The sequence below is a fragment of the Lutimonas sp. genome, assembly GCF_051011215.1.
Classification (GTDB): domain Bacteria; phylum Bacteroidota; class Bacteroidia; order Flavobacteriales; family Flavobacteriaceae; genus Lutimonas.
Window position 1 is genome coordinate 1 of the sequence record NZ_JBPCUJ010000101.1, and the last position, 45,639, is coordinate 45,639.

Consider the following 45,639-nt stretch of genomic DNA (forward strand, 5'->3'; position numbering starts at 1 on the left):
GTTTCTCATCGTATTCCTGAAATTACAGACGAATTATACAAAATTGACGATGCCATGAAGGCCGGGTTCGGCTGGGAACATGGACCTTTTCAGATTTGGGATGCTATTGGGGTTGCCAAAGGAATTGAAATGATGAAGAAAGAAGGTTACGCTCCAAACAGTTGGGTAACCGATATGCTGACAAATGGAAATGATTCTTTTTATAGTATCAACAATGGATCTAAATTTTATTATGATGTTGACACAAAAGAATCAACCAAAATTCCCGGACAAGATGCCTTTATCATTTTAGACAATATTAGAGAGTCAAAGACAATTTGGTCTAATAAGGAAGCTTCGATTCAACATTTAGGTGATGGGGTCTTAAACGTTGAATTTCAGTCTAAAATGAATACAATAGGTAGTGGAGTTCTTCAGGCGATCAATAAAGGAATTGATTTGGCGGAACAGGAATATGAAGCTGTTATTCTAGGGAATCAGGCGGCTAATTTTTCGGTGGGTGCCAATTTAGCAATGGCCTTTATGCTGGCCGTGGAGCAAGAATATGACGAATTATCGATGGCAACAAGAATGTTCCAAAATACGGTGATGAGATTAAAGTACAGCGCTGTCCCTACCCTGATAACACCAAGAGGAATGACCTTTGGAGGTGCATGTGAAATGGGCTTGCATGCTGATAAAGTGATTGCAGCCGCAGAAACATATACCGGATTGGTTGAATTTGGTGTTGGTATCATTCCTGCAGGTGCAGGAACCAAAGAGGTAACGAAAAGAGTCTCTGAACTTTGGGTAAAAGATGATGTAAAGTTAAACAGACTTAGAGATGCCTTTATAAATATTGCCATGGCCAAGGTGGCAACTTCTGCTGAAGAAGCCTTTGATTTGGGCTATTTTATGAAAGGAAAAGATATTGTAGTGGTCAATGCCGACAGACAAATTGCAACGGCAAAACGACACGCCTTGCAAATGTTGGAAGACGGATATACCAAACCTGTCAAAAAAGATATAAAAGTTTTAGGTCAACAGGCTTTAGGAATGTTTTTAGTGGGTACAGATAGTTTGGAAAAAGGACGTTACGCATCTGAACATGACAAAAAAATAGCTAATAAATTAGGCTATGTGATGGCCGGAGGTGATCTGTCAGAACCAACGATGGTATCAGAACAATACCTATTAGACCTTGAAAGGGAAGCCATTCTTTCTTTATTAACAGAACGTAAAACTTTAGAACGCATTGAGCACACCTTGAAAACAGGAAAACCATTAAGAAATTAGAATATGAAAACAGCATATATCATACAAGGATACAGAACAGCCGTCGGTAAAGCTCCCAGAGGTACTTTCCGTTTTAAAAGGCCGGACGAACTTGCCTCTGAAACCATAGAACATTTATTAAAACAAGTTCCTGAATTAGATGTCAAGAGAATTGACGATGTGATTGTAGGGAACGCGATGCCGGAAGCCGAACAAGGTTTAAACATGGGAAGATTGATTTCTTTAATGGGAACTAAATCAAATGATGTTGCCGGTGTTACCGTGAATCGCTATTGTGCTTCAGGCCTAGAAACCATTAGTATGGCAACTGCAAAGATTCAGGCCGGCATGGCGGATTGTATCGTCGCTGGAGGTGTTGAAAGCATGAGCTATATCCCAATGGGTGGTTACAGACCAGTTCCTAATTATAAATCGGCCAAGGAAGGGCACGAAGATTATTATTGGGGCATGGGTTTAACTGCAGAAGCTGTGGCGGAACAATATAAAATCAGTAGAGAGGATCAGGATCTTTTCTCGTATAACTCTCATATGAAGGCCCTGAATGCGCTGGATAATAACATTTTTGATGAGGATATAGCGCCTATCAACGTGGAGCAGATCTTTCTGGACAAAAATGGCAAAAGATCCGTAAGAAATTATGTGGCGAAAACAGATGAAGGTCCAAGAAGAGGCACTTCTGTTGAGGCATTGGCAAAATTAAGACCGGTTTTTGCGAACAAGGGAAGCGTAACCGCAGGAAATTCATCTCAAATGAGTGATGGAGCTGCTTTTGTGCTCGTAATGAGTGAAGACATGGTGAAGGAACTTAATTTGGAGCCCATTGCCCGAATGGTAAGTTTTGCTGCTGTAGGAGTTGAGCCAAGAATTATGGGTATCGGGCCAGTGGCTGCCGTTCCCAAGGCACTTCAACAAGCAAACTTAACATTAAATGATATCGATTTGTTCGAATTAAATGAAGCGTTTGCATCACAATCTTTAGCGGTCATAAAGGAACTCGGATTAAATCCAGACATCGTGAATGTAAATGGAGGCGCCATTTCTTTAGGGCATCCTTTAGGTTGTACCGGAGCAAAATTATCGGTGCAACTCTTTAATGAAATGAGAAGAAGAAAACAAAAATATGGAGTTGTTACCATGTGTGTAGGAACCGGTCAAGGTGCGGCTGGAGTGTATGAATTATTGAAATAAAATATGAACCCAATCAGTTATTAAAGTGAAAAAAATTATGGAAGCTATAAAAGGAGGAGAATTTCTCGTAAGAGAAGTCGCAAAAGAAGATGTCTTTATTACCGAACAATTCAGTGAAGAGCAAAATATGATGAAGGATGCTGTTATTGAATTCATAGACCGTGAAGTTTGGCCTATTAAAGAGCGTTTTGAAGAAAAGGATTATGCCTTAACGGAAGAATTAATGAGAAAGGCTGGTGAAATGGGCTTTCTTGGAGTTTCAATTCCTGAAGTCTATGGAGGAATCGGAATGGGATTTGTGTCTACCATGTTAGTAACGGATTATATATCAGCAGCTTCCGGATCTTTAGGAACAGCTTATGGGGCTCATACAGGAATTGGTACGATGCCCATATTCTTATATGGTACTGAAGAACAAAAACAAAAATACCTTCCATCTCTTACAGCAGGTGAAAAATTTGGAGCGTACTGTTTAACTGAGCCAGGCGCTGGTAGTGATGCCAATTCAGGTAAAACAACAGCTACTTTGACAGACGATGGAAAGCATTACCTGATCAATGGACAGAAAATGTGGATTTCAAATGCGGGATTTGCAGAAATCTTCATCGTTTTTGCAAGAATTGAAGATGATAAAAATATAACAGGCTTCTTATTAGAATACGACAAAGCAAATCCAAACGGAGTAACGTTTGGAGAAGAAGAGAAAAAATTAGGTATTACCTCTTCTTCTACCCGACAGGTATTTTTTAATGACACGAAAATTCCTGTTGAAAACATGCTGTCTGAAAGAGGAAAAGGATTTAAAATAGCTCTTAACTCTTTAAATGTTGGAAGAATAAAGCTGGCCGCGGCCTGTTTAGATGCCAGTAGACGGACATTGACTGAAGGAATCAAATACGCAAACGAAAGAATTCAATTTAAAAAAGCTATTTCTAGTTTTGGCGCCGTACAGGCTAAAATTGCTGAAATGGGAACAAGAACGTTTGTTACTGATGCAGGATCATACCGAGCTGCTAAAGACATTCAAAATTATATTGATGACTTATTAGCCGGCGGAAAAACTCATCAGGATGCCGAGCTGGAGGCGTTTAGTGAATACGCGATTGAGGCTGCCATTTTAAAGGTATATGGTTCAGAAACATCTCAGTTCGTAACGGATGAAGGAATCCAGATTTTTGGTGGCATGGGCTTTTCCAAAGACACTCCTATGGAAGCAGCCTGGCGAGATGCGAGAATCACCAGAATCTATGAAGGCACCAATGAAATCAACAGGTTATTAACTGTTGGAATGCTTTTGAAAAAGGCATTTAAAGGAGATATTGATTTATTGACACCTGCCACAGCAGTTGGAAAAAGTTTGATGGAAATTCCTTCCTTTGACACACCAGATTATTCTGATCTGTTTTCAGAAGAAAAAGAAACGATCGGGAAATTGAAGAAATCTTTTTTAATGATCGCCGGAAAAGCCGTTCAGACCTTTGGTATGGAATTAGAGGAACACCAACAACTTATATTGGCCGCCGCAGAAATATTGATTGAAATTTATATGGCCGAGAGTGCCATCTTAAAGGCAGAAAAAGTAGTATCACTTTCATCTGAAGAAGCTGCAAAGGGCCAAATTGCCATGGCCAGATTGAATCTAAGTAATGCTGTTGGTATCATCAATGAAAAGGGAAAAGAAGCCATTATCTATTTTGCTGAAGGAGATGAGCAGCGAATGATGTTAATGGGCTTGAAAAGATTTACCAAATACACGAATATGCCCAATGTGATTTCATTAAGAAAAGAAATTGCAGCCATACTCATAGCTGAAAATAAATATTGTTTTTAGCCATTAAAACCAGGGATCTATCATCCCTGGTTTTTTTCTGCTCAATATATTTTCTTTATCGTCGTTATATAGACTATATTTGAAATTGAAATAGCTTAATACTTTTTATATGCAAATCAAAATAATCCCCTCCATTTTGATGTCATTGTGTTGTGCCTTTATGGCTGCACAAGAAGCGACAGAAATTTATTTGTTCGACCTTTCAGAACAAGACAGTCAAATCACCATCAGCAACCCGGTTAATATTTCGAAGAACGAAGGTTATGACAATCAACCAAGTTTTACCGAAGATGGAACAGGTATTCTATTTTCCTCCTTCAGGGAAGGTCAAGCGGACATCTCAAAATATTTTATTGCTGAGAATTACAGGGTATGGATCACAGATACAAAAGAAAGTGAGTTTTCTCCTATTCAGGTACCTGGTAAAAAAAAATATTTCACCTGTGTACGACTCAATGAAGACGACACCCAATACATTTATAAATACGCCTTTAAAAAGAAACTGCCCGAATTATTCATTCCCGACCTGAAAGTTGGCTACTATATATGGTTTGATCCTAAAACGCTCATAAGCTTTGTCATTGGTGATACCGAAACACTTCAGGTGAGTAGTTTTAAACATAAGATCCGCTATCCGATTCGCAGTAATATCGGTCGTTCTATGCATAAAATTCCAGAAAGTGCCGGTTTAGGAAGCAATTTAATGAGTTTTATAAGCCTCAGTCATGAAAGTCCTGAAATTTACTCAATAGACCCATTTAAAAGTACATCTGTGTATATAGCTGATGCATTAGCAGGGTCTCGTGATCTGACCTGGACGGCCAGAGGCACCATGCTTATGGGTAAAAATAATATGATCTATAAATACCATCCAAGCAAGGATAAGGAATGGATTCCTATTAATATTGAAGCGGAATTTGATATTCAGGGTATTTCCAGAATAATTATCAGTCCGGATGGTTCGAAACTGGTATTGGTTGCCAATGAACCTGCTTTATAGTTTATATTTTTTAAATAATTCTTGCCTTAGCCCTTTTTTAATTAGGTAGTGATTTTGTATTTTTGACAAAAACATTTTTATGCTTAAAGCAGGGGTATTAGGTGCTGGTCATCTTGGAAAAATTCATTTAAAACTTCTTCAGGAATCCTCAGAATATGAATTGGTTGGCTTCTATGACCCGATTGAGTCATATGCCAAGCAAGTTGAAAAGGATTTTGGCTATCGCTTTGTCAAAAGTATTGATGAATTAATAGAGTTAGTGGATGTCATTGATATCGTTACTCCTACATTGAATCATTTTGAATGCGCGAAAAAGGCCATTGAAAAAGGAAAGCATATTTTTATTGAGAAACCGATCACAAAGACTGTTGAGGAAGCTGAAACGCTCAGAGACCTTGTACATCAAATGAATGTTCGGGGACAGGTGGGACATGTTGAGCGATTTAATCCGGCATTTACGGCTGTTGCCGATATGATTGAAACTCCTATGTTTATCGAATGCCATAGATTGGCCGAATTTAATCCCAGAGGGACTGATGTACCTGTAGTTCTTGATTTAATGATCCACGATATTGACATCATACTAAGCGTTGTGAAATCGGAAGTGAAAGAAGTACATGCCAGTGGTGTTTCTGTGATCAGTGATACACCGGATATTGCCAATGCAAGAATTGAATTTGAAAATGGTTGCGTGGCAAACCTAACTGCGAGTAGAATTTCAATGAAAAACATGAGGAAATCTCGTTTCTTTCAAAAAGATGCCTATATATCCGTAGATTTTCTAGAGAAAAAAAGCGAAGTTGTTAAAATGAAGGATGCTCCTGAAAATCCTGATGATTTTGCGATGATTTTACAAAATGCCGAAGGAAAGAAAAAACAAATCTATTTTGAAAATCCAGAGGTGATGGCAAATAATGCCATACTCGATGAGCTGGAATCTTTTTCAAAGGCAATTCATACAAACACAACACCTGTGGTCTCTTTAAAACAAGGAGCAAAAGCACTTGAAGTGGCCCAGCAAATTATCGATAGTTTTTAATATGGAACCAAAAGTTACTACTGAACATCATAGAGGAACGGCTACAATTTTCAAAAATCCTTTTCTGGAGAGTCTCACGAAAACTACCTTAAAACAAAATATTGTCGTTTATGGGTTGATCGTATTGTTGTTGATTTACAACGGAATATTTATTAGAAATATTCCTGCTCTTACATTTATTGGCTTGTTTGTATTTGCCTTGTTCTTTTGGACACTTGCCGAATACTTGCTGCATAGATACCTGTTTCATTGGATTTCGGAAAACAAGTTTGTAAAACGTTTTCATTTCGTGATGCATGGTTCACATCATATGTATCCAAGAGATACAGAACGACTCTTGATGCCCCCGGTACCGGGAATTATTATGGCCTCCATTCTATTCTCTATATTCTATGTTATATTTAGCCTGATTGGGTATCCAAATTATACTTGGGGATTTTTCCCTGGTTTTTTTCTAGGTTATTTATTGTATTCATTTTTACATCGGGCCACCCACGTTGTGAAGCCTCCTAAAAGATTTAAGTTTCTTTGGAGACATCATAGTTTGCATCACTATAAGTATCCGAATAAAGCATTTGGAGTATCTAATACCTTTTGGGACCATGTATTTGGAACCATGCCACCAAAAAAATCATACGAATGAAAAATATAACGGTCATTGGTGCAGGAACGATGGGGAATGGAATCGCCCATGTTTTTGCTCAGAATGGATTTCAAGTAAAGCTGGTTGACATCTCGGAGAAAGCTTTAGAAAAAGGAGTCGCTACCATTACCCGGAATCTTGACAGGTTACTGAGCAAGGAAAAAATAAGCTTGGAAACCAAGGAAAGTACCTTGAGCAATATCAACTGTCATACGGAATTGACAGATGGCTTATCCAATGCGGACCTAGTGGTGGAAGCAGCTACTGAAAATGTCGATTTAAAGAAAAATATATTTCAACAAATTGATGAATTGTCTCCGGAAAAAGCGATTTTGGCGACCAATACCTCGTCCATATCAATAACACAAATAGCAGCAGTTACATCAAGACCAGACAAAGTGATAGGAATGCATTTTATGAATCCTGTCCCGATAATGAAATTAATTGAAGTAATAAGAGGCTACTCTACTTCGGATGCGGTTACCAAACAGATCATGGAATTATCTGAAACTTTGGGTAAGGTTCCTGTTGAGGTAAATGATTATCCTGGTTTTATCGCAAATAGAATCTTGATGCCCATGATCAATGAAGCCATCTATTCTCTTTACGAAGGTGTTGCCGGGGTATATGAGATCGACACAGTGATGAAATTGGGAATGGCACACCCTATGGGACCATTACAATTGGCTGATTTTATTGGACTGGATGTTTGTCTCTCTATTTTAAAGGTGCTGTTTGATGGCTTTGGAAATCCTAAATATGCGCCCTGCCCCTTGCTGGTGAATATGGTTACAGCTGGAAAATTAGGCGTGAAATCCGGAGAAGGTTTTTATGATTATACGGCATCCAGAAAAGCTGAAACAATTTCAAAACAATTTAGTTAGATATTAAAAAAGTTAGATAAATATTAAAAAAGCCCCGAAACCGGGGCTTTTTTAATGCTTATAACCATCTTAAAAAATAATCCATCAGATCCTCTTTTAATTCGTAGTGTAACTTAATATAGGTCTTCATATCTTCTTTCATCGAAGTTTGCTGATTTCTTAAACGTCCATCGAGCTCCTCGCTAATATCTGCAGTTTCAATGATTTTCTTCTTCATGCGTATGCGTTGCAGCATTCTTCCAATTACTTCTTTTTCTCTTATTATTTTATTCTGAAAACCTTCTAAAGGTGCCATGGCATCAATGCCTAAATTTCTTTTAACAATGCTTTCCAGTTTCTTTTCAAACTTCTCCATCTCCTTTCTATGAAACCTTAATTCTTCTTTCCAAACTTTTAAATTAAACTTCAAATCGCTCAAATAAACTAATTTTGTCTCCATGGCCTTAAAATGTTATAATTAATAATACCATAAATTTCTTAAAAAAAAAGTGAGTATACAATTGATAAAAGTCATTTTTTTTAGGATATTTCTATTTTATTTCCCTTATTAAAAACAAAAAAGACCTTATGAGTATAAGGTCTTTTTATTTTTTGGAAAATAATTCCAATCAGGAAAATTGACAATTCATATGCCTATCCCTGATTATTTTCTTCTTGCTTACTGGCTTTATTCCAAATCTTGATCTCATCATCTTCTGACACTCCAGAAAGTATTTCAACGTTTATTCCATCAGATATTCCCAGTTCGAGGTCTTTTCTCTCAAATTCCTGTTCTCCTTTTAAAACTTCCACATAAGGTGCTTCACTCGTTTTATCAAATTGTAATAAGGCCTCTTTAATTGATAGTACACTATCCTTTTTTTCAAGAACAATATCTGCATTGGCACTATAACCTGCCCTTACAAAATACTCTTTATCTAACTTCACATCTGCTTTGATTTTGAATTGTACAGCCCCATTTTCTTCTGTTCCTTTTGGTGCAATAAAATTCAATTTTGCCGGAAATCTTTTTTTATCAATGGCTCCTAATGCCACTTCAATATCAGACCCTTCCTCAAGCTTGCCCACTTCTGCTTCATCAACCTTACCCTCAAAGATCATTTTTGTCATATCAGCGATCGAAGCAATTGTTGTTCCTGCGTTAAAATTATTACTCTGAATTACCTGATACCCTTCTTTTACCGGGATTTCAAGTATCATTCCTGAAGTAGTTGCTCTTATATTAGTGTTGGCAGAACCTCCAGAACCGGTATACCCTCTTCGTATGATTTCATAATCGTTCTTTGCATTTTGAACATCTTCTTTAGCCTGATTATAAGCCAGTTCAAAGACTTCTATGTCTTTCTTGGAAATAACACCCTGCTCGTACAACTTTTTATTTCTATCATACACAATTTTAGTATTGTCCAATTGAAGTTGTGCTTTGTTGACTCTTCCTTTTGCGCTGGTTAAGGCCTGCTCATTTGGCACCACTCTAACTTTTGCAATAAGATCTCCTTTTTTAATATCAGCTCCTTCTTCAACAAATATCTTTTCAATAATACCTGAAATCTGAGGTTTGATTTCAACTTCCTCCAGAGGAATTACCTTACCCGTTGCAACTGTTTTCTCTACAATGGTGGTTTTAAATGCTTTCTCTGTTTCAAACACTTCATTTGTTTGCTTATTTTTCCCAACAAACATTAATATAACTGCTATAAATGCTATCGCAATTATTACAAATATGATCGTTTTTTTCATTTTTATTTTTGATTATTTGATTTACTTTTTATTACTCGTCTCTTAATGCTTCTATTGGTTTAATTCGTATGGCTCTGTTTGCCGGTATTAATCCGATTAAGGTTCCTAAAACTACCAATGTTAAAAGTGCTAATAGAATTATATAAATTTCTACTGATGAGTTCAACAATACCGCGTTAGGTCCGTCTGAAATTGAATTCAATGCGAATATTACCATACCTGCCCCAATAATTCCTAAAATCCCTGCAAAAAGAGACAACACCACTGATTCCATTATTATTTGTGCTTTAATCTCCCAAGGTTTTGCACCTAGAGCCCGTCGAATTCCAATCTCCTTGGTTCTTTCCTTCACAGTGATCAGCAATATATTTCCAATGGCAAAAATTCCTGCTACTAACGTAGCCAGCCCCACAAAAACAGTAAGAAATTGCATTCCTGTCAAAAATCCGGTTACCTCTTTAAAACGTTCTCCCAAATTAAAACTTCCAAATGCCTGACTATCATCAGGGTGCACATCATGAAGGTTTTTTAACTGCAATTTCACATCAGATTCAATCTGGCTGATATTTGACTCTGGCTTTCCTGTAATCACCATCCAACCAATATTATTTCCTTGATTAAACACTTTTTGAAATGTCGTAAATGGAATATGTATCGCATCACCCGGCCCCATCTGAATATTGGACCTTTCAAAAACACCAACAACCGTATAGTTTATTTCACTTATTTCAATAAGTTGACCAATGGGATATTCATCTTCCTCAAATAAATCTTCATATACATCCTGAGAAATAACTGCTATTTTTTTGCTGTGCTTGATGTCATTATCATTGATAAACCTGCCATACATTAATTTCTTTTTGGAAACCTTATCTAATACCGGATAATCACCTGAAACATTATAGGTACCATCTAAAAATTTTCGCAAAACAACCTGTCTGTTTTGATTTCTCGGTACCACAAAATCAATTCCTTGAACATTCTTCTCGACAATTTGAGCGTCCGAATGTTTTAATCTCATGGGTCTCCCCTCTTGAAATCCATGAAAGGCCATACCTGTTGATTGCCCCCAAACAAATACACTGTTAGTAGCTAAATCGCCTATATTCTTATTGAATCGATTCTCGAATCCTTTTGCCGTAGCCAGAAGCGCTACCAAAATAAAAATACCCCACATCACACCAATCATGGTAATGATGGTACGTGTTACATTTTTACGAAGAACTCCGTAAATTTCCTGCCAGGTATCTAAATCAAAAAAAGTTTTCATTTGGCAATCAGATTAATAATTTATACTATATATGTCCATTTTATGCATCATTCAAGGCTTCAATGGGTTTGATTTTACTGGCTCGTCTCGCAGGAACATAACCTGCTATAATTCCCGAAATAACAAGTAAAACAGTAGCGAAAATTACGATACCTGTATCTACCTGCGGATCTTTTATAAAATATTTTTCTAATCCGGGAGCGGCGTAGCTCAAAACTCCTATCCCAATAAGCATCCCTAAATACCCCGCAATCGATGTAATAAACATGGATTCAAACATGATCATCTTAATAATAGAACTTGGCGTTGCGCCAATGGCTTTTCGAATTCCTAATTCCCGTGTTCTTTCTTTCACAATGTAAATCATGATATTACTAATCCCTACGATCCCAGCTATTAAAGTCCCGATGCTTATAATTATGACAATCATATCCAAGGCCCCTGAGGTTTGCTTGGTTCCCTGAACCACTTCAGCCCTATTAATGACTCTTATGGCTCTTTGATCTCTTGGTGCAATATCAAAACGATCCTTTAAATCTCTTACCAAATTATTTCCAAATGCGATCGCCTGGCCGGTAGATAAATTCGAGTTATAAAGTATATTAATCTGATCTACTTTATCATTGTTTCCATACAAAGCCTGCGCTGTGGTAATTGGAATATAATTTAACCTTTCTTCATTATCTCCTCCCGGATCTGTAAAAACACCGACCACCTTATACGCTAGTCCGGCAACATTTACATATTTTCCTACAGCACTTACTCCTGAAGGAAAAATATCTTTTTTGGTCATACGACCCAAGACAATCACTTTTGATTTTTTTTGTATATCTAATTTGTTGATAAACCTTCCTTCATAAGGAACAGCTCTCTCCAGAAATTGAATTTCAGGATCAACTGAAATTAAAGAATAATTTGATTTCTTATTCTTATATGTAATATCAACCTGTCTTTGATTTCTTCTGATAATATGCTCTATACTACCATCATAATTCTCTAAAATATAGTCGACATCTTCATTCTTAAATTCAATCCTTCGTCCACTCTGATATCCCCTGTATGCCTTAGAAGTATTATTTGGCATAATGAAAATGGCATTCTCAGCATCACGGCTAAAGAATGATTTAAAAGTGTTCTTCAAACCATTTCCCATACCCAGCAAGATGGTAAAAAGCATAATAGCAAATGTAATGGTCAAACCTGATAAAACTGTTCTCAGTTTGTTCTTGCCAATACTTTGAAAAATTTCTTGCCAACCGTCTAAATCAAACATGCGTATCGTTTATGCAGTTACTTTTACTCCTGTTTTCTCATCACTGATGATTACTCCATCGCGCAATCGCACAATTCTATCAGTTTCAGCGGCTATATCCTCTTCGTGTGTGATCACAAAAACGGTCATCCCCTCTTTGTTAATCTCTTTCAACAATTCCATAACAGCATGAGAAGTAGATGAATCCAAGGCACCTGTCGGCTCATCCGCTAAAACCACCTTTGGATTTGTCACCAAAGCTCTCGCAATAGCAACACGTTGTTTTTGCCCTCCTGAAAGTTCGCTGGGTAAATGATTTGCCCATTCTCCCAATCCTACTTTCTCCAAATACTCCATCGCAACTTTCTGTCGTTCTTTTCTTCCAACACCTTTATAGTATAATGGCAGTGCGACATTTTCCAGGGCATTCTTATAGGTGATCAAATTAAACGCCTGAAAAACAAAGCCTAAGAATTTATTTCTCAGTACTGCCGCTTTTTTCTCATCTAATTTTTCAATTAACTGGCCATTTAAGTGATACGTTCCCTCATCGTGAACATCCAATAGTCCTACAATGTTCAACAAAGTTGATTTTCCTGAACCAGAGGAACCCATAATGGAAACGAACTCTCCTTCTTTAATATGTAAATCCAAACCTTTTAATACATGAAGGGATTCATCCCCCATTGGGTATGACTTATGAAGATTTTCAATTTTAATCATTCCTTGATAGTATTTTTATTTAATCAATCATTTAATAGATCTCAACAAACAAAGCAAATTCATTAATTTAGCAGTATGTTTCAAAAGGATCAAAAAACCTTAATCTTATTCGATGGCATCTGCAATTTATGCAATGGTTCTGTTCAATTTATTCTCAAAAGAGACAAAAAAGAAAAGTTCCTATTTGCTTCCTTACAATCAGACGCCGCAAAAAATGTTTTGTTACAGTATAATGTGAAAAAAATTATGATGGATTCCATCATTATTGTGGAGGATGGTGAAGTTTTTTATAAATCAACGGCCATTCTTAAAATTTGCAGGAATTTAAACTGGCCATGGCCCCTTTTTTATCCAGCCATATATTTGCCTTTAATAATCAGAGACTCCCTTTATGACTTCGTTGCCAATAATCGATACAAATGGTTTGGGGTTCAGGATCACTGCACTATCATGATGCCAGCATATAAAAATAGGTTTATCTAAAATTTAGACAAACCTATTTTTAAAATAATCCCCTTTTTTTTGATTCTTAAACTGCATCCATTCATATGGCGATGACTAGATGCAGTCAACACAAATTAATCAATAATTATATCTTTGAAATGAGTCTTTCTTCAGTATACAATGGTATTTTGACTCTTGTTTCCGCCCAGGCAAGTATCATTTGCGTGCCATAGTCTTTAGTCGTAAAACCAATGGAGAAATTCTCTAAACTCTGTCCCTTCACTGCAGGAACTTCTATGCTTGCAATATTAAACTTTGGATCGTAAAAATGAGCCCCGTAGGTATCCGTTTTACCATTCAAAATAACGATCCAATAATTTTTATTTGGAATCGTATACAACGAATAAGTTCCAGCTTTTACAAATTTGTTTCCAAACATAACATCACAATAAAACTTTACCTCCGTTGATTCATTACTTCCTGTTTTCCATATTTGACCATAAGGTACTTGTGTCCCGAAAACCTCGGTATCCTTCGCTTTAGGTCTTCCATAAATCACCTTAATCTGCGGTGTTTTGTTTGAAGCAGGTTTATAGTAAACAATATCATGAGGATTCTTGTCCAAATCATTGAATTGTTGGGCCACAGCTTTGTTAATAAATAAGCCAAGGCTTAAGGCCATAATTACAGTGAGTGAATTGAATCTTTTCATTATTTCTAATTTTTATGTTTTGGTTTGTAAAACGAACCTTATCATACTTCGTTTATAATTGTCATTTATATGTAATCTGCAGATTAGACTCCGCTTGAATCATCCTCTTCCTCCTCGCGTATTCTGTCAGCGCTTTCTACCATATAGTGGGTGTTTGAATCGACATCCATCAATTTGTTCTTTTCTGATGGCTGAATACTAACTTCATGGTTTGAAAGATCCAGGATGTCGAATTCATTATAATCACCTGCCGTTGATAACTTAATTACATTTTTATTCGTCTTAGCAATGATCTCTATGGCTTCATCTCCATTTGAAAAAGTGGCTATACTTCTTGCTTTTACTTTTTCATTATTTTGAGCGTACCCGTTATAAGCTATTGTCATCATTAGTATACTAAGTGTAAGTTTTGCATTTGATATCTGCATAGACCTATTGAATCGTTCCAGTTTGATCATCCATTCCATTAGAAATCGTAATGTCCGATGTGATCACAAAATCATCCGTATATACCTTTAATGTATAGGTACCTTCGTCCAATTTGTTTTTATCAATACTGGCAACATTTCCCTGGTTGGTTGAACCGTGCAGCAATTCATGGTTTGAAGATTCCAAAATTTCGTATTTATAGAAATTGTCAGCTGAACTTAGTTCCAAATTGTCAGAGGCAGAATGATCTGTAATGGTGATGGCTTCTTCTCCATTTGGAAAGGTTGTTACATACTTGGTAATTTTTTCAGATTGTTTGTTTGTAGTTGATTGTGCATAGCTTGAAAAGCTAACGAATGATATGGCGAGTATTAAGATTAATTTTTTCATGATATATTTTTTTTAAATGTTATTTTTTTTATTTACTGGATACTTCCTTTGCTTGAGTCGTCATTTGAGATGGTGATATCAGAAGTGATCACAAAATCATCTGTGTACACTTTTAATGTATAGGTACCATCATTTAATTTCGTTTTATCAATGGCACATACATTTCCTTTGTTATTCTGACCATGTACCAATTCATGATTAGATGATTCTAGAATTTCATATTTGTAGAAACTATCTGCTGAAGCCAGTTCCAGAGAACTTGAATTTGATTTATCCGTAATGGTAATGGCTTCATCTCCGTTCGGAAACGTGGTTACATATTTCGTGATGGTTTCTTTGGCCTCATTAGTATCCTGAGCGTATGTTGTGAATCCTGTTAAAGCAATAGCGAGTATTAATAGTGTTTTTTTCATGGCAATTTAATTTTATGATTTATGATTTGTTTAATGCATTCTATGTGGGAAGATAACTTTCGAAAATATGGGTATTGCTTAGCTTAAGTCAACTAATTCAGTTGTACCGGCAGCGTAATTCACAGCATATTCATTATAAGAGAAAGCACCTTCGACAAATTTACTTTCGATATCATAGTTGTCCGGAGCATCATGAACCAATTCATGGTGGTGATTATCCAGCTCTAATTCTTTCGATACTTTGGTACCAGTTAATAAAAGATCAATATTATCATCTACAATTACATCATCCAATACAATAATGTATTCCGATTGACGTTCTATTGATTCTGAATTTGAATTTGAAGTGTTTTCAGTTTCTTGAGCGAATCCTACAAGGCTCACGAAGCTTAATGCGAAGAATAAAGTTATCTTTTTCATAATTGAAATATTTATGTTAATAATTAGCAATTCAAAGTTTGCGTATTATTTCAAATTAGGAAAAACTGTCAAGAAAAAGATTTAATCAAATGAAGTTGGAAATTCTAGAGTAACTTAAACATGATCCCCTTTTTTTAATATTCTGATCATTATGTCGTTTAAGTTTGAAAAGTAATTCTACTTCATATAGTATTGTTTAAATCGGATTGTTTGTTAAAGAATATGATTTCACTTGAAAACCATAGTTCAAATGTAAGTCAGATTACAAGTATCAAACAATAGATAAAAATGGGAATTTCTAATATCCCTGAAAACAGGTAGATAATAACTCTTATCAAAATACAAATCTAAACAACTGTAATACAGTGGTTTAAACACTATTTATCATTGTGTTTCTTCACACTTCTGAGATCCAACTTTGTTAAAAATCATTAAAAATAAATTTATGCAGTGGTTTCCATTGGGGAAAATGGTTATTCAAAAACTACCTAAAAATGATTGATTTTGAACTCTTCTTCCATTTTTGTGAAGTGTATAAAAGAAGAAAACTGATCAAAATTTAAAAAAAAGCACCTTTTTAAATCCTGAAATGATCATTTTTTCCATAAAAAAAGGCCTGAATTTCTTCAGACCTTTTATATATATGTAAGAAAGTTTAAGAAAGAACTTCCTGAACTTTATCTGCAGCTTCTCTAAATTCAACGACTGATATTACATCTAAACCACTATTATCAATTAATTCTTTCGCTTCAACGGCATTCGTTCCCTGAAGTCTCACAATGATTGGAACTTTGATTGAATCACCCATGTTTTTGTAGGCATCTACAATACCCTGTGCCACTCTGTCGCAACGCACGATACCCCCAAAGATATTCACTAGAATGGCTTTTACTTTAGGATCCCTTAATATGATTCTAAATCCAGTCTCTACCCTTTCGGCATCTGCCGTACCACCTACATCTAAGAAATTAGCAGGTTCTCCACCAGATTGTTTGATCAAATCCATCGTACTCATTGCGAGTCCGGCACCATTCACCATACAACCTACATTTCCATCAAGATCAACATAGTTAAGTCCCACAGCATTGGCTTCCACTTCAATCGGATTTTCTTCTCTTAAATCCCTCAGGTCCTGATAATCTTTATGTCTGTATAATGCATTGTCATCTAATGTTACCTTGGCATCAACAGCCAATACCATATCATCAGAAGTCTTTAATACAGGGTTGATCTCAAATAAAGATGAATCTGATTCAACATAGGCCTTGTATAATGAAAAGACAAATTTCACCATTTCTTTGAAAGCCTTACCCGACAGGCCAAGGTTAAAAGCAATCTTTCTTGCCTGAAAACCTAATAACCCTGTTCCAGGATCTACTTCTTCAGTAAAAATAAGATGTGGCGTTTCTTCTGCCACAGTCTCAATATCCATCCCTCCTTCTGTGGAATACATAATCATATTTTTTCCTGTAGCTCTGTTCAGTAAAACAGACATATAGTATTCTTCCGGTTCGCTATCACCAGGATAATAAACGTCTTCAGCAATCAGAACTTGATTTACTTTTTTTCCTTCTGCAGATGTTTGAGGCGTCTTTAACATCATACCAATAATGTCATTAGAAATACTTTCAACTTCTGCCAAACTCTTTGCCAGTTTAACACCGCCGCCTTTCCCGCGACCACCGGCATGAATCTGGGCCTTGATTACCCACCATCCGGTTCCGGTTTCAGTAGCCAATAACTTAGCGCATTCAACCGCTTTTTTATGATTATCCGCCACCATTCCGCGTTGGATCTTAACTCCGAAACTGTTTAAGATTTCTTTTCCTTGATATTCGTGTAAGTTCATTAATGAGTCGTTTAAATATTGTTGCTTACAAAAGTAAGTATTTAATTGAAATACATAGAAAGCCCTCCCATTTTTTTTTGGGCCAGTCGCAGCTTGATCACCTTCCCAAATATTTTGTGAATCTTAATAGTTTAACAGTTTCTTAAGACAAAAATGAATTATGAGGATATACTTTCGTTGTGAAAAAATCTAATAAATCATTCCCTTTATTCATGAGAAATATTTTTCTCCTCATTTTTGTTGCGAGCTGTTTTCAAACCATAGCTCAGACATCAAAAAAAGAATTACAGGCCATAAGAATTCAGGAAGCACCTGTTATTGATGGTAAACTAAACGACAAGGCCTGGGAAAACACCGTGGTTGCCAAAGACTTTGTTATGTTCCGTCCGGGAGACGGAGATCCGGAGCCCGATACTCAAAAAACGGAGGTCAAAATAGTGTATGATGACCAGGCCATATATATTGGTGCCTATTTATTTGATGCCAATCCGGATAAAATTATGAGGCAACTCTCCGAACGAGACAATTTTGGTACAGCTGATTTTTTTGGGATTGCTATAAGTCCTAATAATGATGGTCAGAATCAATATGAATTTTTCGTAACTGCAGGTGGTACACAAATGGATGCGCAGGTTTCTCCGGCAAACGGAGAGGATTTTAGCTGGAGTGAAGTTTGGTTTAGTCAGGTCAGTTTTGATGATAAAGGATGGTATGTGGAAATGAAAATTCCATATGCAGCGCTCCGATTTGCTGATGGTGAGCATATGATCTGGGGATTAAACATGCACAGAAGGATAGAAAGTACCAGAGAGCAATACGTCTGGAATTATATAGATAAATCTACAGGGTTGTGGACACAATATGATGGAAGGCTCGTTGGTTTAAAAGATATTAAACCTCCAATTCGTTTGAGTTTTTCTCCTTTTACGTCATTTGTCCTGGATAGTTATGACGGCAATACCGATACCAATTTGAATTTTGGAATGGATCTGAAATATGGAATTACAGATAACTTCACCTTATTCGCGACCCTTGTACCCGATTTTTCACAGGCTGGTTTTGATAATGTAGTATTAAACCTGGGGCCATTTGAACAGGTGTTTTCTGAACAACGACAATTTTTTATTGAAGGTGCAGACTTGCTGGAAAAAGGGAACCTATTCTTTTCACGAAGAATTGGTAGTGCTCCCGTTGGCCGTAATGATATTTATGATGACTATACCGATGATGAAATAATCAACAATCCTGATGAAGTAAAAGTTTTGAATGCCGTTAAAGTTACCGGTAGATCTCAAAAAGGACTGGGCATTGCTGTTTTAAATGCTGTTACGGAAGAAACATTTGCCACCGTTCAAGACACCATTACAGGTGAAACCTCAAAAATAAAAACAGAACCTTTGGCGAATTATAATGTCTTTGTCATAGATCAGGAATTTAACAAAAACTCCTCCGTTGGGCTTGTCAATACAAATGTGCTTAGAGAAGGTTCTTTTAGAGATGCCAATGTTACTTCGTTGGTATTCAGGTTAGCCAACAAAGCCAATTCATACCGTATCAGAGGTGATGGGAGCACAAGTACCATTAAAGAAAATGAAATCAATACCACCGGATTTGCTTCAAGAGTTGATTTTGAAAAAACCAACGGGCAGGTACGTTTTTTTCTTCGACATCGTTTTGCGGATGACACATATGATAAAAATGATCTAGGATTCCAACGGAACAATAACTACAACGATTTTATGGGAAATGTATCCTATCAAATATTTGAACCCACCAAGCATTTCAATTTTATGCGTGTCCGTTTCTTCGCAGGTCATTTTAGACGTTTTGATCCCAGTGTCACAACTTCTAATTATATGGAAATTGATTTTTTTGCCACCAATATTAAACAATTGTCATACGGTTTAGAGGTGGGTACCAACATAGGTGAAAGGACAGATTTCTTTGAGCCCAGAACCGAAGGGCGTTTCTGGAAACAGAATGGCTTGTTTTCAACAGAGGGCTATTTCTCTACCGATTTTAGAAAAAAACTGGCCGTTGAAATCGGAGTCGATTATAGAAATAGATATGATTCTGAGGAATACTCTTATGAACTTGGAATCAGTCCCCGCTTTAGAGTCAATGACAAACTAGAATTCGGATATGGTTTTGTACTCGATAGAAGTTTTAACCAACCAGGCTATGTAGATACTTTAGACGATGAGACTATTATTTTTGGGGTACGTCAGAATGATCAAATTGAGAATAGTTTTTCTGGAAAGTACAATTTTAATGATACTTCGTCCATCAGTTTGTCTTTTCGACACTATTGGTCCACGGTGGCATATCAGGATCAATATTATGAACTGGGAGAAGATGGCTATCTGATAGAGCATCCTTATAATGAGAACAACGATCTCAATTTCAACAACTGGAATATGGATCTCAGATATGTATGGCAATTTACAAGAGGAAGTGAATTTGTGGCGCTGTACAGAAATACCATTCAAAATGAAGACGATAGATCTGACCTCTCATTTGGAGAGAATTTATCAGATTTATTAGAACAACCTTATGGTCATTTACTATCTGTGAAGCTCATCTATTATTTGGATTATAATAACCTAAAGCATTGGGTTAAGAAGAAAAATTCATAATTGGAAGTGGATATTTAATCGGGCGTCAGAAGCTTCTAATTACATTGAATACTCGTGAAAAAATTGTATTTTCACCCGCATATTTTAATCATATGATCAAAGCTGAGCGCATTCATAAATCTTATGGAGAATTAGAGGTTCTTAAAGGAGTCGATCTACATATTAAAAAAAGTGAAATAGTAGCCATTGTAGGACCCAGTGGCGCAGGAAAAACAACCTTGCTACAAATATTGGGTACCTTGGACAAACCCTCTGCTTCTACCTCCTTGCACATCAATGATACCGACATTCAAAAATTGAGCGATAAAGCCCTGTCAAAATTCAGGAATAAACATATTGGCTTTATTTTTCAGTTTCATCAGCTATTACCGGAATTTACGGCTATTGAAAATGTATGTATTCCCGGTTTTATTGCGAACAGGCCCAAAAAGGAAGTTGAAAAGGATGCCACTGAAATACTTGATTTCCTGGGGCTTTCAGAAAGAATAAACCACAAACCCAATGAGTTATCAGGTGGAGAGCAACAACGTGTGGCTGTAGCACGGGCATTGATCAACAAACCCGATGTCATTTTTGCAGATGAGCCCAGTGGAAATCTGGACACTGTATCTTCCAGAAACCTACATGAATTATTTTTCACACTTAGAGATCAATTCAAGCAAACTTTTGTGATCGTCACACACAACCAGGAATTAGCAAACATGGCTGATCGTAAGGTAGAAATGAAAGACGGCAACATCATTTAAATTCTTCAAAACCATGTACATCGGTATTATCAGTGCTATGAAGGAAGAGATTCAAGCTGTGCTTGAAATTCTCGACCTTGAAAAGCAGCAGGTAAAAGGAATGAGGACCTATTATATAGGAACGTTAGCAGGGAAAAAAGTGGTGCTGGTCTTTTCTCGTTGGGGCAAAGTGGCCTCCGCAACTACTGCTACGCAACTAATCAATGATTTTGAAATTGATGAGATTCTATTTACCGGGGTGGCGGGAGCCATTCACGACGAAATATCTATTGGAGATATCTTGATTGGAAGGGCCTTGTTTCAACATGATATGAACGCCAGTCCTATGGTCAGAAAATTTGAGGTACCATTATTAAATAAAACCTATTTTGAAACTGATTCAGACAGGAGAGAGAAACTGCTCGTTTCCGGAGAAAAGTTCCTCACAGAGATAGGAACCATTATTTCGGAGGATACCCTTAAGGATTTTAATATCAGCCTACCCAAAATCATCCTGGCTGACATCGCCTCCGGCGATCAATTTATTTCGACTCAGAAACAAAGCGAAACCATACGAAAAGGATTGCCTTCTGTTAGATGTGTTGAAATGGAAGGTGCAGCCGTTGCACAGGTTTGCTTTGAATATAAGATACCATTCTCTATTATTCGAACTATTTCTGACAATGCCAATAGTAATGCTCATGTCGATTTTCCTAGATTTGCGAATGTCGTGGCCAGTAAATATGCCTTGGGAATCCTGAGCAATTATCTTTCAACTGTTTAAATTGCAGCCACAAGCAGTTTGTAGAATTCTTAGTCATTATAGACGCGAACTTGTTTGATATAAAGATCTCTGTCTGGACCATCCAATTTAAATTCAATATCGAGGCCCTGATCAAAATACTGTTCTGTTCCTCTTTGAACACGGACCATAGATCTTTTTATATGTTCGAGTTGATTTGCCAGTTGTTGCACTTCTTTTTGCGTCATGACCATCTGATGATCATTCAGGTTTGAAACACTAATAATATCAATTGTATTGGCTGTAGTATAGACATTATCATCCAAACTGGTATAACAGATAAATTGATCACAAATAACACCGGGATCCGGTTCAACAACACTTTCATCACCTAGTTGAGCGTTCACTACAAAACCGGGATAATTTTTTCTATAAATATTCTTGGTGATGGCGACACCATTTACATGTTCCTCCGGAAATGATCTGTGCACCAAAACTCCCATATAAACCCTCGAATGATCAATATTAAAATACTTCCTTTCCTGAAATGCCTTGTAAGACCACAAACTGGACCAGACTTTTTTAATTGCTTTTTCTATCGATTCAGGACTATCCACCTGACCTGTTTTTGATGCGTAAAGTCCAGCTCCTGAGAACCCCTTGGCATCTTCAGCATTTGTAGACGATCTGAATCGAAACCGTTTGAATTCCGGGTAGCGACTCAATTTGTTCTGTACATCCACCAAAAGCAATGAATCCAGTTCTTGTCGCATGATTTTTTTTCTCATTCGTTTCAATGCAACTTTGATCGAATCGCCTGGTATAGAATCTTTTTCAACATATGCCAATAACGAATCTATACCCAACGGGGCCACATGATTGTAATAATATGAAAATGGAATTACGAAACCCCCTTCCGGAACTTTAAAATCATGCTTCTCGCTCAAGTTTTGGAGAATGGCAAAATTTCCTGCTTTATTACCGGCATATTTATGGGATCTTTTTCCCGCATCTGCCATATCAATTAAGGTATTAGTCTTCAGATCAAAGTATAATTTCACCTTCTTTCGACGTTTCTTTTCTGGTTTAATTTTGGCAAGCTTCTCTATATAAAAAGTGTCATTTTCCACCTGAAGTGCTACAAAACCATCCATCAGCTTTCTCAATTCTGGAATCTCAAAGGCATTCTTATACGCCATAATTGGTATTTTTCTATTTTGTCCCAATATGCTTAAATGGCTCAATGGAGTCTGAAATTCTGTCACAATAATACCTGCAACCTCCGGAAGTATCAATGGGGTTTCATTGATCACTATAATATCAGATGATTGAATTTGTTCTTTTTCCTTTTTCAGATTCTCAATAAATCGCAATCTGCCCTTGTTTTCGTGTTTACTAATCGCCTGATAACTTAAACTTCCATAGATTTCAGCAGCCTCAAGTACTGGAAAATATCCCTGTAATTCATTTTTCTTTTCCGTTAGTCTTGCCGTATTGATTAATACATGAAGCTGTTCATCCAGAAAGGTGCGTTGAACTACCTTTTGATATAAAACAACAATGGACTTCGTGTCCATCATATCCGCCGGAGAAATTTCAAGGGCATATTTATGCAGACTGCTGTAATAATTGATATTGGCAAGTAAGAACTTTCTTTCCGCGGAATTAGAATAATTCAATTCGTTAAAAGCTTTAAAATCATCATTGGCTCCCAGCCTTGCTGCACAGTATTCATGATGGTATTTAAACTGTTTGGCATTGATAAAATACAATTGGTCGTTTTGAATGGAATAAACAATTTTTAGCGCCGAAACCTGACCGTATTTACCTGTTAATGGGGGACCCGAAAAAAGGTCAAAACTGCTCTTGTTTTCTAGCTCAGTTTCTGACTTCTGAGCAAGTGAATTGTTACTTAATAACAAAAAGAAAACAAAAACAAGCTGTTTGAACTGATTCATATTATTCATGGCCATAGAATAAATATAATCAAAAAATAATCAGGTTCTAGAGCTCGGTAATATTTCGGTCTCTTTTGATAAAATGTAATTTATCATCCTTTAAAATCTGCTGCCTGTACCCAAATAAGTGAAAAATTTCTTTTGTTAAAAATCGAGCGATATGTGGATTGACTATCAAGGTGTAGTTATTCTCAGGGTCTTTCGTAACTCCCGGAATCAACCGTAACAAATGATTAATTTTTAACTTTCTGACAGCAATAGATGCTTTCAACCAGAACTTAGAAACCGAACTCAGAATAAAAAATCCATCCTCTCCTAACTTTTGGTACAGAGGCATAAAAATCCTTCCTCCTGAAGGAGCGTAAATATCTCGTCCATTCGAGGTCGCCAACAACTGACTCTTATGAATCATTTCAAAATTCTCAAAACCTTTCTTCATTTCAAAATTTTCATCTTCTCGCAATTGATATCTGTAATTAATTTCAAAAAACTGATACTCACAACAAAGGTTTGACAGTACCTCTTTGAATCTTTCATATCCAATAATATTCGAGGCATCTATACATTTTGAATGCACCAATGCCTTCCAGATAAACGCTTCACAATTAATGACAGAACTGGGATCATTGTGCGCTCCCCCCTCAAATCCAAGAGCCACATGACCAAATTCATTGATAAAAGTCAATAAGGGACCATCCAGGTATTCTTCAATTCCCAATACTACAGGAATGGGAAAGTTTGCAGAAAATTTCCGGTTATTTAAAGAATCACTGATGGTGATAAAAGGAACCGAAGATGCAGATGTTGTATGCATATCCAGAAAATAAAATGGCCCTGGTCGCTTGAGAATCTCTTGAATAATTAAGAAAATTTCCTTTTGTTCTTTAGATTCCTCATAGTCTAATTGGTGTCCATTCTTGAATTTGTTCAAGGCTGATTGATGCCATATTCTATTCAAATCAACATCGTGAAAACGAATGTTTTGTTTTAAGGCATTGATGTTCCCTAAAATCAAATGCAGGTTCCCATTGAATTGAATATTCTCCTTTTGTATTTTTTCTATGACCAAATGCGCCGCATGAACACCAGCCTTTTCATTCCCGTGAATTCCGGCAAAAATAACCACAGTCGGTGAATTTTCCGAACCATAGTACTCCCCAAGAATTCTGTGCTTGTATGTCAGATGCTCTGTTGTGGCTAGATTCATAATTTAAGAAGGAAGTAATTTGTAAAGATCGTTTTTTGTTAGAATTCCAACCAGATCTTCCATTTCAATGATGGGCAAGCATCCAATGCTATTGTCAATCATAATTCTATTTGCTTGTTCTATAGAAGTTTCAGAGTCCACAGTAATAACGTCTTTTACCATAATATCCTTGGCCACTATCACATTTGTATCTTGACCTTTAATGGCTATAATATTTTTTTTAGTAATAAGACCGGTCAATTTATTATTATCGTCAACCACAGGGATATGATGAATATTACGCCATTCCATAATTTTTGTGACCAATTCTACAAGATCATTCTCTTTCACAACAAATACTTCAGTGGTCATGAATTTCTCCAGTTTTGTTAAACTTACATCCAAATCCAAAATATGATTGTCTTTGGCAATCTTCCATTCATGCACTGGTTTACCACCTTTCTGATTCTTATATAAATGAGCGGTTAAGGTTGCATTGGCAATATCCTTGGTCATTTTCTTTTTTAGTATTCTGTTGCTGTGCTTTAACCATTGAGAACCTGTATGCCTGGATTCCGCCCTCTTTTCAATAATCGTCAAATACTCATTAATGTCATCTTCATTGATCTTAGACTTTCGAAGACCATCTCTTGCAATTGGAATCAGTTCTTCAAGAATAAGCCTTCGCGCCGAAACTCCTTTGCCAAACCAATTAAAGTAGGTATTGATACCCGTTCTTGCCGCGTTTATAAAATTTCCTTTGACCTCATTAAAAGGTGTTGAATCGTTTAAGTTCCTGTATTTATCCGGAATTCCCTGCATGATACCTATCCAAAACAAGGCATTGGCCACTTCATCTTTCACCGTCGGGCCGGAAGGAATATATCTGTTTTCAATACGCATATGAGGAACTCCATTATTTTGACCATAACACATTCTGTTCCACCTGTAAATCGTACCGTTATGAATCCCGATGGCTTCTAACTTTGGTATTTCTCCTTTCTTCAGTTTGGCTACAGCATCTTCTTCTAAATCAGTGGTCAACAATGGTGTATATCTTACAATATCATCTTGGTAAAGCTCAATAATAGATTTTTTAATCCAATTAGTCCCAAATGACACACGCGGTTTTTGTTCGCGCATTAAATACGATTTGTTCCTTAAATCAACGCTCTGTTGGAAAAGAGCTATCCGTGTTTCACTCCACAATTCTCTACCCAGCAGCAATGGCGAATTTGCAGCAATTGATAAGACAGGTCCTGCAATCGCCTGAGCCCAATTATATTTATCCACCATTTCATCAATGGGAATCTGTAAATGAACTTGAAAGCTTGTGTTGCACGCTTCAAAAAGAATTGATTTATGATTCAGTATAAGCTCATCAACTCCTTTTATTTTCAGCATAAAATCATCACCCCGAATATCCTTGAGTATCTTATTCAGCACCTTGTAGCGTTGATAAGGCGTGATATTCTTAAAAACCATGTCTCGTTTACGCAGGGTGGGTAAAATCCCGGTCAATATAATTTTGGTATCATCAATAGAATTGGCACTTGAATCTCCATGGGTAATCAGTTTCCTCAGCTCTTGGTCAATTTGGGAAAAGCAATCACCCTTTAATTCAAGAGGATCAAGATTAATTTCTAAATTAAAAAGGGCCAGTTCGGTTGTAAAATGCGGATCGTTTATTTTATCAAGTACCTCAAGCGCATTACAGGAAGGTCTGAAATTTTTATCTACGAGGCATAACTCCTGCTCTGCACCCACGCGTTGGATGCCTTTCTCAAATACATCCTGGGCCAACATCATTTCCAAAGCCTTTACATCATTCAACAAATGATATAAAAAATCTTTGCGTTCTCTTAAACTTTCAATTGCTTTAACTGCCTGCGAGCCCATTCCTTGCACATTTACCTAGTAAAAATATGGTAAATATGCTCAGGATTAAATGATTATTGTCATGTACGATTTAGACGGGCCTTAAGAAAAAAGAGGTTTGTCCTGCATCAGAGTATTTACCTTTTCAGCGACAGCTTCTAAAACAGTTTCATCTTCAAAGTTATTGATCACCTCGTCTATCAGATCCACAATAACGGGCATATCTGCTTCTAAAAGTCCTCTCGTAGTAACAGCTGCAGTACCAATTCGAATTCCTGAAGTGATAAATGGAGATTTATCATCAAAGGGCACCATATTTTTATTTACAGTAATATCAGCTTTTTCCAATGCCTTCTCAGCTTCTTTTCCGGTGATATTCTTATTTCTTAAATCCATCAACATCATGTGATTATCTGTTCCTCCAGAAATAATATGATATTCTTTTGCGACAAAGGCTGCTGCCATTGCAGCTGCATTTTTCTTCACCTGAATCTGGTAGTTTAGAAAATCATCCTCCAAAGCTTCTCCAAAAGCAATGGCTTTCGCTGTAATAATATGCTCTAATGGTCCTCCCTGATTACCTGGAAAAACTGCAGAATTAAGAAGTGTACTCATCATTTTCACCTTTCCTTTTGGTGTCTTTTCACCAAATGGATTCTCAAAATCTTTACCCAACATGATCATTCCGCCTCTTGGCCCTCTTAAGGTTTTGTGCGTTGTAGTTGTAACAATATGACAATGTGGTAGCGGGTCACTTAATATACCTTTGGCTATAAGTCCTGCCGGATGAGAAATATCAGCGAGCAGTATCGCACCAACACTGTCTGCTATTTCTCTAAATCGTTTAAAGTCTATATCTCTTGAATAAGCAGAAGCTCCGGCAATGATCATTTGCGGTTTTACTTCGTTCGCCTTTTCCTGAATTTTATCATAGTCTAAAACACCTGTTTCTTTCTCGACACCGTAAAACGTTGCCTTGTATAACTTTCCTGAAAAATTAACAGGAGAACCGTGCGTTAAATGCCCTCCATGAGACAGGTCAAAACCTAAAATAGTATCACCTGGTTTTAATACTGCATGATAGGCCGCCGTGTTTGCCTGAGAACCAGAATGAGGCTGTACATTAACATATTCAGCGTTAAATAACGTCTTTGCCCTGTCAATCGCAATTTGCTCAATTTGATCGACAACTTCACACCCTCCATAATACCTCTTACCAGGGTATCCTTCAGCATATTTATTGGTCAATATGGAACCTGCAGCTTCCATTACTTGTTCACTAACAAAGTTTTCCGAAGCGATTAATTCCAATCCGTTGGTTTGTCTTTCTCTTTCCTCAGATATCAGGTCAAAAATTATTTGATCTCGGCTCATGAATACAGTTTTATTTATAAAGTTAAAATTCGTCACAAAAGTAATAAATTCATCCTTCATATATGGAGAAACTTCTATATTTGAAACGAATTAATTGTATTCTTAAATTCTCGATAGTTTTTTATTAAATTCTCAAAAATCATGAAAATAACTGCTAACAATCCAAATAGAAAATCCTGGCTACAGGTTGACAGGGATTCAGACTTCCCTATTCAAAATATTCCCTTTGGTGTTTTTTTAACCAAAGAAGATGTTGTTACTATTGGAACCAGAATCGGAGATTACGCCATCGATCTTGCTGCGCTGCAGCAATTGGGGTATTTTGAAGGTATTCCTCTGACAGATGATATCTTTATGCAGGACTCCTTAAATGATTTTATTACTGATGGTCAGACGACCTGGCGTTTGGTTAGAAACAGAATAGCCGCTATTTTTGATCTTGAAAATAAAAAACTAAAAGAGCATAAAAAACACAGAAACATTGCCATTTTCAAAATAGACGAGATTGAGATGTTACTGCCCGTAGAAATTGGTGATTACACTGATTTCTATTCCAGTAAAGATCATGCTACCAATGTTGGTACCATGTTCAGAGATCCTGAAAATGCCTTACTGCCTAATTGGCTGCATATTCCTGTTGGCTATCACGGAAGAGCATCTTCCATCGTCGTATCAGGAACCAAGGTTCGCAGACCTTTAGGGCAAACAATGCCTCAAGGTGCTACCCAACCTGTGTTTGGTCCTTCCAAATTATTAGATTTTGAAGTGGAGATGGGTTTTATAACCGCTGAGGCAAATGAACTGGGTAAAGCAATTGATATCAGCGAAGCCAAAGATCATATTTTTGGGATGGTCTTGTTAAATGACTGGAGTGCCAGAGATATTCAAAAATGGGAGTATGTGCCATTGGGTCCTTTTCTTGCTAAGAATTTTGCCTCCACCATATCTCCCTGGATTGTTACACTTGATGCTTTAGAACCTTTTAAAGCAGCTGGACCGGAACAGGATCCACAGCCTCTTCCCTATTTAATTGAACATGGCGAACAAAGCTATGATATTCAAATAGAGACATCAATCAAACCAAGAAAAAAGAAAGAGACACTGGTGAGCACGACCAATTTCAAAAATTTATATTGGAGTATTTCTCAGCAATTAGCACATCAAAGTGTGAACGGATGTAATGTAAGGTCTGGCGACCTTTACGGCAGTGGTACTATTTCTGGAAAAGAAAAATCCAGCTATGGTTCGATGTTGGAATTGACCTGGAAAGGGACTGAGCCAATAAAAATGTCGGATGGCACCGAGAGAAAATTCATTCAGGATGGCGACACCGTGATTATGAGGGCTCATTGTAAAAATGATGCCATTAGAATTGGTTTTGGAGAATGCATTGGACGCATCAAAAAAGCCAGAAAATATCCAAAAGAATAAGTGACTTATCCAAGTTTCGGAAGAATATCAAGCAAGCCATAATGAGAATCATGGGCTACCACTTTCTCATGCTTAATAACTATTAATTGAGGAGATTCATGGCGAATCTCGAGATGATCTGCCAGCCAGTTAGAAAGCTCCCGATGCGCTTGTATATGCACCTGATAATACCGACCATCAATCTGGGCAATCTGCTTTTCGAACCGGTTTAATACGACGGAACTAATACCACAACGACTACTGTGCTTAAAAATAAATACAGGACCTTCCTTGGACATCTCTAAAATCTGAGGCCATTGATCTGCATTTTCAAAGGCCATCTTCATGCCACTTTTACCACTTTCATTTCCTTTACTCGACTTAAAGAATTCAAACATCTTCTATACTTTTTTACTTAATTCAATAACCGTTATTTCCGGCCAAATTCCTACCCTTCCTGGAAATCCTAAAAAACCAAATCCTCGATTTACGTAGAGTAATTGCTTTTTTCTCTCATAAAGGCCCGCCCATTGCGGGTAAATATATTTAATAGGACTCCATTTAAAACCTGGAATTTCTACTCCAAATTGCATGCCATGCGTATGACCTGATAAGGTGAGATCAAAATGAGCCGGGTGATCTATTACTTTCTTATCCCAGTGCGTAGGATCATGACTCATCAATATTTTAAAGTTTTCTGACCCGTTGCCGGCAAGTGCTATATCCAGATCACCGCGTTGTGGAAAAGGCGGATTACCCCAATTTTCTACCCCATAAATCCCTATGGTTTCACCTTCTTTTGAGATAATGGAATTCTCATTGTTCAGCAATGTAAAGCCCATCTCTTTCTGATAGTCATAAAGCAGTTCCATATTCGCTTGCTTGGCCTCTTCAGAATCCCATTTTTTATAATCACCATAGTCATGATTTCCCAAAACAGAATATACCCCATGTTCGGCCCGTAAATTTTTGAAATCTTTTATAAAAGGAACAACTTCCCGCGAATCATTATTCACCAAATCTCCTGTAAATAAAATAACATCTGCCTGCTGCCGGTTAATCATTTCGATACCATCCTTAATCGCCTGCTGATTATCAAAACTTCCCGAATGAATGTCAGATATTTGCAAGATTTTGAATCCTTCAAAAGCCTTTGGCAAGTTTTCAAAATGCAGTGTGAGTCGGTTTACCTTAAAATTATACTTCCCTTTGGTAATTCCATAAAGCATGGATGCGAAGGGAATTCCGGCAACAACCAGACCAGCTGTCCTGATAAAGCCTCTCCTACCCGGTCTGTTCAACTTCTCTTTATCTGCACCAACCAAACTCCTGAGTCCTCTTACCAGCACGGTAAAAAACCTCAGTATATCTTCAAAAAGGAAAAAAGCTGTCAATAAGATCTTAAAGGCAAAAAAAGAAAAGAAATAACCAATGAATAAATTTGGTAACAGCGATACGTTTAAGGGTTTTGAGTTGAAATAAAAGTATAAATAATAAAAGCCCACATACGACAAAATCACTGAGACTATATAGGCTGCGTTCAAAAAGATCTTATACTTACTTTTCTGAATCCCTTTTCTCAATGCCAGATAGACATAGAGGTCCAATACAGCTAAAACAATAATGGTCCAAATCAGACTAATTGAAATATTTCTTGTCGACATTTATACTTTCCTTCGCTTCTTTTCTATTCTAATAAGATCTAACTCTCTGTTGGTTTGCCCGGCTACTGAAGTATTCTCTTCAGCCCTTCTGATCAAATAAGGCATCACATCTTTTACCGGCCCAAATGGCAGGTATTTTGCAACATTAAAACCTTGATCCGCTAAATTATATGATATATTATCACTCATACCATACAACTGTCCGAACCACAGCCTGTTGTCCTCTCTACCATAGGCTGAACTGTCAATTAAGTCCATCAACATATAGGAACTTTCCTCATTATGCGTACCACAAAATATGGCCATATCATTTAAATTATCAAACATATAATTCAATACGGCATTGAAATTCGCATCAGTCTCGCTTTTTGTGGCACATATCGGATCCGGATAATTTTTGTGTTCAGCACGTTCTCTCTCCTTCTCCATATAAGCTCCTCGTACAAGTTTCATTCCAATTTTGAAACCCTTTTCTTTGGCGCGGGCGTGCAGGCCTTTTAGATACGCCAACCTGTCGTGTCTATACAATTGTAAGGTGCTAAAAATAATCACCTTTTCTTTATTATACTTCTCCATTAATGATTCCATAATATCATCAGCAGCATCTTGCATCCAGCTTTCCTCAGCATCTACCAAAAGGCACTCATCTTTTTCATAACAGGCCTTTGCCACTAATTCAAACCTGTTCACCACTCTTTCCCATTCCTTTTGTTCATCGTCAGTAAGAACCTTATTGGAGCTTCTTTTTTTATACAAATCAAATCTGCCAAACCCACTGGGTTTAAACACAGCAAATGGCATGGCATCTCTTTCATCTACAAAGTTGATCAGGGACAAGGTCTTTTCCAAAACAGCATCAAACTGGGCTTCTTCTTCTTTGCCTTCCACCGAATAGTCAAGGACAGAATGCACTTTTTTGCCATACATCCTTTCGATGATAGGCATGCAATCCTTTTCATTGACACCCCCACAAAAATGATCGAACACGGTGGATCGAATCAAACCTTCAACAGGAAGGGATGATTTCAGTGCAAACTTAGTAACCGCAGTTCCAATTTTCACCAAGGGTTCACTTTTGATCAATTTGAATAAAAAATAAGCTCTTTCTAATTCTGAATCCGATTTTAAACTAAAAGCTACTTCCGTATCATTAAAAAGTTTTTTCATGCTAATTTGTTTTTTACAAAGATACCGACTGTCATTTATTTTTTTCAAATATTTGACCGTTATTTGCAGGATAAAATTCATTTTAATGAAGTCAATATTATCTACGAATTATTATGTTCATTTTGAACAAAGTGCTTATGATCAACTGGATCAATATCTGGCGAATAATTTTCATTCTAATATCTTCCTTCTCGTAGATACAAACACGCATAAACATTGTCTTCCGCTGTTTTTAGAGAAGTCAAAATTGGAAGGAAAGGTTGCACTTGTCGAAGTGCCTGCAGGCGAAGCTCATAAAAATATTGATACCTGTAGTTTATTGTGGAATAAACTCTCTGATCTGGGAGCTGACAGAAAATCTTTAATGATCAATCTTGGTGGTGGTGTTATCACCGATATGGGTGGTTTTGTCGCTTCTACATTTAAAAGAGGTATCAAATTTATAAATATCCCAACCACCTTATTAAGCATGGTAGATGCTTCGGTTGGTGGTAAAACTGGCGTAGATTTAGGAGTTCTTAAAAATCAGATAGGACTGTTTTCAAATCCTGAAATGGTACTGATTGATATGGATTTTTTAGCTACGGTTTCAGAGAGAGAAATGCGATCAGGTCTGGCTGAAATTATCAAATACGGCTTTACCTTTGACAAAGAACTATGGCAAATCATAAAGGTCTTTGAAGGAATAAAAATGGATGTTATCAAAAAGCTGGTGCATCGGTCAGTTGAAATAAAGAATGACGTAGTTCTAAAAGATCTTTTAGAGAATAGCTTGAGAAAATCATTGAATTTTGGTCATACAATAGGCCATGCCATCGAATCCTACTTTCTTGAATCTGACGACAAAGAAAGTTTAACCCACGGAGAGGCTATTGCTGTTGGAATGGTTATTGAACTATACTATTCATCTGTAAAATTTAACTTTCCAATGGAGTTAACAAATGAACTCAAAACATTTGTTGATGATTTTTATGGGAAGGTCAATATTGAAACATCAGATATTGCTGAAATTATTGACTTGATGAAGTATGACAAAAAAAATGTCAGTGGCAAGGTGAATTTCGTCTTACTTGATACCTTAGAACATTGTCAGTTAGATATACAATTAAGCCCTGAAATGATCAAAGACGGTCTGAACTTCTACAGGAAATAAGACCAAAAGTTGAAAAATACTAGAAACCGTTTTTTATCACTCTTTCGTACATCTGTTCATATTTAGGCAAAATACTTTCAATAGAAAATTGATGCGCACTGTCAAAGGCCTGCTTTTTAAACTGCTCCAGTCTCGAGGCATCGCTCAATAAATAAATGGCATTTTTTGCCATATCATCAACATCTCCAACCTCACTCAAAAAACCGGTAACCCCGTTAAAATTAACCTCAGACAATCCTCCTGTATTACTTGAAATGACAGGGGTGTGAGCCGCCATAGCCTCCAAAGCAGCCAATCCAAAACTCTCCGTTTCCGAGGGTAATAAAAACAAATCGGTAAGACATAAAATTTTTCTTATTTCATCGCTCTTTCCAAGAAACAGGATCTTATCCTTCACACCCAATTCTTTGGCCAGTAAATCTGCCTTTTCCTTGTCAGGACCATCTCCCACCAAAATAAGTTTAGATGGAATCTCCTTTTGAACACGATGGAAAATACGAATCACATCCAATACTCTCTTTACCGGGCGTAAATTACTCACATGGGCTAATATTTTTTCATCCGGATTTGCCAGGGTATCTCTCATACATTCCTCATTACTCCATTTAGCCTGTTTTTCAAAATCTATAAAATTATAGATGACCTCAATATTTTTACGAATATTAAATAAGCGCAAGGTATCCTCCTTTAAACTATTTGAAACGGTGGTTACGGCATCTGAATGATTGATACTAAACTCTACCGCTGGTTTGTATACCGGGTGACTTCCAACCAGGGTTATATCGGTACCATGAAGCGTCGTAACAATGGGAATATCTATGCCTATATCTTTTAACATCTGTTTGGCCATATAAGCCGCATAGGCATGCGGAATCGCATAATGCACATGCAGCACATCCAGGTGGTACTTTTCTACAGATTCAACAAGTTTGCTTGACAAAGCAAGATTATATGGTTGATAATGAAATAAGGGATAGCTTTCAACAAAAACCTCATGAAAATGAAGGTTATGACTCAGGAAATTCAACTTTACAGGCTGGTGAGAGGTTATAAAATGAACCTGATGTCCTTTCTGAGCCAATGAGATTCCTAATTCTGTTGCCACAACACCACTTCCACCATAGGTGGGATAACAAACAATTCCTATATTCATATATTCATTTTCTAGTTCTAACAGACGTCAGATTTTTATACTCTTACGAAATTCAACAAATTTATCGCTAAAAACCAACGCTTTTTAGCTCACTAAGATCATCATTCAACCGTTAAAGTTGTTTCAAGAATAGTTGTAAATTCGTATTTGTAAAAATATGCTTTTAAATGGAATTTGACTATTTTTTATCAGTGATTTCTAAGATTGAAAACGAGCAATTGGGTGGTTTTACGTCGCATGCAAAAATGATACCGAAAGAAAGAAAAATTTTTAAGGAAATAGAATTGCAAGCAGCCAATCCGAGAAAAGCAGCCGTTTTAGCCTTGTTCTATCCAGACGAGCAAAACCTGACCAAGTTCCTGCTCATTCTCAGAGCTTCCTATGATGGCACTCATTCGTCGCAAATTTCATTTCCAGGTGGCAAGTTCGAAAGAGACGACGGGCGCCTTGAGATCACTGCCCTGAGAGAAACATCAGAAGAAGTAGGTATTCATGAAAATGAAGTGTTTATTAAAAGACAGATGACTGATACTTATATTCCGCCAAGTAATTTTCTTGTCAGCCCCTTTATTGGATATGCGATGAACAAGCCTGTTTTTGAAACCAATCATGAAGTGGAGGATGTGTTAGAAGTTAAATTAACCGACCTGCTAAGTGAAAAATCGGTAGGATCTAAAAAACTTTCCACCAGCTATATGGAAAACATTGATGTGCCCTGCTTTCATCTGAACAAAAAAGTAGTTTGGGGAGCCACAGCCATGATGTTGAGTGAAATTAAAGACCTAATCAAAGCAAATCTTCATTAATTTTTTTAAGTTTGCTGAGCAAATAATATAGAATGGCGTTATTTAAGAAGGATGTGTTTGGAAATAGTCTGTTCCTGAAAAAATCATTGATTCGGGTTATGGGCTTGTTTTCTCATCGTAGATATAGGGGATTCAATGAGTTACACATTGAAGGCTCCGAAATTATCAGGGATCTTCCTGACAATAATGTCCTTTTTGTAGCCAATCACCAGACCTATTTTGCTGATGTAGCTGCTATGTTACATGTTTTTAATGCTGCTCTTAGCGGCCGGGTGGATAATATTAAAGATGTTGGCTACCTGTGGCAACCTAAATTGAATATTTATTTTGTGGCAGCCAAGGAGACTATGAGGGCAGGTTTATTACCTAAAATAATGGCCTATGGCGGATCTATTTCAATCGAACGAACATGGAGAGAAAAAGGGAAAGATGTCAATAAAAAAGTAAAACTGTCTGATGTGTCGAATATCACAACTGCCTTAAAAGATGGTTGGGTTATTACTTTCCCCCAAGGAACTACCACCCCTTTTAAACCGATAAGGCGCGGTACGGCTCATATTATACGACAAAACAAGCCCATTGTAATACCAATCGTGATCGATGGCTTTAGGCGTTCGTTTGATAAGAAAGGATTATTAATTAAAAAAAGAGGTATTTTGCAATCTATGGTTATTAAAAAACCGATGGATATAGATTATGAAAATGACTCTGTAGAAAAAATTGTTGAAAAATTACAATTTGCGATTGAGCAGCATCCATCTTTTTTAAAAGTAAATAAGATTGAAGACTATCATAAAAGTGAAAAGGAACTCAATAAGAAAAGAGAGTTCTGGGATATGTACTAAAAAAAACCTCCGACAAAAGACGGAGGTTTTTTTATTTACGATAACCATGCTTTTAACATCCAGACCGTTTTTTCCTGTTCCGATATAAAATCACTCATCATAGAATTGGTACCTTCATCATCTGCTTCATCCGATTGCTGTAACAAAGCTCTTTCGATTCCTATCAATGTAGTCAATGAGGTAACGATCAGCTCAACGGCCTCCCTGTCTTTACTAATGTTTTTTCCAACAGGCACTTTTGCCAGTTTCATATAATCCTCAAAAGTGTGTAATGGACTACCCTCTAATGTAAGGATACGCTCCGCTATCATGTCTATTTTTTCCTGAGAATCTGTATATAATTCTTCAAATTTCACATGTAATTCAAAAAAAGATTGCCCCTTGATATTCCAGTGCAAGCCTCTCAAATTTTGATAATACACCTGAAAATTTGCCAACAAATCGTTTAAATTGGTTGTTAAATCTTTTACTTTTTCCTTGTCTAATCCTAAAATTGTTGCGCTCATAACGTAATGGTTTTATTTGAATACAAATTTCGCAAAAAAATGACTATTCAAATCATCAATTTCATTGATAGTTTATATATATTTATCAAAAAAATTGATACAATGACAATTACCCAACTGAAATACGTTCTAGCTGTTGCTGAATTTAAAAATTTCACCCTGGCCGCTGAGCATAGTTTTGTGACCCAGCCTACACTATCCATGCAGATTCAAAAACTGGAGGACGAATTAGATGTTACCATATTTAACAGAAAAAAGAAACCGATTGAATTGACAACCATTGGTGAAAAAATTATTCAACAAGCAAAATTAATTGTTGACGAAAGTGTTCGGATCAATGACATCGTGGATCAGCAAAAGGGTTTTATTGGTGGTGAGTTTAAACTGGGAATTATTCCGACCATCATGCCTACCTTGCTTCCTATTTTCTTAAAGAGTTTTCTCAAAAAGTATCCAAAGGTTAAATTGATCATTGAAGAATTAACGACAGAGGAGATTATAAAAAAATTGACTGATGGATATCTGGATGTAGGGATTGCGGCGACTCCTCTCGAAAACGAAGCCATTAAAGAAAGGCCCATTTATTACGAACCTTTTGTAGGGTTTGTATCAGATGATCATCGGTTGTTCGATCAGCCAAATATTTCAGAAGAAGATTTAGACATTGATGATGTACTGCTTCTTGAAGATGGACACTGTTTCAAAAACAGTGTGATTAATATTTGCAAAAACAAGAATTTAAATGATCATCATCAATTTCAACTGGAAAGTGGAAATATTGGCACCCTGATCAAATTAAGTAAAGAAGGCTTGGGCATGACGCTTATCCCCTATCTTCATACATTGGAATTACCTGAAACAGATAAAAAGTTTCTCAAAGAGTTTTCAAATTCTGTACCAGCACGTGAGGTAAGTATCATATACCATAAGTCACAACTGAAAATGCAGCTTATTGAAGCTTTAAAATCCAGTATCGATGGTGTAATCAGAGGTGCGATAAGTTTTCACGATGTGAAAATCATCAGCCCTTTACAAAAGAAATCAGTAGAAATTTAGAATTATTTTTGGATCAATGCCAAACTAGGATACAGTTCTGGTCTGTCTACAGTAAATTGTAACAGCCATAGCCTCAATTCTTCAATTTCAAATGGTAATAACCTTTTCACAGCTTTTTCTAATTCCTTGCTAAACAATTCTACATCAAAACTTACTTTTTTTAAGACTGTTTTGCTATAGTCTAATATTGCTCTTGCCATAAATTATCGTTTTATAAATAAACAACGCATTCTTAGGAACACTTATTACAAATTAAGTAAAAATTTTTATTAAAATGAAATTTTTTTAATAAAATTCTATCTATCAAGCATTTAACTTTGAGATTTTAGCTGATAATGCCGCCGATTTATCTGTTAATGTCGCTTTTATTCCTTTTAAATGTCCTTTCACATCTTCCACATCTCTTTGATGCAATTTAGCAATCAATTCATCAAAAGTTACGATCGCTTCATCTATAATTTTTTCTGCTTTTTGAGACACCTTATCATCAGCCTCTAACTGACAAGCATAACAATCCTCGATGATCTCAGATAACACATCATTTATTTCTTTTTTGAACTTTCTAATACTAGCCATAATTCTTTTTTTTTATAAATATAGAGTAAATAAATTCATAATTCAAACAAATGAATTACATCAATTCGTACATCGATCTGAGTTTCTCTCTTGTAATGGTTTTCTGCCAATCGGAACCAAGAGCATTTTCCCAAAGTGGCACCAAACTTAGAGCCACATCTATCATAGTGTCGAATTGTTCATCAGATAGATCTTTACACAATCCTTTAGGAATATCTATTCCATGCTTTTCCACCATTTGCTTGAACTCTTTTACACCTTCAGGATAGAATTCTTCCAATTGATCAAAAACGATACAATTTCCTATACCGTGCTTTGTACCCAACAAGTAAGATAAACCATAACTCATTGCATGCGCCACACCCACCTGAGAATAAGCAATACTCATGCCACCGTGCCATGAGGCCATCATAAGTTTGTCCTGAGAATCTTCATCAATACTATCTTTTTCTAAATAAACTTCCCTGCATAGGTCGAGTGACTTTTCTCCATAACTCTGGCTAAAAGCATTTAGGTAAGTACCCGTTAGTGATTCAATACAATGGATGTAGCAATCCATACCGGTATAAAACCATTGATTCGTTGGAATACCATCCAACAGAGATGGATCCAACACCACCTGATCAAAAGGTGTATAATCTGAATTCATTCCTAGTTTTCTTTCAGGGCCAGTAAGTACAGTTGTTCTTGACACTTCTGCACCAGTTCCCGAAATTGTAGGAATACCAACATGGTAAACACCTTGCTCTTTCACAAGATCCCAGCCTTGATAGTCCGCTGAAGAACCGGGGTTGGTCAACATTAAGGCTACCGCTTTGGCATAATCCAATAACGTACCTCCACCAATACCGATAATACCGGAAGGAACTGTCTCAAACTCCTTGTTAATATCATCTCTTATGCCATCCACATAAATCGTCTTTGGCTCTTCCTCTGCACTTATGTAGATAATCTTGTCCTTTCCTTGTAAAGGAATTCTTGACACCAAACTACTCTTTCCTTTAAAAACATCATCTACCAAAAAAATAAATGGCGCTCCGTTTTTCCTTACTGGTTCTAAAATTTCAGCAAGTTGATTAAAGCTACCTCTTCCAAAAACGACTCTTGGAACCATCGGAAAGTTTCTAAAACTCATATTGTTTAATTTAAACGTTAATTCTTAATAAATTTGGCTGCCTTTATAAGGTCTTCAGGAGTATCGATTTCTATACCCATATAGCTTGTCTCCACCATTTTGATTTTCTTTCCATACTCTAAATAGCGAATGCATTCTACTTTTTCTGTCGCTTCTAAAGCACGCATAGGCAGGTGATAAAAATCCAAAATTGCCTGCTTTCTAAAAGCGTAGACCCCGATATGTTCAAAATACCGTGCCCCTGCATCTTTGTCTCTTGGATATGGAATTGGGGACCTCGAAAAATACAGGGCAAAATTTGCCTGATCCACAATCACTTTTACATAATTTGGATCTGTTATATCCTTCCAATCAGTAATTTCCTGCATCAGTGAGGCCAGATCTATCTGTGAAGCATCTTCTCCCTGAAAAACGTCAATAACTGCTTTTAAAGGTTCTTTTTTTACAAATGGTTCATCTCCCTGCACATTGACAACAATATCAATATCAAGGTTCTCAACAGCTTCTGCAATACGATCCGATCCACACTCGTGTTCTTTTTTGCTCATAATGGCCTTACCTCCTGCTTCTTCAACAACACCCTTGATTACCTCACTATCGGTTACCACATATACCTCGTCAAACAGACCCGTATCAAGTGTCGCAAGATAGGTTCTTACAATAACAGGTTTGCCTCCAAGGTCAGCCATTAACTTCCCAGGAAATCTGGTGGCTCCGTAACGAGCCGGTATCATCGCAATTACTTTCATAGAAACTAAAGTATTGATTTTATAGCTTTGGCCATTCTATCTGCTCTGTCTTTTACTTCCTCTTCTGTCCAAGACAGCTTGATCAGACAAGAAATATTTCTTGAAATAATATCATCCGATTGAGGAAACTTTTTATTCTGCAAATTTTTCAAGCCCTCTTTAATGTGATCTGATAAGGGGAACAAACTTTTCACTTCCTTTAAGTGATCCCATCTTCGAATATAGTGCCAATTATTATTAAAATAATTCCAGTATCCGTCAATACCATGTTCTTTAAAGGCTTCAACCACCTTATTAGACAACTCGGCAGTAGGCATAAAAAAGCTTAAAAACCCACAACTATTTCCTTCCGGATCAGGAATTCTTCTAAAACTAACTTCCTTAATAGTGCTAAGAGCTTCTTTTATAATTGCATGATTTCTTCTCTGGATCGCGATGAAGTCATCCATTTTACGAATCTGACCCAGGCCAACCGCTGCATGCAACTCTGAAATTCTATAATTATACCCTAAAATTGGATGGGTTTCAGCCCCTCTGTCACTACCTACATGATCGTGACCATGATCTGAATATTGATCTGCATGCAAGGCGTAGTCACTGTTATTTGTCAATACCGCCCCTCCTTCTCCACAGGTAATCGTCTTTACGAAATCAAATGAAAAGGTTCCTGCATCTCCAATCGAGCCCAGCATTTCTCCTTTGTAGGTGCCTCCGAAGGCCTGACAGGCATCTTCCAGCAACAAAAGATCATGTTTTTTACATATGGCTTTTAAAGCATCCAGATCCGCCATGGATCCGCACATATGAACAGGCATTACCACCTTGGTCTTTGATGTTATTGCTGCCTCAACGGCTGCGGGGTCCAGCGTTAATGTATCGTCAATCTCAACCAATACCGGTGTTGCACCTGAAGCCATGATGGATTCAAAACTGGCAACAAAAGTAAAACTAGGCATAATGACCTCATCACCAGCTCCCACTCCCATTACAGCCAATGCGACATTCAATGCAGTTGTTCCACTACTTGTAAGCTGTGCATGTTGCACCCCGAAACGCTGTTCTAATTCTCTTTCTAATTCTTTGGCCTTCCAATGTCCGTTTCTCATTCCGTCAAAACCATATCGCATCAATACTCCGTTTTCCAGAACGTCATGCAATTCCTTTCTCTCGGCATCACCAAATAATTCAAATCCAGGCATATATTTTATCTTTTAATTTTCATTGTTTTAATGGGAGCAAAGATAATTATTTCAAATGAATAAATACTTTTGAATACCCATTGAAAAACCTCTTAAAAAATAATCAGAACTGACCTTTAAGGAGGCCTTATTTTAACCTGAATTGAATCTATTTCTATCGGGTGAGTCATTCCGTCTTTAAAAATAATGCTCTATCATGTACAAATTATTATTTTTACGCCATGGAAGCATTTATACAAAATATACCAAAAGCAGAACTTCATTTACACATTGAAGGCACATTCGAACCGAGCCTTATGTTTGACATCGCAAAAAGAAACGGGATCAGCATCCCTTTTGCATCAGTGCAAGAAATTGAACGAGCTTATAATTTTGATTGTTTACAAGATTTCCTGGATATCTACTACCAGGGAGCTGCTGTATTAATTCATGAAAAGGATTTTTATGATCTAACCTATAGCTATTTAGAAAAATGTGCTGCACAGAACATAAGACATGCGGAAATCATGTTTGATCCTCAAACTCATACTGAAAGAGGGGTCAGTTTTGAAACAGTTATCGACGGTATTTATAAGGCATGCAAGGATGCTGAAAAGAATCTAAATGTCTCTTCGATACTTATTATGAGCTATTTACGACATCTTTCCGAAGACGCTGCTTTTCGAACCTTAGAACAATCACTTCCATTTAAAAATCGTATCAAAGCAATTGGACTGGATTCGAGCGAAAAAGGAAATCCACCCTCCAAATTCAAAAAGGTATTTGAAGCTTCAACCAAAGCAGGCTTCATTCCTCTGGCACATGCCGGAGAAGAAGGTGATGCGGATTATGTATGGGAAGCCCTTGATATTTTGAAAATAAAAAGAATTGACCATGGTAACAATTCTTTACAGGATGACAAACTTGTTCAGGAAATCATTCAAAGAGATATCGCACTTACGGTTTGTCCTTTGTCGAATAGTGCACTTCAGGTGGTTACTGACTTACACAAGCATCCCCTAAAAAAAATGATGAATCTTGGAATGAAAGTAACCGTAAATTCTGATGATCCGGCGTATTTTGGCGGACAATTAAATAAAAATTTTATTGAAATTCAGAAGGCCTTGGATCTTTCTAAAAAAGATATTTATGAATTGGCAAAAAACTCCTTTGAATATGCCTTGATTGATTCAGATCAAAAAGAAGCGTATATCAGCGAATTAGAATCTTTTTACAAAGCACATCAATAAACAAAACGATTATTGAATGTTGTTATTAATAGCTTCTATTGATTTTTGAATATGCTTTTCTGCTTTTAGCTGACTTTCGTACATAAAGACTACTTTTCCGGTCAGATCAATCACATAGGTTACCCTGCCCGGGATCAATCCTAACATATTCCCTTTGACACCAAATTGCGTTCTCACCTTGTTATCTATATCGGCTAACAGGGTAAATGGCAGGTTGTATTTATCTGCGAAGTTCTTATGACTTTCAACATCATCTCCGCTAATCCCAATCACTTTGATATTTTTGTCTGTAAATTCTTCATAAGAATCTCGGAAACTGCAAGCCTCCTTGGTACACCCCGGTGTATCATCCTTCGGGTAAAAATAGACGACCATGGCTGTCTTTCCAACATAATCATCCATATCAAAAGCATTTCCAAACTGATCGTCCAACACAAAGGAAGGCACTTTGTCCCCTACCTTTATCGGAGACTGATCGCCCGGTTTAAACGCTGCAAACAAAACAGTTCCCAGCAGTAAAACCAATACTATATATAGTGTTTTCTTCTTCATTATTCTCCGGTATAAGTGACAAAATTTCGCGGTGTCTCATAAAGTGTAATTGTCAACTCCAATTGCTTTTCAATCTTGGGGCGTAACTTATTCCAAATCACAACAGAAATATTTTCGGCAGTAGGGTTCAACGTTTTAAATTCTGATACTTCCTCATTTAAATTCTTATGATCAAATTTTTCTTCCACCTCATCGCGAATCAGATCCTTTAATACCTTCATATCCATTACAAAACCCGTTTCTGGGTGAATGGGTCCTTTCACTGAAACGATTAGTTCATAATTATGACCATGATAATTTGGATTTGCACATTTACCAAATACAGATGCGTTTCTACCATCGGTCCATTCATTATTATACAATCTATGTGCTGCATTAAAATGCGCTTTTCTACTTACAGTTACCTTCATATTTTCACTAGTCTTTGATCGTATTCTTTAAAAATAATTTTAAACCATTCTGTATACATTTCGGGATGTTCTTCCATGTCTTTTTTTACATCCTCCAATGTCATCCATTTAAAAGAAGCTACTTCCTCTGGATTTATTTCCGGATCTTCATCAAAAGAGCCGATCATAACATGGTCCAGTTCATGCTCGGTCAATCCATTGTCAAAAGGCGCTTTATAGACAAACCAAAACAGTTCTTTCAACTCACATTCAAAACCCATTTCTTCCTGCAACCTTCTCCGGCCTGCCTCAATATTCGACTCTCCGTCTCTTTGATGACTACAACAGGTATTGGTCCACAATCCAGGGGAATGATACTTATCCAAAGCCCTTTGCTGTAGCATTAATTCACCCTTTTTATTAAATATAAATACCGAAAACGCTCTGTGTAGCAATGCTTTTTCGTGGGCCTCCATTTTTCCCATCAAGCCCAATTGCTTGTCTTCTGTATTGACTAAAATTACTTTTTCTTCCAAAATTTTCTTTTTTACAAAGTTAATTATTTACATCCTTATTGGAAAGTCTTCTTTTCGATTCATCGATTTATCTCATTAGCATATATTTGTACCCTATAAATCGTATTTGTTTATGAAAATTACTCTTTACTCCATCATTTTTTTTGCATTGGTTTTAGTCACAGGTTGTGGAAAAGATCCGGTAAAAAAGTCAAGTGACGAAGTGAAAAAATCAATCATAAAAAAACCTGCAGTTCCATTAGAAGTGGTTGAGGAAAGGCCCAAAGATTCTATCAATAGTAAGAATGTTACCGAATTTCTAACCCTTTATGGAAATGAAAATAAAGAAAATCTGGTCTTGCTCAAAACCAGATTAGGCGCTATAAAAATTCGTTTATATGAAGATACACCGCTACACAGAGCCAGTTTTATTTTTTTGAGCAACATGGGGTATTTTGATACCACCTGCTTTTATCGGGTGGTTCCCGATTTTGTGATTCAGGGAGGCGAATCTGAACGTTTGGATACTCAAAGATTCAAGGCACGCTATGAACGTTATAAGATTTCTCCTGAGTTCAGGGAAGGGCGGAAACACAAATATGGCGCTGTAGCGCTGGCACGTGACTGGAAAAACAATCCGGGAAAAAAGTCAACAGCATTTGAATTTTATATTGTTCAAAACAGAAAAGGTGCCCATCACCTGGACAATGAACATACTGTGTTTGGTGAAGTCATATCAGGATTTGATACCATTGATAAAATTGTCAACCTTAAAGCCGGGAATGATGAATGGCCTTTAGAAGATGTCTTTATGAAGATGGAGGTTGTTCCTTAAAATTACGTACCTTAGAAATATAATCTTTTACCTTTAACGATTCCAACAATGCAAACGCTAGAGTTACTTAGTCAATTAGCTCCTATACTCAGTTTTATTACTATAATTATTGCCATTATATTTGGGATTCTTCAACTCAGGCAGTTTAAAATTCAGCGCAAAGATATCGCAGCTGTTGAAATCATGAGGACCATGCAGGATGCACAATTTACAGATTCTTTAAATTTAATAAATCAATCCGGGCATATAGAAAATGTAGCTTACCTAAGAAAATTTGACCCTGAACTTGAGAAAGCTATTTTAGCGATTACTACGAAATTTGAAACCCTGGGGTTTTTGGTCTATAAGAAAGTGATCCCTATTGATTTTGTGGAGCAGCTCATTGGTGGTGTTGGTGTTTCATTATGGCAAAAGTTAGAACCGTTTATCAAAGATTATAGAGACGTAAATGATCAGAGGTTATTCCTCGAATGGTTTGAATGGCTGGCTTTTCAATTTAAGCACAGAAAAAGAGACGAAGCAATTCCTGCACTTGACAAATTCAAAAAATGGAATTCCTAATGGTCAATTTCAGGAGTTGACTTATATTTGCGCACTAATTTTTATACATGGATTTACTTCAGGAAATAGAAAAAAGGAGAACTTTTGGTATTATCTCGCATCCGGATGCTGGTAAAACAACCTTGACAGAAAAACTAC

At 36.8% G+C, this 45,639-nt stretch carries 47 protein-coding genes; 19 read left to right on the forward strand and 28 right to left on the reverse strand.

Going from position 1 to position 45,639, the window contains the following annotated elements; translation table 11 throughout:
• The 7 genes from ACR2MV_RS08835 to ACR2MV_RS08865 all read left to right on the forward strand — a co-directional run.
• Positions 1 to 1,275 (forward strand): enoyl-CoA hydratase/isomerase family protein (locus tag ACR2MV_RS08835; RefSeq protein ID WP_434021547.1); only part of this gene is annotated, 1,275 nt, incomplete at its 5' end.
• A gap of 3 nt (positions 1,276 to 1,278) precedes the next feature.
• A complete protein-coding gene (locus tag ACR2MV_RS08840) occupies positions 1,279 to 2,463 on the forward strand; it encodes an acetyl-CoA C-acyltransferase (protein ID WP_434021548.1) in 1,185 nt (394 codons plus the stop codon).
• A 37-nt stretch (positions 2,464 to 2,500) separates the two neighbouring features.
• On the forward strand, positions 2,501 to 4,294 hold the full coding sequence (locus tag ACR2MV_RS08845; protein ID WP_434021549.1) for an acyl-CoA dehydrogenase family protein: 1,794 nt from the start codon (positions 2,501 to 2,503) through the stop codon (positions 4,292 to 4,294).
• Positions 4,295 to 4,403: 109 nt separating this feature from the next.
• A complete protein-coding gene (locus tag ACR2MV_RS08850) occupies positions 4,404 to 5,294 on the forward strand; it encodes a TolB family protein (RefSeq protein WP_434021550.1) in 891 nt (296 codons plus the stop codon).
• Positions 5,295 to 5,373: 79 nt separating this feature from the next.
• Complete coding sequence (locus tag ACR2MV_RS08855) at positions 5,374 to 6,333, forward strand: Gfo/Idh/MocA family protein (protein ID WP_434021551.1); 960 nt, start codon at positions 5,374 to 5,376, stop codon at positions 6,331 to 6,333.
• A gap of 1 nt (position 6,334) precedes the next feature.
• Positions 6,335 to 6,976, forward strand: a complete 642-nt coding sequence (locus tag ACR2MV_RS08860) for a sterol desaturase family protein (RefSeq protein WP_434021552.1) — start codon at positions 6,335 to 6,337, stop codon at positions 6,974 to 6,976.
• A complete protein-coding gene (locus ACR2MV_RS08865) occupies positions 6,973 to 7,860 on the forward strand; it encodes a 3-hydroxybutyryl-CoA dehydrogenase (RefSeq protein ID WP_434021553.1) in 888 nt (295 codons plus the stop codon). Before ACR2MV_RS08860 ends, ACR2MV_RS08865 begins: the two co-directional genes overlap by 4 nt.
• A gap of 58 nt (positions 7,861 to 7,918) precedes the next feature.
• On the opposite strand, the gene ACR2MV_RS08870 is transcribed toward ACR2MV_RS08865, so the two are convergent.
• From ACR2MV_RS08870 to ACR2MV_RS08890, 5 genes are all read right to left on the reverse strand, one after another.
• Positions 7,919 to 8,299, reverse strand: a complete 381-nt coding sequence (locus ACR2MV_RS08870) for a hypothetical protein (RefSeq protein WP_434021554.1) — start codon at positions 8,297 to 8,299, stop codon at positions 7,919 to 7,921.
• 194 nt (positions 8,300 to 8,493) lie between these two features.
• On the reverse strand, positions 8,494 to 9,600 hold the full coding sequence (locus tag ACR2MV_RS08875; RefSeq protein ID WP_434021555.1) for an efflux RND transporter periplasmic adaptor subunit: 1,107 nt from the start codon (positions 9,598 to 9,600) through the stop codon (positions 8,494 to 8,496).
• A 31-nt stretch (positions 9,601 to 9,631) separates the two neighbouring features.
• Positions 9,632 to 10,870 (reverse strand): ABC transporter permease, encoded by a 1,239-nt coding sequence (locus tag ACR2MV_RS08880; RefSeq protein WP_434021556.1) that lies wholly within the window; start codon positions 10,868 to 10,870, stop codon positions 9,632 to 9,634.
• Positions 10,871 to 10,910: 40 nt separating this feature from the next.
• Positions 10,911 to 12,143 (reverse strand): ABC transporter permease, encoded by a 1,233-nt coding sequence (locus tag ACR2MV_RS08885; RefSeq protein WP_434021557.1) that lies wholly within the window; start codon positions 12,141 to 12,143, stop codon positions 10,911 to 10,913.
• Positions 12,144 to 12,152: 9 nt separating this feature from the next.
• Positions 12,153 to 12,845, reverse strand: a complete 693-nt coding sequence (locus ACR2MV_RS08890; RefSeq protein ID WP_434021558.1) for an ABC transporter ATP-binding protein — start codon at positions 12,843 to 12,845, stop codon at positions 12,153 to 12,155.
• Positions 12,846 to 12,920: 75 nt separating this feature from the next.
• On the opposite strand from ACR2MV_RS08890, the gene ACR2MV_RS08895 reads away from it, so the two are divergent.
• Positions 12,921 to 13,328 (forward strand): thiol-disulfide oxidoreductase DCC family protein, encoded by a 408-nt coding sequence (locus ACR2MV_RS08895; protein ID WP_434021559.1) that lies wholly within the window; start codon positions 12,921 to 12,923, stop codon positions 13,326 to 13,328.
• A gap of 106 nt (positions 13,329 to 13,434) precedes the next feature.
• Here the strand turns inward: ACR2MV_RS08895 and ACR2MV_RS08900 are convergent, their stop codons facing one another.
• From ACR2MV_RS08900 to sucC, 6 genes are all read right to left on the reverse strand, one after another.
• Complete coding sequence (locus ACR2MV_RS08900) at positions 13,435 to 14,001, reverse strand: DUF2911 domain-containing protein (protein WP_434021560.1); 567 nt, start codon at positions 13,999 to 14,001, stop codon at positions 13,435 to 13,437.
• Between the two features lie 83 nt (positions 14,002 to 14,084).
• Positions 14,085 to 14,459 (reverse strand): hypothetical protein, encoded by a 375-nt coding sequence (locus tag ACR2MV_RS08905; protein ID WP_434021561.1) that lies wholly within the window; start codon positions 14,457 to 14,459, stop codon positions 14,085 to 14,087.
• Positions 14,434 to 14,820 carry a hypothetical protein gene (locus ACR2MV_RS08910; RefSeq protein WP_434021562.1) on the reverse strand — a complete coding sequence of 129 codons (387 nt, stop codon included), beginning with the start codon at positions 14,818 to 14,820 and terminating at the stop codon, positions 14,434 to 14,436. Before ACR2MV_RS08910 ends, ACR2MV_RS08905 begins: the two co-directional genes overlap by 26 nt.
• A 32-nt stretch (positions 14,821 to 14,852) precedes the next feature.
• Positions 14,853 to 15,233 (reverse strand): hypothetical protein, encoded by a 381-nt coding sequence (locus tag ACR2MV_RS08915; RefSeq protein WP_434021563.1) that lies wholly within the window; start codon positions 15,231 to 15,233, stop codon positions 14,853 to 14,855.
• Between the two features lie 78 nt (positions 15,234 to 15,311).
• The gene (locus ACR2MV_RS08920) at positions 15,312 to 15,653 is read right to left on the reverse strand and encodes a hypothetical protein (protein WP_434021564.1); all 342 of its coding nucleotides are present in this window, start codon (positions 15,651 to 15,653) and stop codon (positions 15,312 to 15,314) included.
• Between the two features lie 655 nt (positions 15,654 to 16,308).
• The gene (gene sucC / locus ACR2MV_RS08925) at positions 16,309 to 17,502 is read right to left on the reverse strand and encodes an ADP-forming succinate--CoA ligase subunit beta (protein WP_434021565.1); all 1,194 of its coding nucleotides are present in this window, start codon (positions 17,500 to 17,502) and stop codon (positions 16,309 to 16,311) included.
• A 212-nt stretch (positions 17,503 to 17,714) separates the two neighbouring features.
• On the opposite strand from sucC, the gene ACR2MV_RS08930 reads away from it, so the two are divergent.
• From ACR2MV_RS08930 to ACR2MV_RS08940, 3 genes are all read left to right on the forward strand, one after another.
• Entirely contained in the window at positions 17,715 to 20,138 is a 2,424-nt protein-coding gene (locus ACR2MV_RS08930; protein WP_434021566.1) for a DUF5916 domain-containing protein, read from the forward strand.
• Between the two features lie 92 nt (positions 20,139 to 20,230).
• Positions 20,231 to 20,884, forward strand: a complete 654-nt coding sequence (locus tag ACR2MV_RS08935; protein ID WP_434021567.1) for an ABC transporter ATP-binding protein — start codon at positions 20,231 to 20,233, stop codon at positions 20,882 to 20,884.
• A gap of 13 nt (positions 20,885 to 20,897) precedes the next feature.
• Complete coding sequence (locus ACR2MV_RS08940) at positions 20,898 to 21,647, forward strand: 5'-methylthioadenosine/adenosylhomocysteine nucleosidase (RefSeq protein ID WP_434021568.1); 750 nt, start codon at positions 20,898 to 20,900, stop codon at positions 21,645 to 21,647.
• A gap of 29 nt (positions 21,648 to 21,676) precedes the next feature.
• Here the strand turns inward: ACR2MV_RS08940 and ACR2MV_RS08945 are convergent, their stop codons facing one another.
• From ACR2MV_RS08945 to glyA, 4 genes are all read right to left on the reverse strand, one after another.
• Positions 21,677 to 23,572 carry a PEP/pyruvate-binding domain-containing protein gene (locus ACR2MV_RS08945; RefSeq protein WP_434021569.1) on the reverse strand — a complete coding sequence of 632 codons (1,896 nt, stop codon included), beginning with the start codon at positions 23,570 to 23,572 and terminating at the stop codon, positions 21,677 to 21,679.
• A gap of 37 nt (positions 23,573 to 23,609) precedes the next feature.
• Positions 23,610 to 24,770 (reverse strand): aspartoacylase, encoded by a 1,161-nt coding sequence (locus tag ACR2MV_RS08950; RefSeq protein WP_434021570.1) that lies wholly within the window; start codon positions 24,768 to 24,770, stop codon positions 23,610 to 23,612.
• A gap of 3 nt (positions 24,771 to 24,773) precedes the next feature.
• Positions 24,774 to 26,648, reverse strand: a complete 1,875-nt coding sequence (locus tag ACR2MV_RS08955) for a CBS domain-containing protein (RefSeq protein WP_434021571.1) — start codon at positions 26,646 to 26,648, stop codon at positions 24,774 to 24,776.
• 81 nt (positions 26,649 to 26,729) lie between these two features.
• Positions 26,730 to 28,001 (reverse strand): serine hydroxymethyltransferase, encoded by a 1,272-nt coding sequence (gene glyA, locus ACR2MV_RS08960; protein WP_434021572.1) that lies wholly within the window; start codon positions 27,999 to 28,001, stop codon positions 26,730 to 26,732.
• 141 nt (positions 28,002 to 28,142) lie between these two features.
• Between glyA and fahA the strand changes: the two genes are divergently transcribed.
• The gene (fahA, locus tag ACR2MV_RS08965; RefSeq protein ID WP_434021573.1) at positions 28,143 to 29,432 is read left to right on the forward strand and encodes a fumarylacetoacetase; all 1,290 of its coding nucleotides are present in this window, start codon (positions 28,143 to 28,145) and stop codon (positions 29,430 to 29,432) included.
• Between the two features lie 5 nt (positions 29,433 to 29,437).
• Here fahA and ytxJ read toward each other — a convergent pair whose 3' ends face one another.
• The 3 genes from ytxJ to ACR2MV_RS08980 are packed head-to-tail and all read right to left on the reverse strand — an operon-like array spanning position 29,438 to position 32,242.
• Positions 29,438 to 29,809 (reverse strand): bacillithiol system redox-active protein YtxJ, encoded by a 372-nt coding sequence (gene ytxJ / locus ACR2MV_RS08970; RefSeq protein ID WP_434021574.1) that lies wholly within the window; start codon positions 29,807 to 29,809, stop codon positions 29,438 to 29,440.
• 3 nt (positions 29,810 to 29,812) lie between these two features.
• Complete coding sequence (locus tag ACR2MV_RS08975) at positions 29,813 to 31,075, reverse strand: metallophosphoesterase (protein ID WP_434021575.1); 1,263 nt, start codon at positions 31,073 to 31,075, stop codon at positions 29,813 to 29,815.
• Positions 31,076 to 32,242: a proline dehydrogenase family protein gene (locus tag ACR2MV_RS08980; protein WP_434021576.1), complete on the reverse strand. Its 1,167-nt coding sequence runs from the start codon at positions 32,240 to 32,242 to the stop codon at positions 31,076 to 31,078.
• An 85-nt stretch (positions 32,243 to 32,327) separates the two neighbouring features.
• Here ACR2MV_RS08980 and aroB point away from each other — a divergent pair, with 85 nt between their 5' ends.
• Entirely contained in the window at positions 32,328 to 33,395 is a 1,068-nt protein-coding gene (aroB, locus tag ACR2MV_RS08985) for a 3-dehydroquinate synthase (protein WP_434021577.1), read from the forward strand.
• 19 nt (positions 33,396 to 33,414) lie between these two features.
• Here aroB and bshA read toward each other — a convergent pair whose 3' ends face one another.
• Positions 33,415 to 34,548, reverse strand: a complete 1,134-nt coding sequence (bshA, locus tag ACR2MV_RS08990) for an N-acetyl-alpha-D-glucosaminyl L-malate synthase BshA (RefSeq protein ID WP_434021578.1) — start codon at positions 34,546 to 34,548, stop codon at positions 33,415 to 33,417.
• A gap of 167 nt (positions 34,549 to 34,715) precedes the next feature.
• Here bshA and ACR2MV_RS08995 point away from each other — a divergent pair, with 167 nt between their 5' ends.
• Positions 34,716 to 35,354 (forward strand): NUDIX hydrolase, encoded by a 639-nt coding sequence (locus ACR2MV_RS08995; RefSeq protein WP_434021579.1) that lies wholly within the window; start codon positions 34,716 to 34,718, stop codon positions 35,352 to 35,354.
• A 32-nt stretch (positions 35,355 to 35,386) separates the two neighbouring features.
• Positions 35,387 to 36,199 (forward strand): lysophospholipid acyltransferase family protein, encoded by an 813-nt coding sequence (locus ACR2MV_RS09000; RefSeq protein WP_434021580.1) that lies wholly within the window; start codon positions 35,387 to 35,389, stop codon positions 36,197 to 36,199.
• 35 nt (positions 36,200 to 36,234) lie between these two features.
• Here ACR2MV_RS09000 and ACR2MV_RS09005 read toward each other — a convergent pair whose 3' ends face one another.
• Positions 36,235 to 36,705 (reverse strand): Dps family protein, encoded by a 471-nt coding sequence (locus tag ACR2MV_RS09005; protein WP_434021581.1) that lies wholly within the window; start codon positions 36,703 to 36,705, stop codon positions 36,235 to 36,237.
• Between the two features lie 102 nt (positions 36,706 to 36,807).
• Between ACR2MV_RS09005 and ACR2MV_RS09010 the strand changes: the two genes are divergently transcribed.
• Complete coding sequence (locus ACR2MV_RS09010; RefSeq protein WP_434021582.1) at positions 36,808 to 37,761, forward strand: LysR family transcriptional regulator; 954 nt, start codon at positions 36,808 to 36,810, stop codon at positions 37,759 to 37,761.
• Positions 37,762 to 37,763: 2 nt separating this feature from the next.
• Here the strand turns inward: ACR2MV_RS09010 and ACR2MV_RS09015 are convergent, their stop codons facing one another.
• The 5 genes from ACR2MV_RS09015 to ACR2MV_RS09035 form a co-directional block, all read right to left on the reverse strand.
• Positions 37,764 to 37,961 carry a hypothetical protein gene (locus ACR2MV_RS09015; RefSeq protein WP_434021583.1) on the reverse strand — a complete coding sequence of 66 codons (198 nt, stop codon included), beginning with the start codon at positions 37,959 to 37,961 and terminating at the stop codon, positions 37,764 to 37,766.
• Positions 37,962 to 38,064: 103 nt separating this feature from the next.
• Complete coding sequence (locus ACR2MV_RS09020) at positions 38,065 to 38,337, reverse strand: hypothetical protein (RefSeq protein WP_434021584.1); 273 nt, start codon at positions 38,335 to 38,337, stop codon at positions 38,065 to 38,067.
• Positions 38,338 to 38,392: 55 nt separating this feature from the next.
• Positions 38,393 to 39,472 (reverse strand): iron-containing alcohol dehydrogenase family protein, encoded by a 1,080-nt coding sequence (locus ACR2MV_RS09025; protein WP_434021585.1) that lies wholly within the window; start codon positions 39,470 to 39,472, stop codon positions 38,393 to 38,395.
• Between the two features lie 17 nt (positions 39,473 to 39,489).
• Entirely contained in the window at positions 39,490 to 40,221 is a 732-nt protein-coding gene (kdsB, locus tag ACR2MV_RS09030; RefSeq protein ID WP_434021586.1) for a 3-deoxy-manno-octulosonate cytidylyltransferase, read from the reverse strand.
• 5 nt (positions 40,222 to 40,226) lie between these two features.
• A complete protein-coding gene (locus tag ACR2MV_RS09035; protein ID WP_434021587.1) occupies positions 40,227 to 41,420 on the reverse strand; it encodes a DegT/DnrJ/EryC1/StrS family aminotransferase in 1,194 nt (397 codons plus the stop codon).
• 221 nt (positions 41,421 to 41,641) lie between these two features.
• Between ACR2MV_RS09035 and ACR2MV_RS09040 the strand changes: the two genes are divergently transcribed.
• Entirely contained in the window at positions 41,642 to 42,649 is a 1,008-nt protein-coding gene (locus tag ACR2MV_RS09040; RefSeq protein ID WP_434021588.1) for an adenosine deaminase, read from the forward strand.
• A gap of 9 nt (positions 42,650 to 42,658) precedes the next feature.
• Here ACR2MV_RS09040 and ACR2MV_RS09045 read toward each other — a convergent pair whose 3' ends face one another.
• The 3 genes from ACR2MV_RS09045 to idi are packed head-to-tail and all read right to left on the reverse strand — an operon-like array spanning position 42,659 to position 44,129.
• The gene (locus tag ACR2MV_RS09045; protein WP_434021589.1) at positions 42,659 to 43,201 is read right to left on the reverse strand and encodes a peroxiredoxin; all 543 of its coding nucleotides are present in this window, start codon (positions 43,199 to 43,201) and stop codon (positions 42,659 to 42,661) included.
• Entirely contained in the window at positions 43,201 to 43,611 is a 411-nt protein-coding gene (locus ACR2MV_RS09050) for a 6-pyruvoyl trahydropterin synthase family protein (protein ID WP_434021590.1), read from the reverse strand. The genes ACR2MV_RS09045 and ACR2MV_RS09050 overlap by 1 nt, the downstream gene beginning before the upstream one ends.
• A complete protein-coding gene (gene idi, locus ACR2MV_RS09055; protein ID WP_434021593.1) occupies positions 43,608 to 44,129 on the reverse strand; it encodes an isopentenyl-diphosphate Delta-isomerase in 522 nt (173 codons plus the stop codon). Before idi ends, ACR2MV_RS09050 begins: the two co-directional genes overlap by 4 nt.
• A 109-nt stretch (positions 44,130 to 44,238) precedes the next feature.
• Between idi and ACR2MV_RS09060 the strand changes: the two genes are divergently transcribed.
• Together ACR2MV_RS09060 and ACR2MV_RS09065 are read left to right on the forward strand one after the other, a co-directional pair.
• Positions 44,239 to 44,940 carry a peptidylprolyl isomerase gene (locus ACR2MV_RS09060; protein ID WP_434021591.1) on the forward strand — a complete coding sequence of 234 codons (702 nt, stop codon included), beginning with the start codon at positions 44,239 to 44,241 and terminating at the stop codon, positions 44,938 to 44,940.
• A 48-nt stretch (positions 44,941 to 44,988) separates the two neighbouring features.
• Positions 44,989 to 45,501, forward strand: coding sequence for a DUF4760 domain-containing protein (locus tag ACR2MV_RS09065; protein WP_434021592.1), 513 nt, complete (start codon positions 44,989 to 44,991; stop codon positions 45,499 to 45,501).
• Positions 45,502 to 45,639: the final 138 nt, after the last annotated feature.

Coding starts and splice junctions, on each gene's coding strand:
- ACR2MV_RS08840 (WP_434021548.1), top strand. CDS start 1,279: ATGAAAACAGCATATATCATACAAGGATACAGAACAGCCGTCGGTAAA.
- ACR2MV_RS08845 (WP_434021549.1), top strand. CDS start 2,501: ATGGAAGCTATAAAAGGAGGAGAATTTCTCGTAAGAGAAGTCGCAAAA.
- ACR2MV_RS08850 (WP_434021550.1), top strand. CDS start 4,404: ATGCAAATCAAAATAATCCCCTCCATTTTGATGTCATTGTGTTGTGCC.
- ACR2MV_RS08855 (WP_434021551.1), top strand. CDS start 5,374: ATGCTTAAAGCAGGGGTATTAGGTGCTGGTCATCTTGGAAAAATTCAT.
- ACR2MV_RS08860 (WP_434021552.1), top strand. CDS start 6,335: ATGGAACCAAAAGTTACTACTGAACATCATAGAGGAACGGCTACAATT.
- ACR2MV_RS08865 (WP_434021553.1), top strand. CDS start 6,973: ATGAAAAATATAACGGTCATTGGTGCAGGAACGATGGGGAATGGAATC.
- ACR2MV_RS08870 (WP_434021554.1), bottom strand. CDS start 8,299: ATGGAGACAAAATTAGTTTATTTGAGCGATTTGAAGTTTAATTTAAAA.
- ACR2MV_RS08875 (WP_434021555.1), bottom strand. CDS start 9,600: ATGAAAAAAACGATCATATTTGTAATAATTGCGATAGCATTTATAGCA.
- ACR2MV_RS08880 (WP_434021556.1), bottom strand. CDS start 10,870: ATGAAAACTTTTTTTGATTTAGATACCTGGCAGGAAATTTACGGAGTT.
- ACR2MV_RS08885 (WP_434021557.1), bottom strand. CDS start 12,143: ATGTTTGATTTAGACGGTTGGCAAGAAATTTTTCAAAGTATTGGCAAG.
- ACR2MV_RS08890 (WP_434021558.1), bottom strand. CDS start 12,845: ATGATTAAAATTGAAAATCTTCATAAGTCATACCCAATGGGGGATGAA.
- ACR2MV_RS08895 (WP_434021559.1), top strand. CDS start 12,921: ATGTTTCAAAAGGATCAAAAAACCTTAATCTTATTCGATGGCATCTGC.
- ACR2MV_RS08900 (WP_434021560.1), bottom strand. CDS start 14,001: ATGAAAAGATTCAATTCACTCACTGTAATTATGGCCTTAAGCCTTGGC.
- ACR2MV_RS08905 (WP_434021561.1), bottom strand. CDS start 14,459: ATGATCAAACTGGAACGATTCAATAGGTCTATGCAGATATCAAATGCA.
- ACR2MV_RS08910 (WP_434021562.1), bottom strand. CDS start 14,820: ATGAAAAAATTAATCTTAATACTCGCCATATCATTCGTTAGCTTTTCA.
- ACR2MV_RS08915 (WP_434021563.1), bottom strand. CDS start 15,233: ATGAAAAAAACACTATTAATACTCGCTATTGCTTTAACAGGATTCACA.
- ACR2MV_RS08920 (WP_434021564.1), bottom strand. CDS start 15,653: ATGAAAAAGATAACTTTATTCTTCGCATTAAGCTTCGTGAGCCTTGTA.
- sucC (WP_434021565.1), bottom strand. CDS start 17,502: ATGAACTTACACGAATATCAAGGAAAAGAAATCTTAAACAGTTTCGGA.
- ACR2MV_RS08930 (WP_434021566.1), top strand. CDS start 17,715: ATGAGAAATATTTTTCTCCTCATTTTTGTTGCGAGCTGTTTTCAAACC.
- ACR2MV_RS08935 (WP_434021567.1), top strand. CDS start 20,231: ATGATCAAAGCTGAGCGCATTCATAAATCTTATGGAGAATTAGAGGTT.
- ACR2MV_RS08940 (WP_434021568.1), top strand. CDS start 20,898: ATGTACATCGGTATTATCAGTGCTATGAAGGAAGAGATTCAAGCTGTG.
- ACR2MV_RS08945 (WP_434021569.1), bottom strand. CDS start 23,572: ATGAATAATATGAATCAGTTCAAACAGCTTGTTTTTGTTTTCTTTTTG.
- ACR2MV_RS08950 (WP_434021570.1), bottom strand. CDS start 24,770: ATGAATCTAGCCACAACAGAGCATCTGACATACAAGCACAGAATTCTT.
- ACR2MV_RS08955 (WP_434021571.1), bottom strand. CDS start 26,648: ATGGGCTCGCAGGCAGTTAAAGCAATTGAAAGTTTAAGAGAACGCAAA.
- glyA (WP_434021572.1), bottom strand. CDS start 28,001: ATGAGCCGAGATCAAATAATTTTTGACCTGATATCTGAGGAAAGAGAA.
- fahA (WP_434021573.1), top strand. CDS start 28,143: ATGAAAATAACTGCTAACAATCCAAATAGAAAATCCTGGCTACAGGTT.
- ytxJ (WP_434021574.1), bottom strand. CDS start 29,809: ATGTTTGAATTCTTTAAGTCGAGTAAAGGAAATGAAAGTGGTAAAAGT.
- ACR2MV_RS08975 (WP_434021575.1), bottom strand. CDS start 31,075: ATGTCGACAAGAAATATTTCAATTAGTCTGATTTGGACCATTATTGTT.
- ACR2MV_RS08980 (WP_434021576.1), bottom strand. CDS start 32,242: ATGAAAAAACTTTTTAATGATACGGAAGTAGCTTTTAGTTTAAAATCG.
- aroB (WP_434021577.1), top strand. CDS start 32,328: ATGAAGTCAATATTATCTACGAATTATTATGTTCATTTTGAACAAAGT.
- bshA (WP_434021578.1), bottom strand. CDS start 34,548: ATGAATATAGGAATTGTTTGTTATCCCACCTATGGTGGAAGTGGTGTT.
- ACR2MV_RS08995 (WP_434021579.1), top strand. CDS start 34,716: ATGGAATTTGACTATTTTTTATCAGTGATTTCTAAGATTGAAAACGAG.
- ACR2MV_RS09000 (WP_434021580.1), top strand. CDS start 35,387: ATGGCGTTATTTAAGAAGGATGTGTTTGGAAATAGTCTGTTCCTGAAA.
- ACR2MV_RS09005 (WP_434021581.1), bottom strand. CDS start 36,705: ATGAGCGCAACAATTTTAGGATTAGACAAGGAAAAAGTAAAAGATTTA.
- ACR2MV_RS09010 (WP_434021582.1), top strand. CDS start 36,808: ATGACAATTACCCAACTGAAATACGTTCTAGCTGTTGCTGAATTTAAA.
- ACR2MV_RS09015 (WP_434021583.1), bottom strand. CDS start 37,961: ATGGCAAGAGCAATATTAGACTATAGCAAAACAGTCTTAAAAAAAGTA.
- ACR2MV_RS09020 (WP_434021584.1), bottom strand. CDS start 38,337: ATGGCTAGTATTAGAAAGTTCAAAAAAGAAATAAATGATGTGTTATCT.
- ACR2MV_RS09025 (WP_434021585.1), bottom strand. CDS start 39,472: ATGAGTTTTAGAAACTTTCCGATGGTTCCAAGAGTCGTTTTTGGAAGA.
- kdsB (WP_434021586.1), bottom strand. CDS start 40,221: ATGAAAGTAATTGCGATGATACCGGCTCGTTACGGAGCCACCAGATTT.
- ACR2MV_RS09035 (WP_434021587.1), bottom strand. CDS start 41,420: ATGCCTGGATTTGAATTATTTGGTGATGCCGAGAGAAAGGAATTGCAT.
- ACR2MV_RS09040 (WP_434021588.1), top strand. CDS start 41,642: ATGGAAGCATTTATACAAAATATACCAAAAGCAGAACTTCATTTACAC.
- ACR2MV_RS09045 (WP_434021589.1), bottom strand. CDS start 43,201: ATGAAGAAGAAAACACTATATATAGTATTGGTTTTACTGCTGGGAACT.
- ACR2MV_RS09050 (WP_434021590.1), bottom strand. CDS start 43,611: ATGAAGGTAACTGTAAGTAGAAAAGCGCATTTTAATGCAGCACATAGA.
- ACR2MV_RS09060 (WP_434021591.1), top strand. CDS start 44,239: ATGAAAATTACTCTTTACTCCATCATTTTTTTTGCATTGGTTTTAGTC.
- ACR2MV_RS09065 (WP_434021592.1), top strand. CDS start 44,989: ATGCAAACGCTAGAGTTACTTAGTCAATTAGCTCCTATACTCAGTTTT.